The following is a 57671-nucleotide window of genomic DNA, read 5'->3' on the forward strand; positions in this document are numbered from 1 at the left end:
ACATTCAACACCACAAGTTCTAATTTATCTTGACGGCGCAGGGTATTACCAAGAACGAGGAAAAGCGCCGATAATCCTTAAAGCGGGAGATGTAATTAAATGTGGGGCAGATACGGAGCATTGGCATTCATCAACCAAATACAGCGATGTTACGTACTTAGCGATATATAGTACCGCCACACCCACTGTTTGGACTGAGGTTCTTAGCCAAGAATATTATGATAACGTAGCTACAATACTTGCACAGTAAATTGGAATATCTGGCAGGTAAAGTTAGTGACTGATAAGTTTCAGAAGCCTCAGAATAAGCAATGTGAATTTTCCTGTCTCATAATAGAAGTGCCATTCGACGTATTTTAAAATGTTAATCAGGTCTCTTTCTGCGCATGGCAGCCTATAAAAAGACGTCCATGCGACCTATCAAAATTTTTGAAGATACTTTTGTAGTAACTTCGAACGGCCGGAATCGGATGGCACAAGCCCGTTAAAGATGATGAAAAAAATCCATTTTTTTTAAAAAACTCGCAATATCTTAACGCCATACTTAGTTTTACAGAAAACAATAATATGCTCATTAATATTTGAGGAGAAACATCCTTTTCTTATCTCGCTTCGATCTTTAACTGTTGGGTGTTCTGCATTACTAGCGAGAGTTTCAAACCTTGTTTCAATATAGTTTAATAAAGATGTATATAGCAATGGCGACTTTGGGATGTTTTTGCCAGTCATTTAAATAGAAAAAACTACAAAGCTCAGCTTAATTTACCATCTTTTGCAAAAAACGGATGTAGGGTACATAGACATATTTATTGGAACTTCCAACCTCAAAATACAAATAGACGTTATTCCTAAGGAGATATTTCCTCAGTAGCTATTTCCTCAGAAGAAAGGGTCACTGCCATCACCCACACACCGATACTAAGCTCTGGTTTGTGCTGCCGCAGAATTTTACAAGCCTCATTAATGGTAGCGCCGGTGGTTATCACGTCATCCACTAGCACGACACGTTTATATGGAAAGTTTCGCCGAACTATAAATGCATCGGCAAGGTTTGATTTACGTTGCTCTTGATTCAATTGAGATTGTTGTTTTGTATGCTTTACTCGTTCCAATAAGTCGGCACAATCACAAGAAAAATAGTCGGCTAGATTTTTAGCGAGTAAACGTGATTGATTGTATTGACGCTTTACATACCTAAAATTGCTTAAAGGAATGGGAACAAATGCTTCAGGTATAACATTGAAGAAAATCAGTCGTTGGGCAAGGTATTGGGTAAATAGTTTTGTGAGAACATCAGCAGCAATGGGTTTATTTGCAAATTTTAACTGATTAATGAGGCCTATCAATATTCCATCGTATGTGCCTAATGCCTGCAGGTTTTCATAGTGAGGACGTAAAAGATGTTCAGAGACCTTTTTATATTCTAATAAATTATGCCCGGGAGACGGAAAGAGGGGTAAAACAGCGTCGCGCATGCAATAATGGCAGACTAGTTCTTGGCTTGTCTGGTGGCATAAATAACACTGTTTATGCCCAACAAGTCTCGCAAGATGTTTTTTGAAGGTGAATAAATCAGTAAGCATATTTTTTGAAATCATAATGACGTCTATTCAGCATAACAAACATAAAAAGCCATTGAGCCTGTCTATGGGGACAGAAAATAAATCAACAACGATACAAACAGTCGAGTTGGTTTTTTTACACGGCTGGGGCATGAACAAAGGTATTTGGTCTCACTTTATTGAACAATGTCGAGAACAGTATTCAAAAAATTATGCCAACTCTCAGGTAAACTTGGTTTTTACTGCTTTCGATTTGCCGGGTTTTGGTGAGCGTGCAAACGACAACATACAAGACAATTCTTTACACGATTTTGCAGAGGCAGTTTATTCTCAGTTATCACAAGCAACAATTGTAATAGGATGGTCTTTTGGTGGTTTAGTTGCCCAGTGCCTGGCTGATGGTTATTTTCCGAAAGTGATTAGTCATGTACAAATTGCAAGTACCCCCAAGTTTGTTGCAACAGCAGATTGGCCTGGTATTAGCGACTCCGTGCTTAACGACTTTCATACTCAGCTAAATAAAGACCAGCGTGCCTTAATCAAGCGATTTATCGCTATACAATGTATGGGCCTTGCAAACGCAAAAGAAACTATAAGGGAATTTACAGAGTTGCTACATCAATACCCATTGAGTAGTCATGATAGTTTAGCCAAAACTCTCGATTTGTTAATTGAATCAGATTTACGGCCCCTAGTAAAAACATCGAATTTACCTTGTTTACGTATATTTGGCCGTTTGGATAGCTTGGTGCCCACTAGAGCAATTAAATTAATATGTGAATGCAATGAACAGAATGAATCAGTCATCATTAAAAAAGCGGCGCATGCCCCTTTTATTAGCCATCCAAAAGAAACAGCATTATTAATTTTTGAGTTTATTATAAAAAAAGTCATTCCTAGCCTAAAGTAAAATGATCGCATGCCGATAACCCGATTACGGATAATAGAGTTTAATTTTTCTTGGTATAAAGATGATCTACGATAAGGTATCGACAAACAGAAGTGCCGCTTTCGAAGCGGGGGTAAATGCTTTGCAAAATGCTCAGATGAGCACTAATGCAGTGGCTAAATCCTTTGCTGAATCTGCTGCGGGTCATCAAGCCAGTAATACCTTAAACAACAACGTTGTCACTTTGAAGTCGGCAGAAATCCAAGCAAAAGCATCTGCCGAGGTTATTTCACGGTCTGATAGCATGCTTGGTTCTATTATCGATATTTTTGTGTAGCAGAGTATTTGAGCCATTATATGAATGTCATTTTGCCTTTTGATGCCCATACAATATTGCCCCAACAAGAGGCAAGAGGTACTGCTGAGGCTAAAATTGATAATAATGCTAAAAATATCATTGAAGGGCCGCAGCAAGCGAGCAGTTCTAAGGCATCTGCAAACAGTTTTGAAAATAAATCTACAAACGACAAAGTAAGCCTTTCCCCAGAGGCATTAAAGCAATCTCAGAGCCAAGAAAAAACTAATTCTACGGAGCTCAGCGAAGACGAAGAAAAACAAGTTCAACAACTAAAAGACCGTGATCGCGAAGTAAGAATACACGAGCAAGCTCACGCTGCCGTTGGTGGTCAATATGCAGGCTCACCTTCGTATACATTTGAAACGGGCCCAGACGGAAAACGTTATGCGGTGGGTGGTGAAGTATCTATTGATGTAGCGGAAGAAGAAAAGCCAGAAGATACTATCCAAAAAATGCAAATCGTAAGAGCTGCTGCATTAGCGCCTGCTGAGCCCAGTACACAAGATTTAAAGGTTGCCGCCGAAGCGTCGCAAAAGGAGATGAAAGCGCGAGCCGAGGTTGGACAAGCACAGATTCAACCTAATAAAACAGAAGCGCCTGCGGAACAAAATACAGCACTGAAAACTCAAAATAGCATCAACCAATATAACAAAGTGTCACAAGATATAGTTAGCCAAACATTTACGGCTTCCGCTTAGCTAATCTCCTTTAAACTCAATAATAAAACAGCCTTTGCGTGCTAGGGCAAATCTAGTCCACTTACTCAACCATTAAAATTAAAATTCGGCGCAGTGATACCTAACCGAATTTGTAAAAGTGCTATAACAGATAGGCTGGATACTTTAGATTGTTTTGCTGTTGTGGCCTGAAACTTACAGGCGGTGTTTAATTAACTTCGACAGTTAGTCTAACCATCGAACCGGGCTTTTACACTTTTCTTTGGCTATTTCGATAAATTGTTTTTCGATCACGTGTCGTTTAACTTTTAGTGTTGGCGTTAATTCACCGTCTTCAGGTGTCCATTCTTTAGTACAAACCATAATATGACTAATTCGAGCGTGGCTTTCTAGACTTTCATTCACTGTATCTAAGGTTTCGCTAAGAGAGAGATTAACCGTTTCTTGATCTTGGGTTTTTGCGTGAGGGCTAAGACTAACCACTAGCACTGGCTGAATTAATGTAGTGCCCATTAAACACATTTGTTCAATATATTCGTTTTGAGCAAAACTTTTTTCAATTGGAACCGGCGCAACATATTTACCTTTTTCCGTTTTAAAAATATCTTTCTTACGACCAGTAATCTTTAGGTAGCCATCGCTATCTAATTCGCCTAAATCACCTGTGTGGACATATCCATCTATAAGTGTTTCGGCGGTTTTTTCGTCGTCTTTGTAGTATCCAAGCATGGTCGAGTCAGTTTTTATAAGAATCTCACCATCTTCAGCAATTTTAACTTCGGTACCTTCAGTGGGAATAGAAATAGTTCCAAATTTAATGGGTCTATCTGGTCTTGGTGTGGAGCCTGCAGCAAGAGTTTCGGTCATGCCCCATGCTTCACCAATGTTGATATCAAGTTTTTTATACCATTCTAAAATACTTTCAGACAAGGGAGCTGATCCGCTCAAGAAAATCCGCGCATCTGCAAACCCAAGTGCTTGTCTAATTTTCTTTTTTACCATGCCACTCAAAATTGGCACTTTAAGCATAAAATCGAGTTTCTTCTGCGGCATATTTTCTAATACGCCTTTTTGGAACAGCGTCCATAGCCTTGGTACAGAACCGAAGATGGTCGGGGAGCAACGGTTTAGGTCGGCTTTGAATGTTGTGAGCTCTTCTACAAAATAGATTTGGTTTCCATAATTGAGGAAACAGGATTCAACATAGGCTCGCTCGGTACAATGCGCAAGTGGTAGATACGACAAGCTTCTATCATCACTGCTTAAACTAGTTCGTTTGCCTAAATGCATGCCGCAATTGACGAAATTTTGATAAGAATGCAAAGCGCCTTTGGGCTGACCGGTGCTACCAGAGGTATACAAAATGGTCATTACATCATCTGGCCCCACTGACGTGTTTAAGTCAACAGGTTCGGTTTTTAATGCATCTTCCCATGTGGTGTCGACTTCCATGGTTGTATAGCCCATATCAATTCGTAATACACCTTCGACCATGCCGCCAATTTGTGAGGCATAATCATCGAGTTTACCAATAAAAATGGCTTTGCATTCACTATGTTCTAATACATATTTTATAGTATCGCTGTTTGCAGTTGGGTAAATGGGTACACTGATATAACCCCCTAAAATTAAAGCAAGATCGGCAATAAACCACTCGGCAGTATTTTTAGATAAAATCGCAATTTTGTCTCCCTGAACATACCCTTTAGAACGCAGAAAGCTAGCAATCTTTTCGGCTTGGGATTTGATATCCGACCATGTATAGGTGCGGACTTCGCCATTAATGGGTTGAAATAAGACTTCTCGGTCTGCACTTTTTTCAAGCCAATAATTAAGTTTATCGTTTGGCATTTGTATGTGGGTTGCGCTCATATTTTTGGCTCCAATGCTCTTTTTATTATTAAGGTTTACTACGAATTTTAGTCCGAATAAGTATTTACTCATTCATTTATATGGTAACAGAACCAAATATTAGTACAAAACATAGTAATGACTAATATTACTACCTTTAGTGGTGTAATTTATAATAGAACAAGAGAACCAATTTGTGTTATTACGCTGGAATTTATTTGCCAATATAAATGAGGTGGACTTATTCGTGGGTAGAAGGCTAGAGCCGGTTATATTGTCGATTGCGCGCCGTTAAGGTTTGCATGTGGATTGGGGGTTTGGAGGCCCCTTCTTTCGAAGGGGTGACGGGCGATTCGAAGGGGTGACGGGCGATTCGAAGGGGTGACGGGCGATTCGAAGGGGTGACCTATTATTTTTTGGCTTTTGCAAAAGCGGCGGCAAAGGCGTTGCCCATAGCAGCATTGCTATTGTCGGGTTTGATTTTTGCTGCATGCGTATTATTTTGCTGGCGAGCATGTTTCGGTTTTTGATGAGGTGTTTTTTGCGAAGTAGAGCGATTTTTTGCTGGTACAGTTGCAGCGTCCTCATCTAAACGCATGGTCAGAGAAATACGCTTCCTTTTTACATCAACTTCCATTACTTTTACTTTCACTACATCGCCTGTTTTAACCACTTCACGCGGGTCTTTGATAAACTTATTCGTCAAAGCCGAAATATGCACTAAGCCATCTTGATGCACACCAATATCAACAAAAGCACCAAAATTAGCCACATTACTCACAACGCCTTCGAGCACCAAACCAGGCTTTAAGTCGTCCATGCTAGAAACTGATTCGTTAAACTTAGCGGTTTTGAATTCGGGACGCGGATCGCGGCCAGGCTTTTCTAGTTCTTTAAGAATATCTGTTACCGTAGGCAAACCAAACTTATCGCTAACTAGGTCTTGCGGTTTAACTTGTTGTAAGTGTGCTTTGTTGCCAATAACATCATTTACCGCCACACCAACTTTTTGCACGATGGTTTCAACGACTTCATAGGCCTCAGGGTGGACGGCTGACCTGTCGATTGGATTATCGCCATTCATTATGCGCAGAAAACCAGCAGCCTGTTCAAAGGCTTTAGGCCCTAGGCGTTCAACTTTTTTCAATGCTTTTCGGTTTGAAAATGCACCCTCAGCGTCTCTGTATTGCACAATATTGTTGGCTAAGGTTTTATTTAGCCCCGACACATAAGATAGTAATGCAGGTGAGGCGGTATTCAAATCTACGCCAACCGCGTTTACGCAATCTTCAATAACATTGTCGAGCGATAGAGCCAATTGGCTCTGATTAACGTCGTGTTGATACTGACCTACGCCAATTGCTTTGGCTTCAATTTTGACAAGTTCTGCTAATGGATCTTGTAAACGCCGACCAATCGACACGGCACCTCGCAAAGAGACGTCCATATTTGGTAGCTCATTAGAGGCTAATTCAGAAGCCGAATAAACCGATGCACCGGCTTCGCTCACGATCAGTTTTTGTAAGCCTAAGTCACTATTCGCTTTCATCATTTCGGCTACTAATTTGTCTGTTTCACGCGAACCTGTGCCATTACCAATACTGATCAATTGCACTTTATGTTGTTTGCATAAATTAGCTAAAGTACGCAGTGATTTGTCCCACGCATTTTGTGGAACATGCGGGAATATGGTTGTTGTGGCTAATACCTTTCCGGTTTCGTCTAATACCGCTACTTTCACGCCTGTGCGCAAACCCGGGTCTAAACCTAAGGTTACTTTGGGCCCAGCAGGTGCGGCCATTAATAAATCTTTTAAATTTTTAGCAAAAACATCAATAGCTTCGGTTTCAGCTTGTTCTCGCAACTTCGCAAACAATTCTGTTTCTAAATGTTGTTTTATTTTTACGCGCCATGTCCATTGTACAACTGTATGTAACCATGCGTCGCGAGCACTTGTAGCCAGTTGAAGGCCTAATGCTTGTTTTATTAAACGTTCGCATACTTCGCCCTTCGCCTCTGCGTTGGCAGGTTCAGGATCAATACTAACTTGCAGTATGCCCTCGTTGCGCCCTCTAAATACGGCTAAAGCTCTATGCGATGGGATGCTTGAAAACTTTTCAGAGTATGCGAAATAGTCAGTAAATTTTTCACCTTGTTTTTCCATACCTTTTATAACTTCACAGACTACATGAGCTTGCCCGAGCAAATGTTTTCTAACGGCTTGCAGTACACTCGCGTTTTCAGCAAAACGCTCCATTAGAATAAATTTGGCTCCATCTAAGGCTGCTTTCGTGTCATCTATCGCTTTATCTTTATGAACGAAACTAGCTGCTAGGGCATCAGGGTTAGCATTTAAATCTTCCAATAATTGCTCGGCTAAGGGCAATAAACCGGCTTCTATGGCAATTTGCCCTTTGGTGCGTCGTCTTGGTTTGTAGGGTAAATATAAGTCTTCGAGTTCAGTTTTATTGTCGGCGGCTAGGAGTTTTTGCTCAAGCTCGGCGCTTAGTTTATCTTGTTCCTTAACTGACTTTATGATCACTTGTCGACGGTCGTTTAACTCGCGTAAATAGGTTAAGCGCTGTGACAATATCCGTAATTGATTGTCGTCTAAGCCCTGGGTGACTTCTTTTCTATAACGCGCGATAAATGGTACGGTTGCACCTTCGTCCAAGAGTTTTACGGCTGCTTCTACTTGAGCATTTTTTGCGCCTAACTCTGTGGCAATGGTATTTATAATCATATTTGTTGTGTTCCGATATCTAATTTTTTACTACTGTATAGTCTATGGAGAGGATTTCCCATTCTATGGATCCCGCGGGTGTTTTTACTTCGGTAACGTCCCCGACCTTCTTCTTTAATAAGGCTCTTGCCATTGGACTGTCGATAGAAATAGCATTTTTGCGGCCAAAAATTTCATCATAGCCTACTATTTGAAACTGTTTTTTTTCGCCAAATTCATTTTCAACACAGACACTGGCACCAAAAAATACAAATCCTTCTTGTTGCTGAGAGTATTCCACAATTTTGCAATTTTCGAGTGACTTGCGAATATAGCGTACACGTCTGTCTATTTCACGAAGGCGTTTTTTATTATATTGATAATCTGCATTTTCACTACGATCACCCAAGCTAGCGGCCCAAGTGACTTTTCTAGTTGTTTCAGGTCTATCGACACGCCATAAGTGGTCTAGTTCTTCTCTAAGACGGGTCGCACCTTTTACAGTTAAAAGCGGTGTTCTCATACAATAAGCTTAATACAAAACGACAAAATGCCAGCCAACATGGCTAGCATTTTTAACAGTGTATTTTTGCAATGTTTATTCTGCAGGAGTCGCCGGTGTAACTTCAAGTAGCTCAACATCAAATATTAGCGCAGAATGTGCAGGTATTTTGCCTGCAGCACGTGATCCATATCCTAATTCGCTAGGGATAAAGAAACGATACTTGGCACCTACTTGCATAAGCTGTAAGCCTTCTGTCCACCCGCTAATAACTCGGTTTAGAGGGAAACTAGCAGGGGTTCCACGTTCTATTGACGAATCAAATACCGTGCCGTCAGTCAATGTTCCTTCATAGTGCACACTCACCGTGTCGGCTGCTGCAGGGCTTGCGCCATTACCTTCTTGAATTACCATATATTGTAAGCCTGATTCGGTAGTGACTACGCCTTCTTTGTCTTTATTTGCTGCTAAAAACGCCTCTCCATCGGCTTTCGATGTTGCCGAAGCAGCTGCAAGTTTTGCTTCTTGTGCCGCTCTGAATTTTTGGTCAGCCGCTATGTTTAAGTTTTTAATTTCTTCTTCGCTAAACGCTGATGTACCGGCAAGAATGTCGGTAAAACCTGCTTCCAGCGCAGTATAGTCGACTTCTATCCCTGCTTCTTCGGCTTGTTCAAATCGATCCTTAGCAAAGTTTGCCATAGCAGCACCCATTGCATATGAGTTTTGCTGCGCTTCAGTGGCATATTCACTTTGAGTTGCAGGCGTTTCAGCTTGCGCTTCTTTTTCTGTTTTATCATCGCTGCCACAAGCGCTAACCAATAAAGTTGCGCCAATAACTAGGGCTAGTGAAGCCTTTTTCATGTACTGTCTCCTAAACATCTTTCAGCTTAAATAGTGTTTTTAATATATCATCGTTTATACTTGCGCTATGTTAATGCCCTTAACCATAAAGTGAAAGCCTTGACGCATAATACTTGCAAATTATTTTACCAGTTTGGCTGTCTTATTATATCAGTCTTAATGCTGAGTGCATGCTCAATACCCGAATCTACCCCAATTAGTCGCGAAAATTTATCGGAAGATGGAGCTTATGCTGCTGATATACATGCAGAAAAACAACTAGCGGTTGTTTCACAAGTGAGTGGAGCAATTAAAGTTTACGATTTAATCAGCCGTGAAATACTTTATTCTTGGCGACACCAGGGTGAGGGACTCAATCTTGTTGATAATGTAAAATTTTCAAGAGATGGCGATTATGTCATCACTTCTGACAATGAAGCTTTTGCACTTTGGGAAATCGCAACGGGCGAGCCAGTGGGATTTTGGCGAGTTGAAGAATCCACAATCCGTGATATTGCTGTTGCTAACAATGGCCGTGCGGTGCTGATAGGGAAAGCAGATGGCAGTGTTATGTTTTTTGAACCCAGCACTGAACGTCGTTTAGAGTTTCTGGCGCATACAGAAAAAATAAATACGGTTGATTTGTCGGCAAATGGCAAATACGCCCTGACTGGCGGCAACGATTACAAAGCGTATTTATGGGATACCGACAGCGCGCAAATTATACATGTGTTTGATCACCCACATCGAGTTTCTAAAGTGTTGATTGATCAAAATGCTAAGTACTTGTTTACCTCCGATACGCAAGACAAAGCGCAAATTTGGGATGCACAAAGCGGTGACGAAGTATCACGCTTACACTTTATAGAGCGCCAACTGATATTCACCAGTGCTAGTTTTTCAAAAGACAGTAATTATTTATTAACTGGAGGGCCTTCTAAGAAAATGAGCTTATGGGATACGCAAAGTGGTAAACTCTTGCAAAAATGGCGAGTTGCTGCGAGTGATGGCCCCGGCCCGCAATCAGCGGTAGTATATGCGGTTAATTTTGTTGATGATGAGGCGGTGTCTGTCTCAAGTAGTGGAAATATAGAAAAGTGGGAGTTAAAGGAGTGAGTCAGGACGTATCTCAGGCGCAAGTCAATGCTTTGAACGACATTATTGAATCTTTAGAGGTAAAAGTGGCGTACCAGGAAGATACCATAGAGTCTTTGAATAAGGTGATTATAAGCCAGTCTGAAAAAGTGTTGTCGCTTGAGGCCAAAGTGGCTGCGATTATAGAAAAGCTAAATGCTTTATCACCGTCAGAGCAAGCGGATCCTAATCAAACTGAATTACCACCGCATTATTGAGTCTGCGCAATTGATGGAAATAAATATGTCTTTTTTATCCGGTATCGGACTTGGTTTAAGTCTAATTGTGGCTATTGGTGCACAGAATATCTGGGTGTTAAGTCAAAGTATGGCAGGCGCTAATAGGCTAATTGTTGCGGGCACCTGTATGTTATGTGATGTGTTTTTAATTGTAATTGGTGTATTTGCAGCACAACGAATTAATGCAGCGATACCAAGTATTGAACCATTTTTAAAATGGGGCGGTATTTTATTGTTGTCTTACTTAGCAATAGGTGCATTCAAAAGAGCATGGGATGGAAGTTCAGGTTTGCATGCGTCGGGTGCCACAAAGCAAGCATGGCAAAAGACATTCTTAACCGCCCTAGCAATCAGTTTATTGAATCCACATGTCTATTTAGACACCGTCATCTTGTTAGGAAATATTGGCGCGATGCAAGCAGAGCCCAAATGGTTTGCAGCGGGGGCTTGTGTCGGATCAGTCCTTTGGTTTAGTTGTTTATCTTTTTTTGCGCCAAAACTAAATATTATGCTGACTTCTGTTGCTCGCTGGCGAGCATTTGATACCGTGATTGGTCTTATTTTAGCGTTCGTAGCCATACAGCTATATTTTATCGCTTAGGTTCACTAACAATTGTAAAAGCAACCTTATGCTTTTACGAGCAGACGCGTGTTGTTTGCTTGCGATAGTTTTAGGGAAATTTTTTATTGGCTTGCGTAATATTACCCTTCATTATTGATTAAGAGCTCACCGGAAAATCAAAAAATCATGTCGTTTTTTAGTGTCAGCATATTTTACATTATCAATAAAAATATTTTCACTCTAGATATAACTCATTATATGTAAACAATATTTTCCATTGGCATAGATTATGCTTATCGCCTCTACAGGGGGAAGTTTCATCATCTAATTATGAAAATACATTAAAGGAAGAACAATGTTTAGAAGTATTAAAGTTTTAACAATAGCGAGCGTATTGCTTGCCAGTGCATTCTCAAATGCCGGAATGATATACGATGTATCAAGCACACCAACGGTAAATTGTGGTAGCGCCCCCCACGGCTTATGGACTAATAGATACAATAACGCGGGTTGTGGTGAATATTTTGATTTCCAAGACGGGTCAACCTTAACCGTTGATAATACTCAGGCAATATTAAGCGCTACTGCGTTGAATAGCGGCGGTTTGCTTGCAACCATCGAAATCACCTTTGGCGGCTTTGCTGACAATTACGCCCATTACAAAAATGGTGGTACGCCCGATTATAATGGCGGTGGCAATGGTATTGATTGGGATTTTTACACGCGAGTCACTCAAGGGACTATTTCGTTTTCAAATGGCGATATGTTCAATATTCTCTTAGTTGGCGCTGATCCACTTAACCCAACAGATCCAACTGGCAAGCCAGTTTTGCAAGTGGGTGATGGGGCTAACGATAAATCTTCTGGTTTTGGCGCTTCAGCTTGGCTAGATATTTATAACACAAACGGGTCACCTGCTTATTTAGGCGGTCAACACTGGGATTTAAATATGTCATTGTCTGGCGGCACTGGCACTGTAACAGCTTCTTCACCTTCAATACTTGTCTTGTTAGGTTTAGGCATAGTAGGTTTAGGGTTTGCTCACAGACGTAAGTAAACATTAATAGGTTAATGTAAGGCTCGTACGGTATACGAGCCTTTTTTTTGTAAAAATTACTTAAGCTTGTTTCTACTACTTTGGTACTAAGGTTTCAAAGCGCAAACCAGCAGCAGTTCTGTTTTTGAAACCCTGCCAATAAGTATGATTTGGAGTAGTTTCTCCATTTGAGTTTTTCGACCAAACCCCATCTTTGGATTCAGGTGTTAGTGCTAAGTATGCTTTAGCGCCTTCATCTCCCTTTAAATAGACTGCTAACCATGCGCTTACAAAATGTTGCGATATATTGTTCATGCGAGCACTGTCCCAAACGGGGTCGGTGTAATGGTCGCTAATATAAATCCCTAAATCATTATCATACACGTAAGACTCTTCAGGGGCTGGCATAGGAGCACCGGCACTATGGTTAGCATTTTCAAAGGTTAACAGTGCACGTGTGCTTGAAGTCATTTGTTCCCATATTGCGCGTATACCATTTTCATAGCCAGACACGTCGTCCAGCGAACCACCAATAATTAGCGAGGGTAAGCTAACCTTTGCCAATGAACTATCTTCCCAAACCTGATGATTTTTACCCCATGGCGCAAATGTAATTATGGTTTTAATTCTGGTGTCTGGGCGCTGAGCTTGCTTAGGACTAGACTCAGTAAAAATCGAAAGTAGCTTTTGTGGAGGCGCAATTGGAGATGACACTAACGCAGGGTTAACGCTTGCTCCTGCTGTTATCAAAGCGCCATAACCTCCCATAGAGTAGCCAACAACAGCAACATTATTTGTATCAATTTTGTTATGTAAGAAAGAGTTAGCATTGCTTGACTCATTCGCTAAAAAATTTAATGTTGCTTCTTGATCAAGGCTTCTATTTAGCAGGGTAGAAGCGAAATGAGCGCGAGGATTTCCCTTATCCGACATTTGATTTTGTGGTAAAACATGACGGTAGGTAGAATCAGTATGGTCAATAGAAGCTACCACAAAGCCTTTTGAGGCAATATTTTCTGCTAAGTGGGCCATTAGAAACCGATTACCCGGATAGCCATGAGAGATAATAACTAACGGAAATGCTACTTCTGTGCTAAGACTTTCGGCATCTCGTATTGCTTTCCCATGCAAGTTGATAACTTTTTTTCCATCGCGCATATAGACTTTCAGTATCGTATCGCCTTTTGCAGTTTCAGCCGCTGGATACCAAAGTTCAATGGTTAAAGGGCGATCGTATGTTGGTAGGGTATTGTTATTTGTATCTATATTTAAGACATCAATTTGGTTCGGATTAATAAAGTGAAGTGTTTTTACGCCTATTTTGTGCTCGCCATAGGCGGCTAATTCTGGCGCATCAGGGCGAATGAAATCAATGTGGTTGTTGGCATGAACAAAACTACTTATAAGCAATAATGAACTTTGAATAGAAATAATAAGTGCTCTAATGCAAAAATAAGTATTCATTTGGTATCCTAAATGCACTTGTCAAAGGCTATCAATTGACAATACATGGAACATAATTTATTGTAAGTCTTATATAAGACATAATATTAAAGAAACAGAGTAACAAAATGACCCAACAATACAAGACAATTCCGGCCGTAGGCTTTGGTTTATGGAAAATTGACAAAGCAGTATGTGCTGATGCGGTATACAATGCTATCAAGGTTGGTTACCGACATTTAGACAGCGCGTGTGATTACGGAAACGAGGTTGAGGTAGGAAATGGCATAAAGCGCGCAATAGATGACGGGCTATGTACGCGTGAAGAATTATGGGTGACCTCAAAGCTTTGGAATACCTATCATGCTAAAGAACATGTTGAACTTGCCTTACAAAAAACCTTAAACGATTTGCAGCTCGATTATGTTGACCTCTATCTTATTCATTTCCCTATTGCACAAAAATTTGTACCTTTTGAAGAACGTTACCCTCCAGAATGGTTATTTGATCCGAGCGGCGCTGCGCCCAGATTAGAAAGGGCGCAAGTACCCTTAAGTGAAACATGGCAGGCGATGGAAGCGCTTTATCATAAAGGCTTGAGTAAACAGATTGGTATATGCAACTACAATACAGGCTTGCTTCACGATTTAATGTCATACGCAAAGGTAAAACCGAGTATGCTACAAATTGAAAGCCATCCATATTTGACCCAGCAAAAGCTAATTAGATTAGCGAAAGACTATGGCTTGCAGGTAACGGCGTTTTCGCCATTAGGAGCGCTTTCATACCTGGAATTGGATATGGCAGGTGCGAACGAATCAGTGCTTGAACAAAGTGTTGTTGTAGCTGCCGCTGATCGCTTGGGCAAAACACCCGCGCAAATTGTCTTGAGATGGGGCATTCAACGTGGCAATGCGATTATTCCAAAAACCACTAAGCCAGAGCGCTTAAAAGAGAATCTTGATATTGCGGATTTTGTTTTGAGTGATGACGAAATGTCAGCTATTGACGCTTTAAATATCAATCGACGATTTAATGATCCGGGCGACTTTTGCGAAGCCGCATTTAATACTTTTAACCCGATATATGATTAGGAATTAATATGAGCAATTCGGCCCTAAAGTTTGTTGAAGTCGCACATCAGTTAGATTGTGGAGATTCTGTATTTCCGGCGGTTATTTGTAACGAGCAACAGCTAAGTACCCTAGAACAATGTGAACAGTGGATACGAGAAAATAAACAGCAATTAGAAGATAAACTCAAAGAGTCAGGTGCTATTTTATTTAGAGGTTTTCCGTTAAATTCCGCTGAGACATTTGACCAGTTTTCGAACGCGTTTGATTACCCTAATTTTACCTATAAAGAATCGTTGTCAAATGCGGTGCGAATCAACTTCACTAAACGTGTGTTTACCGCAAACGAAGCGCCTAAAGATGTAGAAATATATTTACATCACGAAATGGCACAAACGCCAATATCACCTTCTAAAATATTTTTCTTTTGTAAAAGTAGTGCCGATGAGGGTGGCGCTACCCCTTTATGTCGCTCTGACAAATTATTTGAAGCCTTGCAAGAGAGGTCACCAGCCTTAGCCGCTGATTTTGAAAATAAAGGTTTAAAATATACGACACAAATGCCTTTGTTAGATGATCATGACAGCGGGCAGGGTCGCAGTTGGAAAAGCACCCTAAGTGTTGAAACAAAAATGCAAGCAGAATCCAAATTGCTTGAACTGGGTTATTCTTGGGAGTGGAAAGACGATGATAGCTTGCGTGCAACAACGCCATGTTTACCGGCCGTCGTTAAGTTAAGCAATCAGAAAAAGGTATTTTATAATCAATTAATCGCAGCTTATATGGGTTGGAAAGGCGTTAAAGAAGATCCTTCAAGTGCGATTACTTTTGGTGATGGCTCTCATATACCTGCAAGTGGTCTTGAGATGGTGGCTTCTTTGGCCGCGCAGTTTACCTTCGATTTACCATGGCAAGATGGCGATTTAGCATTAGTCGACAATTATATGACAATGCATGGTCGTAAACCTTTTGCTGGAGAACGTAAACGACAAGTGCTTGTTGCTCTGGCGATGGACTAAATGTTGCTAACACAAGCTAAAAGTATGTTGCCAGGCATAGCAATGTCTGTTGTTGTAGGATTGGCGGCATTATTTTTGAGCGAGCACTATGGTGCACCTGCGATGCTTTTTGCCCTACTTTTAGGGATTGCTATGTCGTTCATTTATAACGATCCAAAATGTAAATTGGGTATCGACTTTACAGCGTGTCATATACTTCGTATTGGCGTTGCTTTATTAGGTTTACGCATTGCTTTTAACGACCTTATTACCATGGGTTGGAAGACAGGTATTTTACTTGTTGTAGCGATTGCCTCGACCATATTTGTAGGTATTGGCTTAGCGAAAGTATTAGGTTTAACAAAACGTTTTGGCGTATTGACGGGGGGCTCTGTTGGCATATGTGGAGCATCAGCGGCAATGGCTATTTCAGCAGTTTTGCCAGACGGAAAAGACAAAGACCGAGATACACTCTTAACGATTATTGGCGTGACGAGCCTTTCGACGATAGCCATGGTGTTATACCCGATTTTGGCTACAACACTTGGATTAGACGAAAGGCAAATAAGTCTTTTTTTAGGTGCAACCATTCACGATGTAGCACAAGTAGTGGGTGCGGGATATTCGGTATCTGAGCAAGCAGGTGATTTGGCGACCCTAACAAAACTAGTGAGAGTGGCCTTATTGATGCCGGTGGTACTGTGCATTTTATTGGTATTACGACTCAATTTTGATACTACAAAAGACTCCAAACCACCAGGTATACCTGGCTTTCTTATAGCCTTTATCTGCCTAATGACTCTCAACAGTCTGATTGATATTCCGCAACAAGTTACGCAGTATGCGACTGATATTTCACGTTTTGCTTTGGTCATTGCTATTGCTGCAATCGGTATGAAATCAAACTTTGCTCAAATTACCGAAGTAGGCGTAAAACCTATTATCATTTTAGTGCTAGAAACTTTGTGGATTGCTGCCTTGGTATTAGCGTTTATTAAATTCATGTGAAACAAAACACGCTAAAATGATTGTTTGAAGCATAAATACCTTGTAATCGAGCGATTTTGTCGTTTATTCCTGTCCTAAACCACTAGCATCACTTCGACGGATTTTTATATCAGGCATTTCAGCGGAGACTTGGTTTTTTCCGTTTCGTTTTGAGTAGTACATCGCTTGGTCTGCTCGTTCAGTCCATTCATGCAGTTTTTCCGTAGCCTTAAGCACGGCAACACCCATTGAAACAGTATACTTAGGTAGCTTATCGTCGGAGTCGATATCAATGGCTGATTTGACTCGCTCTCCTAAGCTAATGGCGGACTCGAGCTCAGTATTATTCATCATAATGGCGAACTCTTCACCACCTAGTCGAAAAACTGCGGCGTCTTTCGGTAAAATGCTATTTATTATTTGACTAAACTGTTGCAGGACTTTGTCGCCAATCACATGGCCAAAACTGTCGTTAAGTTTCTTAAAATCATCTATATCAATAATAATCAGCGCGTTTGATACATTGCCGCTGAAATCTGCAATTACTCTATCTGCTTCTAGTTCAAATTCGCGTCTATTTTTTATGCCTGTTAGCGGGTCAATGCTCGCTAATTCATTTAGTGATCTATTTTCTGATGAAAGCTCACTAGAAAATACATTGATAAACCCTGCGCTTCCAAAAAGCGCAAAATAAATGGTTAGTCCTTCCATCGCTGGAACAGATGAAATGACGGTTGGTGCAATGCAGATACAAATGAACAATAGATACATAAATGCATATTTAGCCTTCACTAAAAGAAACGCTGTTAATATGGTTGGATAAATCCAATATATGACTTCCATGCCACCAAACATTACCGACATTGAGACGCCGACACAGACGATGGTACACATGTAATATTTAAGGAATGAGATAAAGCGATCGCGAAGGGTGTTATAAAAAATGAAGGCGGCATTACTCAATATAAAGCTGTCGACAAAGACCATCGTCCAGTTTTGCTCAACAAAACGAATAATAGTGGGCGGCGTGACGAATACAAACAACAAAAAGCTGAGTGCAAGTAAAACCCGCTCAGAAATTGTTTTATCTTTAATTTTGCTTAATAAACTGGTCACCAAACAACCAAAATAGTTTTCATCTACATTTAGTTATATCGGCTTATACCTAAAATACTTAATCTTAACTTTCTTTTGATATTAAGCTAATTAACTCGTCGCCAGCAACCGGTTTAGACCAGTAATAACCTTGCCCTATATCACACCCTAGGGTGGTTAATTTTTCTAATGAAGCTTTGTCTTCTATACCTTCGGCTACCGTTAGTAAACCAAGGTTACCTGCCATACCAATAATTGCAGAGACTAGATTCTCATCATCTTTTGAAGTACATATTGACCTAACAAAAGACCTGTCGATTTTAAGCTTACTAGCATTGAAGTTTCGCAAATAACCAAGGTTTGAATAACCGGTCCCAAAATCATCAATAGCGATGGTTATACCTAATTGACTAATTGCTAATAATTGTTTTTGAATGTGCTCAGTATCGTCAATCAGCAATGACTCGGTTAACTCAAGCTCAAGGGCTTCCGCAGGCAGATTTGCTGAGCTTAACGCATGTTCAATAACAGACTGAAGGCAACCATCTTTAAATTGCATCACCGATAAGTTAACCGCTATCCTCAGATTCTCTAGTCCCGTCTGTCTTTGTTGAGCACAAAACAAACAAGCCTCTTGCAACACCCATGCACCTAATTCATTTATTAAACCACCTTGTTCTGCAATTGGGATAAACTGATCTGGTCCAACAAAACTTCCGTCCTCTTGCGGCCATCTAAGCAAAGCTTCTACAACACATTGGTCACCCGTGGTTAAGTCAATCATTGGCTGATAATTGAGGATGAATTTGTTTGCCCTAATGGCAGGCCGCATCAACTGAAGGAGTTTAAATTTTTCATCGCTGGCTTTGTCTAATTGAGGATGATAATGATGGAAGGTGTTTCGGCCATCTTCTTTTGCCTTATACATTGCAATATCTGCTTTTCGGCAAAGCTCTTTGAAGTCTATACCATGGTCTGGCGACTGGGCAATACCAATAGAGGCAGACACTACTACCTGAGTTTCTAAGACTTCAAATATCGAAGAGCATTGCTCAATTGTCGTTTGAGCTAGCGTGTTTAACTCGTCCTTTTGATTTGAGATGGGTGAGAATACCAAAAATTCATCTCCACCAAAGCGTATCAAGTATTGTTCTTTGCTAAGTGTTTGTTGTATTCGTTGTGTAAGTTTTACCAGTAATTCGTCTCCCGCGGCATGTCCCAAAGCATCATTAACAGGTTTGAAATTATCCAAATCTATAAACAATACCGCTAACGATTGTTGCTTTTGCTGACACACTTTAAGACATCTATTGAATATTGTTTCGCCGTATAGTCTATTGGCCAATTTGGTTAGCGTGTCGTGATGAGCAAGATACTCAATTTGAGCATGACTTTCCTCAACTTTTAAATTTTCTTCATGTAAAGAGAGCATCAAACGTTTAATGTCTTTCACTAAGATATAAACGCTAAACCCGGTAACAATAAAGATGACCAAAACAAAAACTAAGTGCAACCAACTTAGAATGGGTACATTAGGCGTAATTATGCCTTCTAGAGTTAAACAGACAATAATTAAACATTGAGTGATTACAAGCACAAGGACAAAGGCAAATAAACCAACTCCGCCCAATATAGCAGCGAAAATTAATATACCTGGGTAACCTAAAATGGCTAAATCAAATAGACCAGCCCCTGAGAGAGACAACGCGAATAACATTGCCGACATAGATGAAAGTAAAATAGTAGCTGAAGGAATAACTCGATGTTTGTTTGCCATATACAGCGCTATTAGCAAAGAAACAACGCCAGCAGCAAAAATTACTTTTGTGATACCTCTGGATACTAAAAATGACACTAACAAACCAATAGCCGTAGCAACACAAATTTGCATTAAGCGATGGCGTCGAAGCCCGCTTAAGGCTTCGGTTTCTGCATTTAGCCAACTTTTGTTGTTTTGTTGCATTAGCTGTGCGTCTTGGTAGAGATTAAATCACTTTACAGTTAAAAAAACAGAAATCAAATAGTGAAGTTAATTTTCAAAGAATATTAATATTTAATCGAGTTTACATCATAAAGCGTTATCGGCTTTGTACATGATTTAATAAGTACAAATGTGACAAAAATGGTGTGATTAGATAGATTGTATTGTCGAGTGAGTATGCGGAAATATTAAATAAACAAATAAATAAGCAAATGAAAGAAGCAGCTGATGTTGATAAACAACAAAAGCTGCTTTAGTTTTTTTTAGAAATTAACTCTTAGCTGAACGCCAAAGTGACGGTCTGCATCGCGAGGTATTTGATAACGGAAGTTATCACCACTGTATGTGGTTACAAACTTTTCGTCAGTCAGGTTTTTAGCAAACACCGATATACGATATGCGTCATCATCGAACGAAAAGGCGACACTCGCATTTAACAATGCATAGTCAGGTAAAAACGTAACATCACCTGGGCTTGCAGACGTGCCCGGGCCACCAGCATTTATGTCGTCGGTGTAAACATATGAGCCGTTAAAATATACGTCCATATCTTCAAGTTCCATGACATATTCGCCGCTCAATGAATATTTTAAATCAGGCGAGAATGGCAAATCAGCACCAGAATTACCATCACAAGTGGTCAATCCTACAGGGCATCTGAATTCATCAACCACTGCATCAACACTAGACAATCCACCAATTAATAGGAAGTTCTCAGTGGCTTGCCACATAAAATCAACTTCGATACCTTCAGTTGTAATCGAGCCAGCGTTTGTTAAACGAGTAATAAATACACCATCAAGTATTTCGGGGTTGTTGGCTTGAAAACCATCGATATCAGTTCTAAATGCCGCAACATTGACAATTAAATCATTCGTAGCGTATTTGTAACCAATTTCGTAAGCGTCTGATTCTTCCGGACCGATGGGTAAGGTATCTTTTTCAGACATGTTATAAAACACGTTAAACGCAGGGCCTTTATAACCTTGCGAATAAGTTGCATACATCATGCTGTTGTCATTAATATCGTATTGACCACCAAACTTAATCGACACATTACTTTCGTCTGTTTCGCCATCAAAATCGGTACTAAAAGCTCTAACGCCAACGCCTGTGCGGCTATATTGATCATTACTACGGCGGTTGTGTGAAAAGCTAACGTCATCTTGGGTGTAACGGGCACCAAATAGTAAACGTAAATCATCACTTATATGATATTTTGCATCAGCAAAAACGGCCCAGTTTTTAAACTCGGTTTCCATAAATGCAGTGGCACTTACAATATCGTTTGCATTACAGCTTAAGCCCTCGGATGCAATAAAATCGGTAACTTGCTGATCGGTTGGACTTGCTACACCTAATTCGTTTTCGAGATAGGCGCTTATTGCCGCAGGGAATTGTCCATTGTTGTTTTGGCAAGAAGCATCTCGCGTAAAGTTACGCTCTGATTCTTGATTCCACCAGAAAAATCCAGCTTGATAGTCAAAAGCACCGCCCACAGGTGAGGCAATTCTTAGTTCTTGAGATAATTGATTCCATTCTTGCGGGCCAATATCGTGCAATTGAAAGGGTACACCGAATACCGGTAGAGTTGAGTCACCCGCTGTTGAGGTGAAATCGCCTTCACGAAATTCTGTATTATTCCAACTACGATAAGCAGTAATTGAGGTTAAAGTATGGTCGCCAATTTCTTTGTCGACTTGGATAGAAAATGCAGTATGTTCATCTAACGTACGAGTTTCAAAGTCGTGATCAACTTGGCGCTGGTCCAAGTCTAAGTCACCAGGGCCGGAACTGTTTGGTGAAGCTTCAGATTGATGGCGTCCGCTCGGAGCAAGTTCTAAGTCGGCACAACAATTATCATTAGACTTAACATTTTCAAATATGAATAAAATTTCAGTATCGTCTGAAGTGCTGACATCAAGCATGGCTCTAACGCCTTCTTTGTCGTAGCCATTGGTTTGTTCATTCGTAAATACATTTTTAATGTATCCATCGAACTGACTTTTTAAGAAGGTTAAACTACCGTTTACGTTGTCATTAAGTGCGCCTGAAACACGTCCTTTGAGTCTGTATTCGTTATCTTCCATTAGGGTTGCTTCAAACATCCCTTCAAAATCGTCACTCGGGCGTTTTGAAACCATGTTAACCACACCCGCAGATGCATTTTTACCAAATAAGGTGCCTTGCGGGCCTCTTAACACTTCAATGCGTTCTAAATCGTATAAATCGACGAAGGCTTGGCCCGAACGACCCAATACAACGTTGTCAACAACCGTTGATACACTTGGCTCGGCTGCGACACTAAACGAGATGGTACCAACGCCTCTGATTGTGATTGCAGAGTTACGTGTTGTATTCCCCTTTCTAAAGCTCACAGAAGGCACTAAAGCTTGTAGGCCTTCTATGTTGGCTGAAAAAGTTGAATTAATCTGATCTTCTCTTAAAACACTTACTGCAACGGGTACTTCATTAAGATTTTCGACTCGTTTTTGCGAAGTAATTTGTATGACTTCAAAACCTTCTTCTTCTTCTGCCGCTTGTTCTTGTGCGCTAGCCGAAATACTAAAGCTCATGCATGTGGCAAGTGCTAACGCACTAGCAACACATTTGTGTAATTTGCTTGGTTTGAATTCCATCTTGTTCTCCAAGTGATTGATTGTTTTATGCCATAAAACGCATAAGCGATATGGATATAGTGTGTACTGATTATTATTTTTTAACTTCTTTTATATGCATCTTAGTTTTTCTCATGCCACTGGTTAACGTGGCTAATCTTCACTAAGATGTCTTATATAAGATAGAAGATAAATAAAATTTAACTGAAAAGTAAACTATTTGCAAATTAATTGTAAACATGAGGCTAATTATTCGGCAGGGCAGGCTTTCACAGAATTTTCGAGTACCATCAACCATTCATCACCGAACTTATCGATAAACCATTGTCGTATCTCGGAAGACGCATCTTTGAATGCCTGTTTTTCATCGGCGTTAGGGCGATAAATAGTCCCCCCAGCGTCTTCAAATTTTTGGTAGGATTTTGCTTCCTCATTCGCTACCAAATTATTGGCAGCGACTTGTTGTTTGATAAAACCAGCTTGCACTATCTGTTGGATATCAGGCGGTAAAGTTTCCCAAACAGGCTCTGAAAACCACCATAACGTTGCCATGTAAGAGTGCCCGTCCAATACAATATATTTAAGGTGCTCTTCTAGTTTCGCTCCAATGATATCTTGAATACCATTTTTACTACCCTCGACCACTCCTGTGGCTAATGCGGTATAGAGCTCACTCCAAGAAATCGGAGTAGGGTTAGCACCCAATGCCCTAACGAGCTCCTGTTGAATTTCTGCGGGCGTGGTCCTAATCTTTTGACCAACAAGATCATCAGGATGTCGAATGGGTTTATTGGTAGTAGCAAAGTTACGCCAACCGCCGGTATTAGACACACCGATTAACCGCAGATTTAGCCCCTTTTTTAAAACGGTCTCACGCATTTTGTGCAATATGGGTCCATCTAACACGCAAACCGCTTGTTTATCTGAAGTAAATAAATACGGTAAATCCAACACCTGTGCGGGCCCAAAAAAATTGCCGGTGCCACCAGCAGTACTGGGAAACATTTCTAACACACCTTGCTGTAAATTACTTATGCACTCCGGTACGCTGGCACAAAATTGACCGGATGGATAAATAATGACCTCCACCCGCCCATTACTAGCGGTTTCAACGTGCTCCTTAAATGCCATTAAACCAACATAGTCTTCATCTTGTGTCGACGCCTGAATAGCTGCTTTAATAGTAAATTCGGCTTGTGAGCTACTCGCTCGCCATAGGCCAATAATACAAATAACAAATACACATGCGTAAATACTAAGGAGAACGCGCTTTTTAGTTATCATTATGCAAATCCAAACATGCGAGGTAAAGTCATCGTCACTGAGGGGAAGTAAGTGATAATAAATATTACCGCGGCTTCGACCGCCAAAAACGGTAGCATTTCATAGGCGATATTTTCGGTCTTCTCACCCGAGACTGATGCTGATACAAACAGGACTAAACCCATAGGAGGGGTCGCTAAACCGACGGTCAAATTGACGCACATAATAACGGCAAAGTGTAAAGGGTCGATTCCCAGTGATATAAAAATAGGCGCCAGAACCGGCCCGAGAATTAATATCGCAGGACCGGCATCCAAGAACATACCAATAGCGAATAAGAATAAGTTGATAATAAGCAGTAATAGTAAAACGTTTGAGGTAATTTGAATGATTTCACTGGCTAAGGTATCGGCCATGCCCGATACCGTAATAATCCACGCAAAGGTCACTGCTGAACCCACTAACAGTAAAATGGTACCCGATTGAACAGCAGCGCTAATAAGCACTGAAGGCAGTTTTTTGTAGCTTAACGTGCGCGTGATATAAAGTGTAACAATAAGCGCATAGCCTACTGCTATGGCGGCTGCTTCTGTGGGAGTGAATACTCCCAATAAGATGCCGCCCAACAATATCACGGGTGTCATTAATGGTAAAAAAGAACCTTTGAATGCACTTCCGCGTTGTGTCCACGTGGCTTTTTCGTTAGCAACTGGGTAGTTTCGTTTTTTGGCAATTCGATTTGTCACTATCATCAAACCAGCACATATTAGTAATCCAGGCACAATGCCAGCCAAGAACATGCCTGCGACGGATACATTCATAATAAATGCATACAGTATCATGATCCCTGAAGGTGGAATAATAGGCCCAATCACCGACGATGCGGCAGTAATTGCTGCCGCAAATCTGCGGCTATAACCGTTTTCTTCCATTGCCGGTATCAGCATTTTCCCTAACGCTGATGTATCAGCAACTGCAGAGCCAGACAAGCCTGCAAATAATACCGATGATAAGATATTTACTTGGGCTAGACCGCCGCGATAATGGCCTATGAGGGTTTGGCTAAAACGCACAATAGATTGAGTGATACCGCCTTGGTTCATGATTTCGCCAGCTAAGATAAAAAACGGCACCGCCATTAGCGGAAACGAATTCATACCTGAAAATAAACGGTTGACCAGGGCAGACAAATAAACTTGTTGCCCGTCAATCATTAAGCTGACACCGGGGCCTAACAACAACGCAAATACAACCGGAGTACCCGCAATGAGCAATAATATAAAAATCCAAATATAGCTAAGAGACATTAGACTACTCCCTCAGTACTATTCATATCATTATTTAAAGGAACAGTGCAGTAGTGAATGAGTTTTTCTATTCCCACTAAAAATAACGAGGCAAACACATAAGGCATGCATAAATAGATGTAAAACAGAGAAATTGGCACAGAGGCAGCATTTATTGACATGCCATTACTAACAAAACCCACACTATACTTAAAAAACTGGAAAGTAATAATCAAAACCAACAGCGTAATAATAATTTCAGCAATTCTTTGCATGCCTTTTGGTAATGCTTCGTGAAACATGTCTATGGATACATTCAAATGATGCAAATAAGCCCAAGGGGCTACAAGACAAGCAATCCATACCATTGCAAATTTTGATAGTTCTTCAGTCCAGGTTAAGGAATCATTCAGAATATAACGAAAACCTACTTGCGCAATGATCATGAGAACCATCATCGCTAATAATATTCCTGCGGAGTTTTTCCCTATTGTGGCATTGATATTATTCAATTGCCCCAGAGGTTTATTGATAGTTTTCAACACTTTTGTAATAGTACTTAGCATTGTTATTTTGCTCCAGTTGAGCGGCAATCTATTGTTGCAATTGGGCTAAATCTTTACGGTTTTTGTGGCCAGTAGCTTTCTACTTCTGGCTGGATATTATTTTTTAATGCTTCTACATGTTCAATAATAGGGCCTAAAGGTATGTGTTTGCCACTTTTTACAAACACAGCCATGTCGTCTAAGGCTAGTGTTAATTTTACATGCTGACAAGCTTTATAGTTTTTGCCACTCGGATAATGCAACCATTCGCCGTCGGGGAAATACACGTCAACCTCATTATGCTCATTCGTACACGGTGCAAAAAGAATATCTTCGCCTAACATAAATTGCATTTCAAAAGAATGCGCAATACGATCTTGAGGAAAAGCAATTGGCATGGCTCGCATAACCGGAAGACCCGTTGCATTCGCTTGTTGCGTACACTCATATAAATATGGCAGCAGTTGATAGCGCAATGCTATGGCTTTATTAACTGCAGTTTCGGCAGCTTTACCATAACTCCATGGCTCACGTTGACCAATACCGTGTAAACGCATGTGTGCTGAAAATACAGCCGCCTGTGCCCAGCGCACAAATAAAATAGGGTCTCTAGTGTCTTTGTAAAAGCCACCTATATCGGTTGCATAGTATGGCGCTCCTGACATTCCCCAAGACAACGCACCACGAATACTCCCAATTAGGCCACCCCAATCCGCTTGCGGGTCCCCACCCCATTGGCTAGGGTATCGCTGAGAGCCGGCCCAAGCAGAACGGCTGAATAAAAACGGTCCAGACTGACAATACTTTTCTGCTGCTTGATACACGCAGCGGTTGTAGAGCATGCTATAGGCATTATGTAAGCGTATACCCGAGTCACCATTGTGAGCCAGCATGTTCTCGTCTTCTAATTGCTCGCCAAAATCTGCTTTGATCATATCAACGCCTAGGTCGAATAAAGGCTTGTGAGATTCTAACCAGAATTGAAAAGCACCGGGGTGAGTGAAGTCTACAATGCCTGATTCAGGTAAAGGTGTTAAAACTTCTGCAAAGGCACTTTGGTCCCATTGATATCGATATGCTTCGTTGGTGCGCTTATCCTTAATTAACCAGCCGTTTTTAGCCATTTTATCAAAGAGCTTGTTTTCGACCGACACTAATGGATATTCCCATACGCATACTTTAAAGTGCTGCGCCTTTAGTTCATTGATGACGGAGGCGGGGTTGTCATAACGTTTTGGATCCCATTCAAAAGCAAAACGAGTATCGGTGTCTTGCCAAGCTCGTCCGTCAAGCGTAATCACATCGCATGGCATATGTTTTTGCCGCACATCTTTTGCTGTTGCTAACAATTCGGGTACATCTTTGTAGTATGCTTTCGATAAAATCACACCCAAGCTCCACAATGGTGGTACAGGCGCCTTGCCAGTTAGCGATGTATAGGAATTTATAATGTGTTTACCGTCTTTTCCAGCAAACAAAAACAAGTCCAAATCTTCATCTTCAACCAACAAACTGTATGCGCGCTGAGACCAAGCGGCATGACCTACCGAGTGAGTGACCGCTGCAGGAGTATGCACAAATACTCCCCAACCTTCAGGACTCCATGCAAACGGTGTGTTCTTATACGATATTTCTGCGTTTACGCCGAGCGCATCGTGGTTATATGAACGAATCAATTGCCCTCGTTTATTTAGCGAAGACCATTTTTCACCTAAGCCAAAAACGGCTTCTTCGGGTCCTAAATCCAAGCTGATTAGCCACCCTTCGCTGGTTTTTGCCAGTGGTGGTAATCGGTATTGCCTTACAAAGTGCCCATCGTTTGGTGTCTTTTGAACAAGCTTGTCTGCTCGCTTCCATTCAAAGGCAAAAGGTTGTTTTTGTATTTTGACAGTGTCATGTTTGGTAGCAATAATGAAATGACTGGGAGTTTCTTGAATTGATTTTGTGGCGTCATTTTTAACAGGAGAAATAATAATGCCATAGTCAAAATTGTCAGACATTTTTTTGGATGAGGATTGCAAACGCAACCCCAATGAACTTAACGATAAAGTTAATTGGCCTTGTGTGGTATCAAGTGAGACTGAACCATCGCCTAAAACGCTCACATTTTTAACAGCACACTGCTGTATATTATCCCAATTTGGCGCACTCGCTTTTAACACATTAATATCCGCGATTTATTCTTATATAAGATATAAGTTATATCCGTACAAAAACTTTGTCAATTGATAATACATTTTTGTCTCTATCCTCTTTTACAAATTAAATTAGTGTGTGTTGCATGTATTACTTGAATTCCAGTGCGGCTTAATATTAGTCTATAGCTTAATACAAATATGGAAAGTCATGAAAAAAATCGAATTTGACGATAAATTGAATAAGCCAAGCTTGGCTTTTCAACCACTATACAAACAAGTAGAAGAGCACGTAAAGCAGCTGATAATTGAGCGCCGATGGAACCCAGGTGAAGCCCTACCGAATGAGTTTCAATTAGCTGAAGAACTGGGCGTGAGCCAAGGCACTGTGCGTAAAGCCCTTAATGGATTGACAGCGGCAAAAATTCTTACTCGCCAGCAAGGTGTGGGCACATTTGTCTCTGAACATAATACGCAACAGAGTTTATATCGTTTTTTCCCGCTTATCGCTGACGGTAAGCATCCAGAGTTACCCGCTGCAACGCTTGTTTCATTGGCAATAGAAAAAGTCTCGCCGATTGTTTTGAAGCAACTTGGTTTATCAGAAAAAGACAAAGTAATACATTTAGTTCGCCAACGACTGCTAGATAGTCAAGTTTGTATTCACGAATCTATCTTTTTACCCTATAAATACTTTGAATCGTTAATGAACGAAACAGAGCTTCCTCATACCCTTTATCATTATTATCAGCAGAGCTTTAATCTGACAGTGCAAAAAACCCAAGATAGCATAAAGGCAGTGTTAGCCGATGCAGAGACAGCAAGGTTTTTAGATATTGCAGAAGGTGATCCTTTACTTGAGGTACAGCGCGTTACCCAAACGATTGACGATAAGATTATCGAGTACCGCGTCAGCAAGTGCCTTAGTGATAAGTATCATTATTTTGTTGAACTTAGTTAAAAAGTGAAACCAGCTAACTATTCGGGCTTAAACACTCCAATCACATTAGCGTTAGATTTATTTGCGGCTTTTACTTCGTCATTAGTTTGTGTTTCGGCGTAGTCACATTTGACGCAAGCAAGCTTTTCTACATTGTTTTCGAAATACAACATCAAAGTATCCATAGCGCCGCACTCAGGGCATTTTGCACCAGCGATAAAACGTTTTTTAGTTTTCTTGCTCATCTCTATCATTTAAATTAAGTATTTTAGTCAGTTTTTATACCTAATTGTCTTCATAAATGATCACTCAGCCCTGAGTTTAAGCTTCAATCAATACCTGCGCTAGATTTACTTAGTACGAGCGTCTACATACTTAAAGTTTTGCATACCATCGTCATTAAAACCGTCCTGTACGACAAGAAGTCCCGAGGGGAAACCTGGCAATGGGGTTGACGTAACGGCTAAACCATCGGTTTCTTGCGCACCATCTATTGCATCAGTTGCATTGACTCTAAAGCGATCGACGAAGCGATAAGGAGGCTCTAATGCATAAGTTGCAAAACTGTCATTACCCTGTGAAGAAACAAACAGTAAGCCACTATTACCGGCCCTTGCATGATATATATCCATGCCTTCTACGTCTGCAACAATGCCGTTTTGACCGTCTATTACATCCACTAAGTCAACTTGTCCGGTGCTAGGGTTCAAGGCCCAGACACCGTGATTTTCTTCCCCAACAAAAAGTCTGCCGTTTGTATCATCCATGACGCAACCTTCAAGTTGTGAATCAAATTGATAAGAAAAGACAAGCGAGGGCGTATCTTTGATGTACTCACCAAATTTGTATTGTTCGAGTAGTCCATCTTTATATGTCACAATCGCAAATAATTGATCAGTGTGTTGCCCTAAACAAAAACCATAAGGCTCTTCTTTTACGCCGAAGCTACCAACGATTGTTATGCCGCTTTCATCGATAGTGGCAAGACCAACTGTATTGTCAGAACGGTCTGAAAAGGCGACTAGGTCGACGCTTTCTCCATCCAAACTAACCCTCTGACGTAAATCTACATTATTTGGTCGACCATGCTCGACAAACTGCACAAGCTGGCCCTGCAGATCATAAACACCTAAGCCTTTTTGTTTGTCGGTACCAACGATTAAGCTTTTACTTTTGTCATTGGGATGAATCCATATAGTTGGATCATCAGCGGCATCATCGCTTGATACTACCGGTGTAGTTTCAACTTTTGCGGGGTACGCCAATACATTTGCAGTATCAGCATATTCGATTTTATTGCGATCGACACTTTCACTGCATCCCAAAGTCGCTACAGCAGTTGATATCAAGAAAAAATTGCCTAATGAACGTTTTGTAAAATACATATGCATTAGTTACCTTTTAAAAGTTGACCGAAACGCCAATTCGACCTGTCCATGAATATGTTTCATATTGCAGTAGTCTATTTCGGTCAGGACCTCTTTGATAGGCAACATAATCGGTATCGTTTAAGTTAGCGATTTTAGCGAATACTTGTATGTCTTCTGATACGTTATAGTTTGCTGACAAATCAATTTTCACTTGATCTTGCACCCAACGGTCCTCGTCGGCACTACCGCCTAACTCATCTAAATAATCATCGCGGTATGAATAGGTCAAACGTGTAGAAAAGTCGCCTACTTCATACCCTAATGTCGCGTTATAAGTACTTTCAGAGGTTGATGGTAATACGATAGTTCGTTCACCTATGTCACCTTCGGTGTCGGTGTATGTGTAGTTAAAACCAACAATTAAGCCAGAATCAAAAATTTGGTTGTAAGCAAATTCGAAACCAGCAACAGTTGCGCTTTCACCATTTTGTGGGATGACAGCCTCTTCAAAATTAAAACCATTGTATACGCCGTTATATGGCGCGTCATCAGGGCCAAATTCTCTTTCAAAAATAAAATTATCAATATCTTTATAGAAAAGACCAGCTTGCACAACACCAGTATCAGAGAAGTAATATTCGATACTTAGGTCGAGGTTATTGGCCTCATACGGTTTAAGCTCTGGATTACCTGCTTCGACTTCAAAGTCTTCGTTTGTTTCCAACCGTGGCGCCAGGTTACTTAGTTTTGGGCGCACTATTGATTGATAAAAACCTGCACGAAGCAACACGTCTTCTTGTAGATGATATGTTAACGCAACAGAAGCCAACAAATTAGAATAGTCATTTTCAAATGAACTTGTGCTAACAGTTTCTGCATCGCCGTCAACACTATTACCAGTCATTTTATTGTCAGTTTGTTCATAACGAAAACCGCCTATCACTTTGAGTAAGTCGGTTTCATATTCACCTTGTACATACAACGCTAATATGTTTTCTTCGATGTTAAAGTCATCAAGTGCAGAATCCACTACTAAACGTTCAACGTCGCCAAAACTGCTCAAATTCTGATTGTTAAAACTTCGGGTTGCTGCAATTGCGGGCACAGGACCAATATCGAACAAATCATAACTAGCTGCTTCGCTGACTAAATTAAGTGTGTAAGCATCAAAATCAGAATACTCGATAATTTCTACATCGGTATCAATTTCGTTTTGGCGGTATTTAGCGCCAAACTGAAATTCAGCCTCAGCGTCACCTGCTAACTCGAATTCTTTTTCAGCATTAAATTGCAAAGTAGTTTCTTGTTTATCGGCTAAACCATTTACGATCTCTAGCTTATCGAGTTCGTATATTGAGCCGTCATTAAAGTCTACATTAGGCGAGTTGGCAACAAAAGGTGTAAACTCGAGGTTACTATAATCAAAACTGACCGATAGCTCATCTGTATCATCAAAATCACGTCTAAAACGCGTAGGATCTTGGGTGCGATATTCGTGCTCAGATGCTTCAGCATAACTTATAGCATAGTCCATTTCCCAGTCGTCTTTTAGTTCAGTTTCACCACCAAACTCAAACGTTTTAATGATTTGCGATTCGTAGCGATCTTTTGCGCCTCTGCGTACTGAAATTTCGCCGTCTTGTGATAAAAATGTCACGCTATCGCCGGAACTAGTAGACGGTTCCTCGTCCATTTCAAATACTAAACGACGACGGGATTCTAAATCGTCAAACTTTGAATACAAGGTACGCAAATATAGTTCAGTATTGTCAGTTGCAGCGTAGTCAAAAGTAAGTGAAACGCCAGTACGGTCACGAGTAACGTCGTAATCTCGGTATTCAACGGCTTCTGCATAAACAACACCATCGTCAGTTTCGCTCCAGCCGTCCATTTCTAGATTGTCAGTGGACGTTTTGCGAGAAGAATGTTTAAACCCACCCGCAACCCCCAACTTGTCATTAATTTTACGTGAGAAATCAATACCAAATTCTGGAGATGTTTCGCCGTTTAGATCATTATAACTTGCCAAGGCTTGGACTTTGACAAAGTCTTCTCGATTGTTTGCGGATATCGTGTTTATGCGAATGGTGGCACCGATTGTGTCGGCATCCATTTCCGGTATTAAGGTTTTGATGACTTCGATAGATTCGACTAACTCAGAAGGGATAACGTCTAAAGCGACGGCTCGGGTATCGCCTTCAGGCGCGGGTAGACGAACGCCATTTACATTTGCAGAGTTTAGCTCCGGGTCTAAGCCTCTTACTGAAATAAATCTCCCTTCACCTTGGTCATCCAATACATTTACACCTGCAAGACGACGCACTGCCTCAGCAACATTTTGGTCTGGCAGTAATCCAATCGTCGCGTTAGTCACAATGCTTGAAATAGTATCCGCTTCGCGCTGTTGTTCTAAAGCAGACATCAGCATCCCACGTTGACCAACCACTTTAATTGTTTCAACTTCTTCTTGGTTTGTTTTGACCTCTTCTTGTGCATATGCTGAACAAGACAATGCAGCCGCAATAGCGGCACTTAAAATAGTAACCTTAGACATAACGCTTTCCTTTAAAAATTTGCGACGAGTATATAAAGGGTTTCTTAATCTTAAGTTACATATATGAGACATTTTGATGACAATGCTCTGTTTGTGACGCAAACACCTTCCTTTATTAGTCTTGTGACGCGTTTGTGAGAGGTACATATATTTGTCATAAAAACACATTATTTCTGTCATAAAAAAATAAGAACAGTGTCACAATTCACTGTTATCGTTTGCTCAGTATAGTCCGAATAAGCAATGTAATATGACTGAACATTTATTCTTATATTTGGTTTTAGGTGTCGTAGGCATTTGGTGTTTACGCAGAGTTTTTATTAGGTTGCAGTTGTCTGTCGCTAAGCATCCCTCGCTCCGTGGTCATGCAAAAATGTCACGCCGATTTGCAAAGTTAGTTCCTTATTTTAGCTACAACAAGCATACTTTTTTTGCCAGTGATATGGCACCGAATCGTGTCGCTTCTCAGCGAGCGAAGGCTTTGGTGGAGTTAACAAATTCTATTGAAATGAAGTACGGCAAAACAATGGATTACACACGGTCGTTGACTGAGTGTATATCTGATGTGAGATTTACAAATAACTACAGAGTACCTTTTCCTTACCGAGAGCAGTTGCCACTTGCATTAAAAGCAACGCCAGTGGCTGATGAATCATCCGGTACTAAAATTAAAGACATTGATGGCAACTGGCGACATGATTTATTTGCCTCTTATGGAGTGAATGTTTTTGGTTACGATTTTTATAAAGCTTGCATGCGAGAAGGCAGTCAGTTGGTCGAAAAGCTTGGTCCTGTGCTTGGGCCTTATCATCCTTTAATAAAGGACAATGTAGAAAGATTAAAAGAAATTTCGGGTCTAGATGAAGTCTCTTTTCATATGTCAGGCACTGAAGCCGTCATGCAAGCAGTGAGATTGGCACGTTACCACACGGGTAAAACACATTTAGTCAGATTTTGTGGCGCTTATCATGGTTGGTGGGATGGTGTTCAACCTGGGATAGGTAACCAACGCAAAACTAATGATGTTTACACCCTAGCTGATCTTAGCGAGAAAACAATCCGAGTGTTATCAACGCGCAACGATATTGCCTGTGTATTGATTAACCCCATGCAAGCTTTTCATCCCAATTCTGATTCTCCTAGCGACGCTACCTTAATTGTCAGCGATCGTCAGACTAATTTTGACAAAGCGGTTTATACAAAATGGTTACAGAAAATAAGAAATATATGCAGTGAACGTGGAATAGTCTTAATTTTTGACGAGGTATTTACTGGTTTCAGGCTGAGCTATCAAGGCGCTCAAGGCTATTTTGGTGTAAAAGCTGATTTGGTGACTTATGGAAAAACACTGGGAGGAGGCTATCCCATCGGCGCCGTTTGCGGATTGAGTCATTTAATGAAGCGCTATCGAGATAATGCACCTGCGGATTTGTCTTTTGCACGCGGAACATTTAATTCTCATCCTGCGGTTATTGGCGCGATGAATGTTTTTCTTAAACGTATTGCTGAAGATGATATTCAGTGCATATATCGTAATGCAGAGTCTGTATGGAACAAAAGAGTACAATCTCTAAATACCCAGCTAGAGCAGGAAAATTTGCCTCTTAAGTTAAGCAATATGCATTCAATTATTAGTGTGTTGTACAAAAAGCCCTCTCGATACAACTGGATGTTTCAATTTTATCTCAGAGCTGAGGGTCTTGAGCCGGGTTGGATTGGCACCGGTAGATTTATTATGAGTCTTGACTACAGCGATGATGATTTTGCAGAGGTAAGCGAAAAATTGATTGCTGCAGCCCATAAAATGGATGCTGCAGGCTGGTGGTGGCACGACGGTCAAACTACCAACAAACAGCTAAAACGCATGTTTTTGAACGATATGTTGTCTGCTAAGTTCCCTAAATTGGCGGGTCTGGTCGGAAACAAAGCAAATCCCGAAGAAGATATTAACGACCAAGCTGTATCACTGTAGGAGCATTTAGTTATGGCTAGAGATGATTTGATACCCTTAGATGGCAATTTTAGAAAAAAAATTGCCGATGAATTTAAGCACTATCTAGCACAAGAAAGCACTCGTTTTGATAAAGACAACTGTTTGAAAATTGACCTGCATTGCCATGATGAAAACAGCGATGTACCCGATGAACTTTGGGGTCGAATATTGCGTGTGCCGGAGACGTGGCTAAAAACAAAAAAATTAGTAAAACGCCTGGAAAAAACGGGCTGTACAGTAAATACAGTCACTAATCATAATAATGCACGTTCATGCTGGGACCTACAAGATAAGGGTATTGACGTGCTACCTGCCGCCGAATTTACCTGCTATTTCGATGAATATAACTTATACCTGCATGTATTAACTTATGGCTTTGATCGTGAACAGGAAAAGGTACTAAATAAAAAAAGGCAGGATATTTATGATTTTCTTAGGTACGCCACCGAAAAAGATATACCAGTTATTTTGCCACACCCACTTTATTTTTATACTGAAAATGAAAACATAGATTTTGAGTTGTTTGAAAAATTAGCAGTAATGTTTCAACGCTTTGAAGTGCTGAATGGGCAAAGAGATTTATGGCAAAGTGTATTGACCCTAAATTGGACTCAAAGCTTGACCCCAGAAAAGATAAGAGCATATGGGAAAAAACACAATCTCAATCCTGCTGATTTTGGTGTTGACCCAGACCAAGCTAAAGTATTGACGGGTGGTTCTGATGACCATATGGGTATTTTTGTTGGCGACTGCGGCTCATGGTTGTATGTCGAAAATTTGAAGCAGCGCTTAGAGACGCAAAAACCCTCTGAATTAGCCTTAGAAGCGATAAAAAAAGGAAATGTTTCACCTTTTGGCGTAGTGCTAGAAAACGAAAAATTACAAATTGCCCTGCTTGATTACTTTGCACAAGTCGCAACAAAAATGAAAGACCCGGGTTTGTTTCGGCTTATGTTTCATAGAGGCGAACTAAAAGACAAAGTATCGTGCTTTGTTATCGCAAATGTATTTTTGGAGTTGCAAAAGCGCAAGAATATAAACAAATTTCTTAATTTTGTAAGTGATACATTACGCGGCAAAAAGCCGGGCAAACTCGTCAAATGGCAGGTTCATAAAGATTATAGATTTTGCATCGATTACCTTGAGCAAATTGCTGACGCCAACCAACTACCACAAAGAGAGTTTGCTGGTAAAGTGAATGAGTCTATCCACAAAATGTTTAACGAGTTGTGTTTGCTAGTGGTGCAAAGGCTAAGAAAAGCGAGTCCCCAAACCAACCAAACTTTAATTAAAGGCTTATTTACTGAAGATTTTGCTGGGCAAATCGAAATGCCTAGTCAACTGTCAGTATTGTTTTATGGTAATCACAAAAAAGACAGTAATTCTGAAGGTGATATAGGGTCACTCATTGATAATTTGGCATTTCCACTACTTATACTGTTGGTTATTTTATCAACTATGGTAGCCAGTACCAGAGTCTTATATGCCAACCGTCGTTTTTTGAACCGTTTTTCTGACTATATAGGAAAAGGATGCCACCAAAAAAGAGCGCTTTACCTTACCGATACGCTCTGTGATAAAAATGGTGTGTCTAATTCGTTATCAGGCAAATTGAAAGAAATACAAAAGTACGACTATCCGGTAGATTTTTTGATTTGTCATGAATCAGCCAAGTCTGAACCACATTTACACGTTGTCAAACCTATTACCTCATTTTGTGCCCCAGACTACGGTGAGCAAGAAATAAGGGTGCCGGATTTATTAGAGATATGTAAGATTTTTTACGAAGGTGGGTATGACAGAATTGTTTGTTCTACAGAAGGTCCTATGGCGGTTGTCTCTTTATTGATTAAATTCAAATTTAATGTGCCCTCGTATTTCTTTATGCATACAGACTGGATGGATTTTATTAAAGAAACCACTGACCTCAACAAGTATCAAAGAGACCGTATTCGCAGAATTTTCAGAGCGCTATATCAGCAATTCGATGGTATTTTCACTTTAAATAGTGACCATAAAGCATGGCTGAGTGGTTATGAAATGGAATTGGACCCAAATAAGATATTCATGACTGCTCATCACGCCCAGCCAGCAACGTCAAACGTTATCCCGGTAAATAAACAGGCACTTTTTGCCGATGCGACCCAACACACGCCCATTTTGTTTGTTGCTTGCAGAGTCAGTCGGGAAAAAGGTTTGTTTGAGCTGCCAGACTTATTGGCACGAGTAAAAAAACATATTCCAGATATTAAGTTAGTGATTGCGGGACAAGGGCCTGCAGAGGAAGAACTTAAACAAGTTATGCCTGAAGCAAAATTTTTAGGATGGTTGGATAAACAAACCTTAGCCAGTATGTATGCGGGCCTAGATTTGTTTGTTTTTCCTTCTCAGTTTGACACCTTTGGGAATGTCATTTTGGAATCTTTTGTAAATGGCATGCCTGCAATCTCATATAACTGCAAAGGACCTAAAGATATTATCCAAAACAATATCAGTGGATATTTGGTCGATTCACCCGAACAAATGGCCGACAAAATTGTTGAGTATTTTTCTTCCGTTGAAACCAAACAAGTTATGAAATTGGCCGCAAAAGCGCGCGCTGATGAATATCAAGCAGAGCCCATAATGAAAAAGTTTCTGAGCGATATGGGGCTTGAAGTAGAGCCCATTGCGGCTGAAGTAGGATAAGCTGTTTTGAATAAAACCACGACTCTGAATAAACCAGTTGAACAATTAACCTTCTCTGAACAGTTAAATTTTATTTTGACTAACCGTATACCGCGTCAATTTCTAACGCGATTTGTTGGATTCATAAGCCAAATTGAAAATCGCTATTTGGCCTCGATGTTAATTTACTTATGGAAGCAGTTTGCACCCGATTTAAATTTTGATGAAGCAAAAGAGAATAAGTTTACCAGTCTAAGAGCCTGTTTTATTAGAGAGTTAGTAGATGGGGCTCGCGAGTGCGATCCTGACCCAGACATAGTCACTAGCCCTTGTGACGCCATTATTGGCGAATTTGGTAAAGTAAAAAATGGCCAGTTGTTTCAAGCCAAGGGCTTTCCGTATCTGTTAAAAGATCTAATACCTGAGCAGTTGGAATCGCAAAAATTCAGAGATGGTGTGTACATTACGCTGAGATTAAAATCTAGCATGTATCATCGTTTTCATGCCCCCACTGATGCGAAAGTGAATAAGCTTAGCTATATTTCTGGCGATACTTGGAACGTGAACCCCATTGCACTTAAAAAAATTCCTGGACTATTTTGTTTAAACGAAAGGGCGGTAGTGCCTTTGCAGCTAACACCCGGCAGGGGGAGCATCACTTTAGTACCAATCGCAGCGATTTTAGTAGCTAGTATGAAGTTTAATTGTCTAAGTCAGGCTTTGGATATGCGGCATAAAGGTCCAAATGAATTTAGCTGTAATCATCATTATAAAAAAGGCGACGAAATGGGGTATTTTCAACATGGTTCAACCATCATTATCTTTGCTAGCAAGGAATATCAATTCACTTCACAAGTTAAAAGTGGTGCCCGCATCAATATGGGTGTGCCCTTATTTATGTTTGACAATAATCTATCGAAAATGGAGAGTTTATCATGACGTTTTTACAAGAGTTACAACAACAGAGATGGGATGATCATCGTTATTATCATCACAACAGAATAAATCAGACATTACATTTACTGAGTGCATGCTGCTTTGTATTGAGCTATGTGCTGGTTTTTATTAATCCTGTCATTGCTGTTTTAGTTGGTTGGCTATTGGCCATGACCTTGCGTCAAACTGGTCATTTCTTTTTTGAACCGCAAACTTATGATGAAGTCAATCAAGCCACTCACGACTATAAAGAGAGTGTTAAGGTTGGTTACAATCTGTTTCGTAAGGTAGTGCTGTATGCTTTTTTTGTCGGTATGCCCGCGTTGTTAATCATTTCGCCTGATTTTTTCGGCTTATTGACCGCACATCAAGATTTCTACGGTATCATCAATAATGTCGCCATTGTTTGGTTGTTAGTTGGTATTGGGGCCGTGCTATTTAGGACTATTCATTTATTTTTTATTATGGGTATTCAGTCTGGTTTAGTTTGGGCGACTAAAATACTAACCGACCCTTTTCATGACATTAAAATTTATCATAAAGCGCCTTATTTTTGGGCTAAAGGTGAAATGTACGATGATATGTCTGATTGGTATGAAGATACGCCACAAGAAACAGTGACGCATAGCTAAAAAATCAAGACCCACAAAAATTTAAACCAAGTTGTAGGTAAAAGGACTCAGCAGAATCTTTTTACTGCTTCTTGGTTTAAGGGTATATTGTGCGACAAGATTATCGTCAAGTAGCACATCAAATTTCATGAAACAAACAACAATAACAACTAGTTTTAGAATTCTCGTCTTGTTATCTCTGCCCTTCTTTTTATTTTCTTGTGTTACAAACACTCAATTAAAGCCACCCGAGTCAAAAAATGAAATTACGGTTGTTGTCGATTTCATGTCGATAGAAGGTTATTTTTATGAAGGGGTAATACCTAGCCAAGAAGTAGCAAAAGTAGTTGCTAACGAGGTGTGCGAAAACAAAGAATTTTATGAATTTACAATAACATCGAGAACACAAGGCTTGTCTAAGTTTTCGGCTGGATGTTCGATCGACGAGGGAGAAAGTTTTAAATCATTAACTTTTTACCGCAGATCTGCTGGCCAATACAATGTATCTCAAATTCAAGGCTTTTCACTTTAACGAGTACTTTAGTGACAAGCTCTTCACTTATTGCCAAAATGATTGGCTAGAGCGCAAATTGTTCTATTCTTATTTTGCACGCCCGTAAGGTTTGGAAGTTAGCATGATTAAATTACGTGGTATTAGTCTACATAGAGGCATAAAAGTCTTATGTGAGAATGCCAATTTAGAAATTTTTGCCGGTCAGAAAGTGGCGATCATTGGGCCTAATGGCTGTGGTAAATCTAGCATGTTTGCCATGTTCAATGGCGACCTAAGCCCCGACGTGGGCGAATTTTCAATTACCAAACACTGGAAAACAGTGTCTATATCCCAGTATATCGATAATACCGATAGAACAACCCTTGACTACGTGATTGATGGCGATGTTGAGTTACGCGCGGTAGAGCAAGCATTAGTTGAAGCTGAGAAAAGTGACAATGGGAATGAGATTGCTAATCTGCATACTAAATTAAATGAATTAGGTGCTTATGATGTGCGCGCAAGAGCAGCTACAATTTTAGCTGGTTTGAGCTTCAGTGAGGCTGATTTACGACGCAAAGTTGCAGATTTTTCGGGTGGTTGGCAAATGCGATTGAATTTAGCGCGAGCCTTATTGTGTCCGTCTGACTTATTACTGTTGGACGAACCTACCAACCACCTTGATTTAGACGCCGTGCTCTGGCTGCAAGATTATTTACAAAGCTACAAAGGCACTTTGTTGCTCATTTCCCATGACCAAGCGTTTATTGATGCCTGTGCCAACATTATTGTTAGCTTCGAAAATAAAACTTTGTTTTCCTACACAGGGAATTTTTCAAGCTTTCAAAAACAGCGAGCTGAACGCTTGTTGTTAGCCCAAAAGCAATACGAAAAACAAGAACAGAAAAAAGCCCATTTAAATGACTTTATTCGTCGATTTAAAGCCAAAGCAAGCAAAGCAAAACAAGCTCAAAGTCGTGTAAAACAGCTTGAAAAAATGGAAGATTTACTGCCTATACATCAAGCGAGTGGTTTTTCATTTGAGTTTAGGCAACCCGATAAGCTACCAAACCCTTTAGTTCACATGGAAGAAATCAAAATTGGCTACGGTGAGAAAGTTATTTTGTCGCAGGTGCAATTTAATTTAGTCCCAGGTAGTCGTATTGGTTTACTGGGCCGAAATGGTGCAGGGAAATCTACCTTTATTAAACTGTTGGCTGAGGAGCTAAAACCCCTTGATGGGATTTATACAACATCCTCGGGTTTACAAATTGGTTATTTTGCTCAGCATCAAGTGAGCGCATTAAATCTACAAAACTCTGCTTTTGACCATCTATTGGCCCTAGACAGGAGCTTGAGCGATCAGCAAATAAGAGATTATTTAGGTGGTTTTGGCTTTCATGGTGACGAGGCATTAAAGAAAGTGGAGCCTATGTCTGGTGGCGAAAAAGCGCGCTTGGTGTTAGCACTAGTTGTTTATACAAAACCGAATTTGCTATTGCTCGATGAGCCCACCAACCACCTCGACATGCAGATGCGTGAAGCCATAGCATATGCGCTTCAGTCATTTGAAGGCGCTATGATTATTGTATCGCACGACCGTTTTTTATTAGAGGCTGTATGCGATGATTTTTACTTAGTTGATGCAGGTATTGTAGCGGCGTTTAAAGGCGATTTGAATGACTATCAAAAGTGGATGCTAAGTAGCAAAAAAGACCTTATTGCAGAACAAAATGAGCTTCAAAATGGCCAGCCAAAGACTTCAGAGTCAAACATCGATAAAAAAGTAAAAAAGAGGCTAGAAGCTGAATTTAGACAAAAAACTAAAGGTTTTAGGGACATTATCAAAAAAAGCGAAAAAAAACTGACGCAATTACATGCAAGCTTAAAAAATATCGAAGAAAGTATGCTAGATACCAGTTTATATGAGGAAGCCAATAAAGCGCGGCTTACCGCTATCATTAGTGAACAAGCAGAAGCAAAATCTGAGCTTGAAGACCTTGAGATGGTGTGGCTAGACGCACAAGAATCACTTGAAGCTGCAGAGCAACAGTTTGACGACGAATTATCGAAGGCTAAATAATGGTACAAAACAAAGCGCTCGGTAATTTCAATATACAAGACTTTTGGCGATTTTCGCTTAGACATTACTTATGTAAAGAGCAAGTGATTACAAGCGACGCAATCAAAATTCCTTTATATGAGGAAAAACATGGCGAAAACCAAACTACAATCAACAAAGATATTTTACTGAATTTACAAGACAATTATACCTACAACGTAAACCTTATTTTGGCCGCTATATTTTCGGCTTTACAAGGTAAAGTATTAAATTATCAAGAGCTTGATCTTGTGAAGAAAAGCCTAGCACCCTTAGACTCGGCAACGCAAATATTGCGCCAAAAACGAAGAAATATTTCAGAAAATCAGCGCTTTGATTGTGACATAAAAGAAAACGAAGAATATAAACAAGCACTTCAAAAAGAAATTGAAAGTGAAAAAGAGCAACAAGTTTTTCTCATGCAAAAGCTCCAGCAAATATACCAAAATACGCCGCAAGATCGAGCTTTACCTTTGAATCTAAGTCGACCTTTAAACAGGGCTTCAATGGAAGTAAGTTTGCTAGATAGTTTATGTAGTATTTATACTCATTCTGCGGCGGTAAATAGTCAAACAAGCCATCAAAATAAACAAGGCTATAATGAATTACTGTCGGTACTTATTGAACGAGTAATCAGTCATGAACAAAAATATTTGATGTACGCCTATTTGCATAAAGCCACTCAAAAAAATACAAACAATGACCTTTAAAACGCAGTTTGGAAGCATTATACAATCGAACTTCAAGCCTGCGGTTTTATTCAGGCACCCTCACGTGCAAACGATTTTCCCTAAGTATACAATCAAAACTGTGAAATTATCGTTAGTGAGAGAACGAATTACCACACCGGATAACGATTTTATAGATGTTGATTGGATGTTACCTGGTTCTCCTAAGGCAATGGTTGTGCTTTTTCATGGTTTAGAAGGCTCCTCAAATTCACATTATATTCAACATTTGTTGGCAGAATTAAAAAAAAGAGAAATTGCCGCCGTGGTCATGCACTTTCGCGGATGCAGTGGAGAGACCAACCTTACCACTAGAGCCTATCATTCAGGTGCTACTTTTGATCCCCTATTCTTTTTGCCCCTAGTAAAGCAACGTTATCCAGCACTTAAGCTTTTTGCGGTGGGTTTTTCGTTGGGTGGTAACATGCTCATGAAGCTATTAGCGAGCGCCGAATATAAAGCTCAAGCAGACATTGTTGAGGGGAGTGTTTGCGTATCCGCACCACTCAATTTGAGCGCTTCAGCAAAAGCCATCAATGATGGATTTTCTAAGGTGTATCAAGCCCATTTAATGAAGAGTATGAAGCGTAATTTGCTTGAAAAAATAAATAAGGTTGATTTTTCAGGCGCGCTCTCAGTAGATGCAAGCGACATTACCAAGATGCAAACCTTCCGCGAGTTTGATCAACATATCACTGCGCCATTGCATGGATTTAAGGGGGCTGATGACTATTATACTTGCTGCAGCGCTATTTATGATTTACCTGAAATTACAACACCGACGCTTATTATTCATGCTGCAGATGACCCCTTTATGAATGAAAATGTTATTCCGGACAAAAAGCTAATTTCACAAAATATCGCTTACGAACTGAGCGAGCACGGCGGTCATGTTGGATTTATGAATAATGTGTTTGGACCTAACAAACTATATTTACCTCAACGAGTAAGTGATTTTGTTGAGGAGCAGTTATGTTGATCCCATACACATCAATTGATCCAGAGGTGTTAACCAATCTTATTGAAAGCGTGGTCCTACGAGAAGGAACCGATTATGGTGATGAAGAACTCTCACTCGATGAAAAAGTCGCTTTAGTGCGGTTACAATTAGAAAGCGGTGAAGCACTAATTGAGTATTCAGAAGTACACCAGTCAGTTAATATTATTTCAGTTTAATTTCTTGTATACCTTGCCAAGGTATATCGCTACTCGCTCAGATTACTCTTCGTGATCTCGAAGGTGAGTATGTCTAAAAATAAAGCAGTTTAAAATGGTGAAAATTGGCAAGTTTGATTGGTAATAACTAATTTTCCTTTATTGGTAATAACACTTATTGGGATATTGGTAATATAAATGTAAATGATTGGTTGATCTATTGGTTATGTTTGCGTATATTTACGAAAACAAGTAATTAACATAAACCTAACAAGCGATTCGCAATTGTCTGCTCGCAACTACAACGGAGAACTAGATATTATGTCGTTGATATCAGGGAAATACACAAGATCATCTATTCAGGAAGGGCGATTTACGCTTAGTCCTGTTGCAAAATGGGTCAAAGTTGCGGTTTTCGCATCAGTCGCCAGCTCATTATCGTTCGCTACTTCTGCGCAAGAAACACAGTCTCAAGATGAAAATAACGCAGAACAAGACACTACAGAAATTATTGATGTAGTCGGCACACGTAAAACAATCCAAGATCAAATTGCAATAAAACGTGAAGCTACAACCGTAGTTGACGGCTTATCAGCAGAAGATATTGGTGATTTACCGGCTTTATCGATTGGTGAAGCTCTAGAATCAATCACTGGCGCGGCGTCTCACCGTGAAAATGGCGGTGCGACTGAAATCACCATTCGTGGTTTAGGCCCTTTCTTGAGTGCAACTCATATTAATGGTCGTGAAGCGACAAATGGTAGTGGTGACCGCTCTGTTAACTTTTCCCAATTTCCATCAGAGTTAATGAAAAAGGTTGCGATTTATAAAACACAAGACGCCTCAATGATTGAAGGTGGTGTAGCAGGTCTTATTACATTAGAAACGCTTAAGCCTCTAGATTACGGAAAGCAGCGTTTTCAAAGTGAAATAAAATTAAACTATAATCCAGATCAGAAAAACGTAGAAAACTCCTTGCAAGGTGATTTAGGTTATCGAGGCACTATTAGTTATGTTGACCAATTCGAATTTGACGGTGGTCAAGAACTAGGCATCAGCTTTGGTTTACAACGACAAGATATTTCTCAGCCTGAAGCAGAGGTTCGTAGTTCAAGTCCAACGGGTTCTTCTTTGTGGGCATGTTTAAATGATCCAACCAACACTAACACAGGATTTTTCAGAGGTAGTGATGGTGATTGTGAAGACCAACTAGTCGGTGGCAACAATCAGGGCTATGAAACAGAGATCGATCCAGCAACAGGGCGTGCTGTCGATGCTGGAACGCCATACGCGTGGACAGGTTCAAGTCGTAGTTTCCGTCAAAATGAAACATCTGACGAACGTGATGCTCTCTTCTTAGGACTGCAATTTCGTCCATCTGATGCGTGGGATATAAACTTTGATGCACAAATTTCAGATCGGACACAGGCCGAAGCTCGACACGATTTACTCTTTTTGCAAAAGCGTGTCACCCCAGGTATTACGGGTGAAAGCTTAGTTACAAACGATGTCGGCGGTATTTTACAATGGGCTGGTTTTGAACGTATAGAATCGGCTGGTGAACAATACTCACGTGAAGAAAACTATCGTGGCTATGGGTTAAATATAGAGCATTTTGCCACCGACAGACTGACTGTCAGTGCTGATTTCGCTTATTCACAAACCAAACGTGAAGAGCTTCAGATTTCAAACCGTGGTCGTACAGGCTTCCGTCCTTACTTTTCATGGAGAATGGGTGAAAACATTCCTCATTACACCATCACTGATTTTGACGTGAATGATATTTCTAACTTTACTTCAGACCTTCGAACTCGTTTGGATCGAGAAAACGTGCGTGACAGCGAAATAGTATCAACACGAATAGATGCTGAATACCTTTTAGAAGGAGATACCTTCAGTAGTGTTCAAGCCGGTGTGCGTTTTTCTGAATTAACTTACGTGCAATTTGGTGGCACCAACGGGAATGGTTCTAGAAATCAATTTACTTTAGACGAAGGTGTCACTTCTGCCATTGACGTTCTTCAAGGGTGTCAAATTGCATTCCCAGAAACAAACTTTTTATCAAGTGTTTCTGACGGCGACATCCTCACACAAGTAGATAGTGACGGACAAGTGGTTAGCAGTGGTTCTTCATGGGCTACATACGACAATGTATGTTTTTCACAAGCTGTTGTGGCCTCACAAGGTGCCGAATTTGGCTATCCTGAAGTCGAATACGAGAATGCAGGAACAGTCGACGTTACCGAAGAAACGACCGCAGCTTATGCAATGGTAAGCTTTGATACCGAAATGTTTGATAAGTTTATTCGAGGTAATGTAGGTGTTCGTGTTGTTAATACTGAAGTAACCTCCATTGGCTTTAGACAAGGCTTCGATGTGGTGACTGACGAGCTTGGAGCTTTGTCACTTGTGACGAATGATTCAATTGAGCGCATTGTGGGTGGCGGTGATTACACTGAAGTATTACCAAGCTTTAACTTAGTGGTTGATTACAGTGACGATATATTACTTCGTGCTGGTATTTATAGAGGCATGTCACGTGTCGATCCATCAGATTTGGGCTTTAGTCGTACTTTCCAAACCGATGATGAAGTTGCGCCTGTATCGATTAGTGATTTATTGGTTGGCGTAAATGGTTCTGGTAATCCAGATACACAGCCGCTTATGTCTTGGAACTATGATGTAGCGTTTGAGTGGTATCCAAATGAAGACTCAATAGTTGCATTTGGTTTGTACTACAAACAATTTAATGGTGGATTCCAACAACGAACAGTACTAGAAAACTTTAATGTCGAAGGTGTTGACGTAAGTTTACCTATTACTAACTCGGTCACAACAGACGAAGAAAGTGACCTATTAGGTCTAGAAGTGTCATTAGCCTATCGTTGGGACAACGGTATTGGTGTGAAAGTGGGTTATAACTTTGCTGATACTGACTTTGAATTTGAAGACAGTAACTATGGTGATACTTTTGTCACTGATTTGGATGGCGTAACCACTCAATTAACTGAGGGTATTGTACCTCCAGGTGCAGTTCCTGGTTTCTCAGAGCATGTATTTAGTGGCCAAGTGTATTACCAAGTGGGTGATTTCGATACTGCACTTATTTATAAATATCGTAGCGAATACTTGCAACCCTACACAAGTAACGGAACGAGATTACGTTTTGTTAATGATGTTGGTGTGTGGGAAGCGCGAGCGTCTTACAAAATCAATAAAAACATCCGTGTGAAGGTTTCTGCAATTAACTTATTCAGTGAGCCTCGTTCTGATGATTTCTATGTTCTTGGCAACTTTGGTCAACTTAGCGACTACGGTCCTAGGTTGTTCGCAGGTGTGAGCTTTAAGTACTAAGACGCATAGTAATTACACAATTTTTATATTTACCTAACTGAAACGGTAAATAAGAAACGTTTAGCAGAAAAACTTTCAGGAGTAGAAAGCATGTTTAAAAAATCACTGATACTTGTCGTTATTGGCTCAGCCCTAGCAGGTTGTGGCAGCGATGACGCTGAGCTAGATGATAATAAGCGCGGGAGAATTGACATTATTGGTAGCGACTTTATCGCGGGTACTACCTTGTCGACCACCCTTACCGACGGAGACGGTATAGACCAAAATACAGTTAAAATAGCTTGGTCAACAGGCGCCACTGGCCCAAATTATACGATTACAGAAGCCGACGAAGGCTCGGTTATTTCGGTTTCGGCACAATATACTGATAACAAGGGTTTTAATGAAGGAGTAGGGGCATCGACAACTATCGTGCTTCCTACTTTAGATGTAACCGCTAATATCGTAAAAGGCCCAGTAAGTGGCGCAAGTTGTGACATTTATGCGGTTGATGACAGCGGTGCAGCGGTGCAACCTGCTCAAGCTACAGGTGTTACTAGTGATACAGGTAGTGTTACCTTTGCAGACATTAATTTTGAGGGAACAGGCCTTATATCTTGTACCGGCGGAACCTACGTCGACGAATCTACAGGTGATACTCTCGACGCGCCAGGCTTAAGATCGGTTGTTGACGTTGTTGAGGGTGATGCTGAAAACCCTGCTCCTAGCTATGTCGTTTCTCCCTTGACTGAAATGGCGGTGCAAGCGGCTGGTGCTGACTTAAATACTTTTGCTGATGAAGCTGAAACAATCAATCGTCGTTTTGGTATTCGTTTTGATACCACGCAAGTCGTACCAACAGCCGTTGGTGTGGTTGCACTTGGTGCAGATGGTGCAGAAGACGCAGACAGATACGGTTCTGTTTTGGCGCTATTGTCTCAGTTTGATGCTGATAATGCTGATGCCGATATGGCTACTGTTTTAGCTGACATAGTGGCTGATCTCGACGATGACGGTGTGTTTTCAACGGCTAATTTAGATGCATTTGAAATGGCACAAACTAACTTGCAGACAACGTCTAATGTGGCTGATGATGTGGACCAAGATATTTTGGATAATGTTGGTTCAGCTGTGGGTTATAACAACACGCCTGTGGCAGCCATTATCGAAGGTGACCTTGGTGGTACAATCCAAAATACTTTAACTGATCCTTTAACAGGCTCTGTTACGGTAGATGACCCAAACTTCGAAGAAGACGCCATAGTAGCACAGACTGATGTTGTCCTTGATTATGGTACTTTTAGTATTACCGCTGGTGGTGATTGGAGTTACACTGTTGATACAACAAACGAAACTGTTGCTAACCTTGACGTGGGCAACTCTGTTACTGATACCGTGACTATTGCTTCAATAGACGGCACAACAGCTGAACTAGCGCTTCGTGTAGCGGCATTGACTCAAGTAGTTCAAATATCTGATATTGGTAACGACACAGGTGAAATTAGATTTAGTGTAGATGATTTACGCCAAGGTAAATTAAATGTGTCTTTCTCTAAGACAGATGCTCTGGGCAGCGATGGTAATCGTAAAGACGCCTATATTGCGCTTTACGGTTCATCAGGTAGTTCAGCAGAGTCTTTAGTTGATGTGCGTATCCAAGGTACTCAAACTGATGCCGAAGGCAATACTATAGACCCACGTTTCTTTGTGCGTAACACCGACAGTGACGCCTATCCTGGCGATATAGTTGTAGCGCCGTTTGTAGAAGAACAATTTTACGACGTCGAAATTGCGTGGGATTTGGATGCAACAAACCAAATTACTATTACCATTGACGGAGAAGTTATAGGTGGTGGAGCATTCTCAACTGCTGCAGTTGTTGATTCTGATTTCCAAAACTTAGACCAATGGTTTGCAGAAGGTGTTAAAACCATCCAGTTTAGATTTGGTGACAACGACAGAACCATACCGTTTGGTAATTATTTTGTTGATAATATTGAAGTGTTTTCTGATACTGCTGGCACAGTCAGCGTGTTTTCAGATGATTTTGAAAGCTACGATATAGGTACCCTAGAAGCTGCTTCAAGTCCTTATAGCCAAGTAGTTTATTCTGAAATTGTTGTATTTGATGTGGGTGATGGTGAGGAAGAGCCAATCCCAGCAGTATTCTTTGATTTGACTGCAACTATCGACAGTGACGAAGCAACGCCATTAACAGGCGCGGTTAGTGTAATCGATGCAAATGAAGGTGAAGCGTCTATTATAGAACAAACCACCACGGCAACTTTTGGTGACTTTACTATTTTACAAGATGGTTCATGGACCTACACTCTTGATACAAACAACGCTACTATTTCCGTATTAGAAAAAGGTCAGTTTGAGACGGATACAATTACGATTGAATCGTTTGACGGGACCACTGCTGAATTTGTCGTAACAATATTAGGTGTTATTGAATCAGCACCAAGTGGCGGCTTGGGTGTAGCAGGTAATAAATATGCAAACATTACTGACGTCGCGGGTACCAGCGCAGATGCAATGGATGACGCAGGTGGAACACAAATAACAGCGCTTATTAACGCAAATGATACCGGTGAACTACGCATAGACTTAGGTAGTGATAATACTATCGAAGTTGGGCGTATGACTTTCCAAATGTTCAAAGGTACTGAGGTGAATACTGGCGTTGATGGCTTCGTCTTAATTGGCGGTGTCGACACGGGTAGTAACGAAGCTTTGCTTGATTTACGCCTTGACCAATCGGGTAATCATTATGACATACGTAACGGTGAAACAGGTTTAAGTACTTATAACACTGACACTATTTATGACGTAGAGATATCGTGGGATGCGTCAGCGGCAACTACTGAAGTTGCTCCAACCATTGCTATAACTATCGATGGTGTACCGCTGTTCTCAGGTTCATCTGGCAGTACTAACTTAGAAGAAGCTCAAAACGGTGTTAGATATATTCAGTTTAGAGTTGCCGATAATGATGATATTACCAGAGCAGACTTTAGAATTGATGAATTGGTTGTGTATGAAACAGTTGATGGTACAGAGTCAGTTGCATTTGAAGATGATTTTGAAGCATATGCTACGGGCGATTCACTTGATTCAAACGTTAATGATGCCGGTGACCTTTCGATTGTGACACAAACGCCTTCACCATTAATTCCAAGTCAATATAACAATAATTCGTTCTCAGTAACTGTGGGTGAAGATGTTGGTTCTGGCGGTTTAGGTACGAGTGGTAACCAATTTGCAAATGTTACTGATGTAGCGGGAACTAGTTCAGACGCAATGGATGATGCTGGTGGCACACAGATAACAGCGCTAATCTCTGCCAATGATACTGGTGAAATGAGAATCGACTTAGGCAGTGATAACACTATCGAAGTAGGCCGCATGACCTTCTCAATGTTAAAAGGTACTGAAGTTAATACCGGCGTTGATGGATTTATCTTAATAGGCGGTGTCGATACGGGTAGTAACGAAGCCTTGCTAGATTTACGACTCGACCAATCAGGCGATCACTACGACATAAGAAACGGCGAAACAGGTCTTAGTACCTATAATACCGATACTATCTATGAAGTAGAGATATCTTGGGACGCATCTGCCGCAACCACTGAAGTTGCACCCACTATCGCTATCACGATTGATGGTGCTCCGTTATTCTCAGGTGCATCTGGTAGTACTAACTTAGAAGAAGCACAAAACGGTGTGAGATATATTCAATTTAGAGTTGCTGATAATGATGATATTACCAGAGCAGACTTTAGAATCGACGATTTAGTTGTATATGAAACGATAGATGGCACTGAATCGGTAGCATTTGAGGATGATTTTGAAGCATATACAGCGGGTGATTCGCTTGATCCAAATGCTGATGACGCAGGTGACTTTACAATCCCTGGCCAAACGCCATCTCCATTACTTCCTAGTGAATACAACAGTAATTCGTTCTCAGTTACTGTAGGCGTTGAGGACTAATATCTGATATTAGGAATAGTTGATAAAAATCCCCGCTATTAGCGGGGATTTTTTTTGGGAGCTTAAGCCTTAAAAGCTGACCAAGGGCCTTTAATGGCTAAGGTAGCTGTAGGGGAATATAGATTGACAAACAGCGTACTTCCATCGGGCGAAAAACACGCGCCAGCGGGTTCAGTTTGCCAGCGCACTTTAGCAAAGTCATAAATTTCACCACTAGGTGTAACGCCTTTTAGATTATTATTAACGGTATCAGAATATTGGTCTTCGCATACCAACAAATGGCCATTTGGAGCTATTGTGATGTTGTCACCATAGTTAAATGAGGCTTTATTCCCACTTTCTAAAAATAAGCTTAGGCGACCATGTTGTTGTTCAGATCCGCCTTTTTCAGATGCTTCGGGACGATAGCGCATTATCTGCCCAAGTTTTTGTTTACCGCCATTGGTACAACAAAAATACATTTCGCCATTTTCAAAATGTATCCCTTCTCCACGAGCAAATAAGGCAGCACCTTTTTCAAAACCTTGAATACGTAAATCATCTTTAGGGCTTTCTACATTTTCTAAATCTATCCAGGTACAAGCTAACTCTGTGTTAAGAGGCCATGAAGACTTTTCCCAATTACGGGTGTCGAACTGTTTAGTATTTTGAATAGCAAGCGCTTGCAGTTTACCGCCTTTGTTTAACTCGCCTTTATGATTTGGAATAAAACGGTAGAACAAACTATCATTTCTATCCTCAGTTAAATATACAATCCCTGTTTTAGGGTCGACGCAAGCGGCTTCATGATTAAATCTGCCCATTTCTTTGAGGGGAATAGCTTCAATTAAGCCGTTTGCTGATGAGGGTATTTCGAATATATATCCATGGTCTTTGCCAATATAATCAGACGCTTTCTCTACCGATTCTTCACAGGTGAGCCAAGACCCCCAAGGAGTTGTGCCGCCTGAACAATTTCGAATCGTGCCGATTAATGACATAAATTGTTTTTCAAGCTTGCCAGTTTTAACATTGTAAATTAGGTTACTGGTGCCACCTGGTAATGGGCGGCCATCAACAGTACTGTCAAAAGCATGTTTAGCTACTGAGGGCTTATTTATTAGGAGTGTATCATCGGCTAAAGCATCAGACTTAGGATTTTTGGGTAGTGATATCTCATGATTCCGTACTAGCACTACGGTGTCCTCATCGATTGGGATACATCCCATGCCATCTGCTCTATCTGGCACGGGTAAACCATCGTCCATCACATCATTTAGTTTTGAAATAACGGTATAGCTAAAACCAGCTGGCAGGTCTAGTATGCCTTTTGGGTCTGCTAATAGTGGTCCGTACGCGCGGTTGGGCCCCATTAGTAAATTAAGTGTTAAGAGGTCCTTAGCATGCAAATGTGTGGCTAGGCCACTTAATGCTAGCGTTAATAAGCCTTTGTTAAATTGTCGCCGGTTAAGCATATTGATACCTATATGTAAAAGTTGTTTTGTCGCATATCTAGTATATTTAACATTTAATTATGACAATTTGAGAACAGTTAAGATAAATATAACTTTTCAATAATTATATTAGGCGTGTAACTGGCGCTAAGGTCAATTAAGTAATTTGTAGGATTGTGTATCCCTAAAGTTGTCGTTATTATTTGTTCATATTCTACCGTTAATTAAGCGCTCAAATGTCGATATTAAAAACTGTCTTTTTGTTAATTACCTTTGTCTTAGTGGGTGTATGGTGCTCTTGTGTACATGCAAAGGATACGATTTATAGTGGAGACAAAATCCAAGGTACTCAAACTGTCTATCACCTCAATCCAGAGAGCTTAGCACCAGGATTACACCGGTTTTATCTACAGGCGGGTTGGCGCAATTCAGGCATGCCTATTTATGTTCCCGTTATAATTATAAAGGGTACGGCTAATGGCCCTAGATTAACCCTAACTGCGGCAGTTCATGGTGACGAACTTAATGGCATTGCTACAATCCATGAGTTAATCAAAGAGATAGATTATCAAGCTTTATCGGGTATTGTGGTCGCGGTACCTGGGCTAAATCAGCCCGCCTTGAACACTAATACAAGGCATTATGTCACATCAAATGGTTCAGGGAACAAAACTAATCTTAATCGTATTGCTCCTGGTGATATCTCTAAAGGTGGCGCTCAAGCATATATGGCCAGAATTTGGCAAGGCTTAATGATGGAGGATAGTGACCTTGCGGTAGATTTACATACACAGACTACAGGAACTGCTTACACTTATTACGCTTTTGCAGATGTTCGTAACAAAAAGGCCGAAAAAATTGCAATGCTTATGGGCCCCGATGTGATTAAAGAGGATGAAGGCGTAAATGGCACGCTAGAGACGACCTTTATGCAAAAAGGGATACCTGCGATTACATTAGAATTAGGCGAACCGCGGCGTTTTCAGGCGGATATGATTTATCGATCAGTTAAGGGTATCAAAAATGTTATGCGCGCTTGGAAGATGCTTGACGGTGAATATGAAAATTTATCATCTAAAACCTACGTTGGTAAAAATATAAGTAATATTTCTGCTGATATAGGGGGGATTGCATTTTTAAAGGTGGGTCTACTTGATAAGGTTGAAAAGGGTCAAATATTGGCAACTTTAAATGACCCTTTGGGCAGAGAAATTGCCAATTATAAAGCTCCATCTAACGGTATAGTTGTTGCAATTGCAACCTACCCACTAAGAGAAGAAGGGTCATTGCTAGTGAGATTACTTACTGAGATTAGACCATAAAGGTTTTGTCAATTGGGCACAATCATCGAAATTGTTTCTTTTGCAACAATGATGATTTAGGCATATCAATACAATGGCAAATAGCATCAGTTTGAATGCGTACTAAACGGCGCCAAAATATGCTATAACATAACAGATAACTTTGTTAGATAAAACGATTCTCGTTAGCGTAGATATAAGAGCAAATGCAAAATTTAGCCATTGATGTTAAAAATATTAGTTACTCCTATACCAAAAGCCAAAAATCTGCCATGAAAAGCAGTAACATTTTGGAGATAAAAGCGTGGCAAATCGAGCAAGGTGAACGAATATTCCTATACGGTGATTCGGGTTCTGGTAAAACAACATTGCTTAACTTACTTTGTGGCATATTGTTACCCAATGAAGGTGCTATCAATTTGCTCGGTGAGAATATCAGCGCGCTAAGCAATTCCAAACGAGATAGTTTTCGAGCTCAGAATATTGGGGTGGTTTTTCAAAGGCTTAATTTAATAAACTACCTAAGCGTTTTGAATAACATTCATCTGGCTACTTATTTTGCGAATCGTTTTTTGAATTCGTTTTCATCAAATGGAATTAACAACAAACAGTTTATAAATCGGGCCCGGACGCTAACTGATTCATTAGGCCTGCCAGATGACGTGTTAACTAGACATGTCAGTCAACTAAGTGTTGGGCAACAACAAAGGGTGGCCATCGCCAGAGCTCTGATTAATGCCCCCAAAATTTTATTAGTGGACGAACCCACGTCTGCCTTAGACGCATCTGCACGTGATGCATTTATGGATGTGTTGTTAGAAATGTGTAATCAACAAAACACAAGTTTAGTTTTTGTCAGTCATGATACTAGCTTAGGAAAGCATTTTGACCGCAAAGTAGATTTGATGTCTTTGAATGAAAAATTTAACGGCTCTGAAGCTATACATGCCAAAACTTCTGATACTAGCAGTTTCAAGGAGGCCAAATGAGAACGCTGGTATCGGTCGCATGGTCAAGCTTAAGAAGTCGCAAAAAAACCGTTGTTCTCACGTTTTTGTCTCTCTTAATTAGCATTATTGTATTATTGACCGTTGAACATATTCGTTTGCAAGCGAAAGAAAGTTTTAATAGAACAATATCAGGTGTTGACCTAATTGTAGGCGCCCCCAGTGGCCAATTAAACTTGCTTTTATACTCTGTATTTAGGATGGGCAGCCCAACCAATAATATCAAATATGAGAGCTTTCAAATGCTAAATGAAAGTGAACTCGTAGATTGGGCTATTCCTATTTCTTTAGGTGACTCGCATAAGGGTTTCCGTGTTATTGGGACCGACAGTCAATATTTTTCGTTTTATCGATTTGGAAATCAACAATCGCTCAGTTTTTCTGAAGGGCGTGCTTTCGAGGGTATGTTTGAAACCGTTTTGGGCGCAGATGTTGCCAAAGCTCTAGGTTATAAATTAGGTGATAAAATAGTAATCGCTCATGGTATTGGTTCAACGAGTTTTAAACATCATGATCACGCTCCTTTCGTAATTAGCGGTATTCTTAATCCTACAGGCACACCCATAGATAAATCTTTGCACCTAAGTCTGTCTGCTATTGAGGCCATTCATTTATCGCCATCAGAATTGCAACTTGTTATCGACAACCCTAAAAAGTATCGCCCTCAACCAGACACTGTCACCTCAGTGATGTTAGGTTTAAAAAGTAAGTTTTCTATATTTGGCTTACAAAGAAATATCAATAATTATCAGGATGATAGGTTAATGGCTGTGTTACCAGGCGTCGCGATGGCTGAATTATGGACTTTAATGTCAACCGTCGAAAATGTGCTGCGGGTGATATCTGTATTGGTTTTAATATCGTCGCTGTTTGGTTTGTCTACTATGTTATTGGCGTCGATGAATGAGCGGCGTTCCGAAATTGCGGTTTTCAGAGTTTTAGGAGCAGGGCCAACAACCATTCTTGTTTTAATCGTATTAGAGGCGCTGATATTGGTTGCACTGGCAATCGTGTTTTCCTTTGTTTTACTTTCTCTAGGTTTGTCCTTTTCAGCGGCATGGTTGGCTTCTGAGTTTGGCTTATTTTTAACCGCTGATGTCTTTTCTGCACCTTTGTTCACTATCACAGGATTCATTTTTATCGCCACATTGGTGGTATCTATCTATCCTGGAATCGAGGCCTACAGAAATGCCCTACATGCACAATTATCAAATAAATAAAATCGCTTCGTGGATTTTAAATTAGATTCTGCATATTTGAAATCGTAGTGCTTACTTTTCAAATACCACATCAAAGGATAACGGGACGGTTTTTGAAATACTATTTAACTTTGCGATGGCCTGCAATGCAGCGACACCTTCATCCAAACCTAGGCTAGATGTGTTGAGCAATGTCGGTTTAATTGTACTAGCACGTAAGCCTCCGTTTGTTAGACCCACTACGGACACCTCAAAGCTTACTGGTACTGCTTGGTCTTTAATGATTAAGGTCCCCGCCACTGAGCCTGTTGCAGTCTCGCCTTGCGATAAAGAGAGGAATTCTTTGTCAATCTTAGCACTTAGCGTTGCTTTGCTGAAATTTGCAACATCAAACAACATTTTTTGCATGCGTTCATTTCGAATAGGGATGATAGTATTTACCGAGCTCAAATCGATGCTAATGCTCAGTTGCCCATCTGCAGACAAAGTACCGCTATAACGGTCAAAGGTATGGCTTTCAGCAATATGCTCATTTTTAATAGAAATGAAATTTAGGGCGCTTTTTTCTTGGTTGAGTGTGTGCGTTGCTAAGCCTTGAGTGCTCAACGCTAATAGGCTTAAACATAATAAATATGCGCTGGCCTTTTTAAAGGAAAACAGTGTTAAAACAGGAATTGATGAAAAAGCGCTTCGCATAATATTTTACTCATTTTTAAATTTGTCACGCTGTAGCAGCGTAGCATTGGTTATTATTTGTATTGAATTATACTGTTCCAATCGACTCGTTGATCACCTATCACGATAAAATCTGGGTTTGTCACAATTTCGCGTTCGTTGTATGAAATAGGGTCAAATGTTGCTGCTTTGATTTTACCACCTGCTTCGTTAATAATGCATTCAGAAGCGCCTGTGTCCCATTCGCCAGTAACGCCAATCCGCATAAACACATCAGCTTTACCCTCAGCAATAAAACAGGCTTTTAACGAACAGCTACCGGTTGGTAAACTTTGATACTTTCGTTTATTGCTCATGCGCGACATTACCTTTTCACGCGACTGACGACGACTAATCGCAATCATGATCACATCTTCGCTAGGTACATCGAAAGCTCTTACATTTATTGGCTTTGTTTCAATTGGGCAGCGTTTGTACGCCCCATGATCCTTACTCGCAAAGTACAAAGAATCTCCGCAAGGCCAATAAATAACACCTATTACCGGTTGGTTATTTTCAATCAAGGCTATGTTTACCGCAAAATCACCCGAACGTGCGATAAATTCTTGGGTGCCATCAATGGGATCGATTAACCAATAACGCGTCCAATTTGATCGTTCTTTAAGTGGGGCGATAGCCGTTTCTTCTGACATTATAGGAATATTAGGGGTGAGTGTTGTTAATCTTTCCATAATGATTTCATTAGCACGATAGTCAGCCGAGGTAACAGGACTGTCGTCTTCTTTTTCAAACTCTTCAAAGTCACCTTTATCGTATATTTGCAGTATTTCTGCGCCAGCCTCAAGGGCAGCATCCTTCGCGATCTCGAGTAATTCGCTGATGGATTTTGACATCATTTTTGATTTCTCCAACGCTCAAACAATAATAAAGCAGCAATGCTGCGCGCTTCAGTAAAGTCTGGTTGTGCTAATAATTCATCTATTTTATCTATCGGCCACTTAACCACTTCTAACGGCTCCGGTTCATCGCCATCTAAGCGTGATTCGGTTAACACTTGAGCTATAAAAACATGCATATGTGCTTTAAAAAAGGTCGGTGCCATTGCCAGTGATTTTAGTTCGTCAAATTGCTCAGCCGCAAAGCCAACTTCTTCTTGTAACTCTCTATTACCGGCCTCTGCTGGCGTTTCACCCGGATCGATTAAACCTTTTGGAAAACCTAATTGATAAGAATGTGGACCCGCTGCATATTCCCTTATCAACAAAAGGTGGTTATCTTGGGTCAATGGCAAGACCATTACACCACCTCGGCCATTACCAGCAATGCGCTCAAATTCGCGTTTTGCGCCATTACTGAACTCCAAATCAATCTGCTCCACTCTAA

General features: G+C 40.5%; 46 protein-coding genes (2 of these 46 cut by a window edge). 26 read left to right on the top strand and 20 right to left on the bottom strand.

The genetic code is table 11. The annotated features are described in order from the left end of the window. Positions 1-250, top strand: partial view of a cupin domain-containing protein gene (locus tag RM552_RS09860; RefSeq protein WP_311368663.1) — the 3' portion only. The gene continues 224 nt to the left of window position 1, outside the view; 250 of the gene's 474 nt are visible here — the last part of the coding sequence; the start codon falls outside the window, past its left edge; the stop codon is at positions 248-250. Between the two features lie 598 nt (positions 251-848). On the opposite strand, the gene RM552_RS09865 is transcribed toward RM552_RS09860, so the two are convergent. Continuing rightward, positions 849-1598: a ComF family protein gene (locus RM552_RS09865; RefSeq protein WP_311368664.1), complete on the bottom strand. Its 750-nt coding sequence runs from the start codon at positions 1596-1598 to the stop codon at positions 849-851. Position 1599: 1 nt separating this feature from the next. Between RM552_RS09865 and RM552_RS09870 the strand changes: the two genes are divergently transcribed. From RM552_RS09870 to RM552_RS09880, 3 genes are all read left to right on the top strand, one after another. Next, positions 1600-2472: an alpha/beta fold hydrolase gene (locus RM552_RS09870; protein ID WP_311368665.1), complete on the top strand. Its 873-nt coding sequence runs from the start codon at positions 1600-1602 to the stop codon at positions 2470-2472. 61 nt (positions 2473-2533) lie between these two features. Further along, a complete protein-coding gene (locus RM552_RS09875) occupies positions 2534-2788 on the top strand; it encodes a hypothetical protein (protein ID WP_311368666.1) in 255 nt (84 codons plus the stop codon). A gap of 20 nt (positions 2789-2808) precedes the next feature. Next, positions 2809-3507, top strand: coding sequence for a putative metalloprotease CJM1_0395 family protein (locus RM552_RS09880; RefSeq protein WP_311368667.1), 699 nt, complete (start codon positions 2809-2811; stop codon positions 3505-3507). Positions 3508-3711: 204 nt separating this feature from the next. On the opposite strand, the gene RM552_RS09885 is transcribed toward RM552_RS09880, so the two are convergent. The 4 genes from RM552_RS09885 to bamJ all read right to left on the bottom strand — a co-directional run bounded on the left by RM552_RS09885 (position 3712) and on the right by bamJ (position 9422). Continuing rightward, on the bottom strand, positions 3712-5358 hold the full coding sequence (locus tag RM552_RS09885; protein WP_311368668.1) for an AMP-binding protein: 1647 nt from the start codon (positions 5356-5358) through the stop codon (positions 3712-3714). Between the two features lie 388 nt (positions 5359-5746). Beyond that, on the bottom strand, positions 5747-8080 hold the full coding sequence (locus RM552_RS09890; protein WP_311368669.1) for a Tex family protein: 2334 nt from the start codon (positions 8078-8080) through the stop codon (positions 5747-5749). Between the two features lie 19 nt (positions 8081-8099). Then, positions 8100-8582: a transcription elongation factor GreB gene (greB, locus tag RM552_RS09895; protein ID WP_311368670.1), complete on the bottom strand. Its 483-nt coding sequence runs from the start codon at positions 8580-8582 to the stop codon at positions 8100-8102. A gap of 75 nt (positions 8583-8657) precedes the next feature. Then, a complete protein-coding gene (bamJ, locus tag RM552_RS09900; protein WP_311368671.1) occupies positions 8658-9422 on the bottom strand; it encodes a BamJ family beta-barrel-assembly machinery protein in 765 nt (254 codons plus the stop codon). Between the two features lie 159 nt (positions 9423-9581). Between bamJ and RM552_RS09905 the strand changes: the two genes are divergently transcribed. The 4 genes from RM552_RS09905 (at position 9582) to RM552_RS09920 (ending at position 12393) form a co-directional block, all read left to right on the top strand. Then, a complete protein-coding gene (locus RM552_RS09905) occupies positions 9582-10517 on the top strand; it encodes a WD40 repeat domain-containing protein (RefSeq protein WP_311368672.1) in 936 nt (311 codons plus the stop codon). Continuing rightward, a complete protein-coding gene (locus RM552_RS09910) occupies positions 10514-10753 on the top strand; it encodes a SlyX family protein (RefSeq protein WP_311368673.1) in 240 nt (79 codons plus the stop codon). The genes RM552_RS09905 and RM552_RS09910 overlap by 4 nt, the downstream gene beginning before the upstream one ends. 25 nt (positions 10754-10778) lie before the next feature. Continuing rightward, positions 10779-11375, top strand: a complete 597-nt coding sequence (locus tag RM552_RS09915; RefSeq protein ID WP_311368674.1) for a LysE/ArgO family amino acid transporter — start codon at positions 10779-10781, stop codon at positions 11373-11375. Between the two features lie 316 nt (positions 11376-11691). Further along, positions 11692-12393 carry an SP85-like N-terminal domain-containing protein gene (locus RM552_RS09920; protein WP_311368675.1) on the top strand — a complete coding sequence of 234 codons (702 nt, stop codon included), beginning with the start codon at positions 11692-11694 and terminating at the stop codon, positions 12391-12393. Between the two features lie 75 nt (positions 12394-12468). Here the strand turns inward: RM552_RS09920 and RM552_RS09925 are convergent, their stop codons facing one another. Then, positions 12469-13836: an alpha/beta hydrolase family protein gene (locus RM552_RS09925; protein ID WP_311368676.1), complete on the bottom strand. Its 1368-nt coding sequence runs from the start codon at positions 13834-13836 to the stop codon at positions 12469-12471. A gap of 107 nt (positions 13837-13943) precedes the next feature. On the opposite strand from RM552_RS09925, the gene RM552_RS09930 reads away from it, so the two are divergent. Genes RM552_RS09930 through RM552_RS09940 form a run of 3 tightly spaced genes read left to right on the top strand, consistent with a single transcriptional unit; the run spans position 13944 to position 16894 of the window. Then, on the top strand, positions 13944-14909 hold the full coding sequence (locus RM552_RS09930; RefSeq protein WP_311368677.1) for an aldo/keto reductase: 966 nt from the start codon (positions 13944-13946) through the stop codon (positions 14907-14909). A gap of 8 nt (positions 14910-14917) precedes the next feature. Further along, entirely contained in the window at positions 14918-15907 is a 990-nt protein-coding gene (locus tag RM552_RS09935; RefSeq protein WP_311368678.1) for a TauD/TfdA family dioxygenase, read from the top strand. Beyond that, the gene (locus tag RM552_RS09940; RefSeq protein WP_311368679.1) at positions 15908-16894 is read left to right on the top strand and encodes a YeiH family protein; all 987 of its coding nucleotides are present in this window, start codon (positions 15908-15910) and stop codon (positions 16892-16894) included. 63 nt (positions 16895-16957) lie between these two features. Here the strand turns inward: RM552_RS09940 and RM552_RS09945 are convergent, their stop codons facing one another. From RM552_RS09945 to RM552_RS09975, 7 genes are all read right to left on the bottom strand, one after another. Continuing rightward, positions 16958-17989: a GGDEF domain-containing protein gene (locus tag RM552_RS09945; RefSeq protein ID WP_311368680.1), complete on the bottom strand. Its 1032-nt coding sequence runs from the start codon at positions 17987-17989 to the stop codon at positions 16958-16960. A 64-nt stretch (positions 17990-18053) separates the two neighbouring features. After that, a complete protein-coding gene (locus tag RM552_RS09950) occupies positions 18054-19931 on the bottom strand; it encodes a putative bifunctional diguanylate cyclase/phosphodiesterase (protein ID WP_311368681.1) in 1878 nt (625 codons plus the stop codon). A gap of 281 nt (positions 19932-20212) precedes the next feature. Further along, complete coding sequence (locus tag RM552_RS09955; protein WP_311368682.1) at positions 20213-22588, bottom strand: TonB-dependent receptor; 2376 nt, start codon at positions 22586-22588, stop codon at positions 20213-20215. Between the two features lie 228 nt (positions 22589-22816). Then, positions 22817-23851: a TRAP transporter substrate-binding protein gene (locus RM552_RS09960; RefSeq protein ID WP_311368683.1), complete on the bottom strand. Its 1035-nt coding sequence runs from the start codon at positions 23849-23851 to the stop codon at positions 22817-22819. Further along, complete coding sequence (locus tag RM552_RS09965; protein ID WP_311368684.1) at positions 23851-25137, bottom strand: TRAP transporter large permease; 1287 nt, start codon at positions 25135-25137, stop codon at positions 23851-23853. The genes RM552_RS09960 and RM552_RS09965 overlap by 1 nt, the downstream gene beginning before the upstream one ends. Beyond that, positions 25137-25682: a TRAP transporter small permease gene (locus tag RM552_RS09970; RefSeq protein ID WP_311368685.1), complete on the bottom strand. Its 546-nt coding sequence runs from the start codon at positions 25680-25682 to the stop codon at positions 25137-25139. Before RM552_RS09970 ends, RM552_RS09965 begins: the two co-directional genes overlap by 1 nt. A 53-nt stretch (positions 25683-25735) precedes the next feature. Further along, positions 25736-27829, bottom strand: coding sequence for a glycoside hydrolase family 31 protein (locus RM552_RS09975; RefSeq protein WP_432277208.1), 2094 nt, complete (start codon positions 27827-27829; stop codon positions 25736-25738). A 178-nt stretch (positions 27830-28007) separates the two neighbouring features. Here RM552_RS09975 and RM552_RS09980 point away from each other — a divergent pair, with 178 nt between their 5' ends. Further along, positions 28008-28757 carry a GntR family transcriptional regulator gene (locus tag RM552_RS09980; RefSeq protein WP_311368686.1) on the top strand — a complete coding sequence of 250 codons (750 nt, stop codon included), beginning with the start codon at positions 28008-28010 and terminating at the stop codon, positions 28755-28757. A gap of 17 nt (positions 28758-28774) precedes the next feature. On the opposite strand, the gene RM552_RS09985 is transcribed toward RM552_RS09980, so the two are convergent. The 3 genes from RM552_RS09985 to RM552_RS09995 form a co-directional block, all read right to left on the bottom strand. Further along, positions 28775-28981: a YheV family putative zinc ribbon protein gene (locus RM552_RS09985; protein WP_311368687.1), complete on the bottom strand. Its 207-nt coding sequence runs from the start codon at positions 28979-28981 to the stop codon at positions 28775-28777. A 105-nt stretch (positions 28982-29086) separates the two neighbouring features. Beyond that, positions 29087-30127 (bottom strand): phytase, encoded by a 1041-nt coding sequence (locus tag RM552_RS09990; protein WP_311368688.1) that lies wholly within the window; start codon positions 30125-30127, stop codon positions 29087-29089. 10 nt (positions 30128-30137) lie between these two features. After that, on the bottom strand, positions 30138-32660 hold the full coding sequence (locus tag RM552_RS09995) for a TonB-dependent receptor (protein ID WP_311368689.1): 2523 nt from the start codon (positions 32658-32660) through the stop codon (positions 30138-30140). Positions 32661-32910: 250 nt separating this feature from the next. Here RM552_RS09995 and RM552_RS10000 point away from each other — a divergent pair, with 250 nt between their 5' ends. The 11 genes from RM552_RS10000 to RM552_RS10050 all read left to right on the top strand — a co-directional run bounded on the left by RM552_RS10000 (position 32911) and on the right by RM552_RS10050 (position 50673). Continuing rightward, positions 32911-34632 carry an aminotransferase class III-fold pyridoxal phosphate-dependent enzyme gene (locus tag RM552_RS10000; RefSeq protein ID WP_311368690.1) on the top strand — a complete coding sequence of 574 codons (1722 nt, stop codon included), beginning with the start codon at positions 32911-32913 and terminating at the stop codon, positions 34630-34632. A gap of 12 nt (positions 34633-34644) precedes the next feature. Continuing rightward, positions 34645-37341, top strand: coding sequence for a glycosyltransferase (locus tag RM552_RS10005; RefSeq protein WP_311368691.1), 2697 nt, complete (start codon positions 34645-34647; stop codon positions 37339-37341). 6 nt (positions 37342-37347) lie between these two features. Then, a complete protein-coding gene (gene asd, locus RM552_RS10010; protein WP_311368692.1) occupies positions 37348-38259 on the top strand; it encodes an archaetidylserine decarboxylase in 912 nt (303 codons plus the stop codon). Continuing rightward, the gene (locus RM552_RS10015) at positions 38256-38888 is read left to right on the top strand and encodes an Mpo1-like protein (protein WP_311368693.1); all 633 of its coding nucleotides are present in this window, start codon (positions 38256-38258) and stop codon (positions 38886-38888) included. Before asd ends, RM552_RS10015 begins: the two co-directional genes overlap by 4 nt. Positions 38889-39015: 127 nt before the next feature. Continuing rightward, positions 39016-39399 (top strand): hypothetical protein, encoded by a 384-nt coding sequence (locus tag RM552_RS10020; RefSeq protein ID WP_311368694.1) that lies wholly within the window; start codon positions 39016-39018, stop codon positions 39397-39399. 103 nt (positions 39400-39502) lie between these two features. Next, the gene (locus tag RM552_RS10025) at positions 39503-41443 is read left to right on the top strand and encodes an ATP-binding cassette domain-containing protein (protein ID WP_311368695.1); all 1941 of its coding nucleotides are present in this window, start codon (positions 39503-39505) and stop codon (positions 41441-41443) included. Continuing rightward, a complete protein-coding gene (locus RM552_RS10030) occupies positions 41443-42171 on the top strand; it encodes a DUF2390 domain-containing protein (RefSeq protein WP_311368696.1) in 729 nt (242 codons plus the stop codon). The genes RM552_RS10025 and RM552_RS10030 overlap by 1 nt, the downstream gene beginning before the upstream one ends. Beyond that, on the top strand, positions 42161-43168 hold the full coding sequence (locus RM552_RS10035; protein WP_311368697.1) for a hydrolase: 1008 nt from the start codon (positions 42161-42163) through the stop codon (positions 43166-43168). Before RM552_RS10030 ends, RM552_RS10035 begins: the two co-directional genes overlap by 11 nt. Beyond that, positions 43162-43365 (top strand): YheU family protein, encoded by a 204-nt coding sequence (locus RM552_RS10040; RefSeq protein ID WP_311368698.1) that lies wholly within the window; start codon positions 43162-43164, stop codon positions 43363-43365. The genes RM552_RS10035 and RM552_RS10040 overlap by 7 nt, the downstream gene beginning before the upstream one ends. 300 nt (positions 43366-43665) lie before the next feature. Beyond that, entirely contained in the window at positions 43666-46698 is a 3033-nt protein-coding gene (locus RM552_RS10045) for a TonB-dependent receptor (RefSeq protein ID WP_311368699.1), read from the top strand. Between the two features lie 90 nt (positions 46699-46788). Further along, complete coding sequence (locus RM552_RS10050; protein WP_311368700.1) at positions 46789-50673, top strand: VCBS domain-containing protein; 3885 nt, start codon at positions 46789-46791, stop codon at positions 50671-50673. A gap of 62 nt (positions 50674-50735) precedes the next feature. On the opposite strand, the gene RM552_RS10055 is transcribed toward RM552_RS10050, so the two are convergent. Next, positions 50736-52127: an alkaline phosphatase PhoX gene (locus RM552_RS10055; RefSeq protein WP_311368701.1), complete on the bottom strand. Its 1392-nt coding sequence runs from the start codon at positions 52125-52127 to the stop codon at positions 50736-50738. Positions 52128-52342: 215 nt separating this feature from the next. Here RM552_RS10055 and RM552_RS10060 point away from each other — a divergent pair, with 215 nt between their 5' ends. From RM552_RS10060 to RM552_RS10070, 3 genes are all read left to right on the top strand, one after another. Beyond that, positions 52343-53428 (top strand): succinylglutamate desuccinylase/aspartoacylase family protein, encoded by a 1086-nt coding sequence (locus tag RM552_RS10060; protein WP_311368702.1) that lies wholly within the window; start codon positions 52343-52345, stop codon positions 53426-53428. Between the two features lie 185 nt (positions 53429-53613). Continuing rightward, positions 53614-54396 (top strand): ATP-binding cassette domain-containing protein, encoded by a 783-nt coding sequence (locus RM552_RS10065; RefSeq protein WP_311368703.1) that lies wholly within the window; start codon positions 53614-53616, stop codon positions 54394-54396. Beyond that, positions 54393-55634, top strand: coding sequence for an ABC transporter permease (locus tag RM552_RS10070; protein WP_311368704.1), 1242 nt, complete (start codon positions 54393-54395; stop codon positions 55632-55634). Before RM552_RS10065 ends, RM552_RS10070 begins: the two co-directional genes overlap by 4 nt. 51 nt (positions 55635-55685) lie before the next feature. Here the strand turns inward: RM552_RS10070 and RM552_RS10075 are convergent, their stop codons facing one another. The 3 genes in view from RM552_RS10075 to nudE are tightly spaced (at most 53 nt apart) and all read right to left on the bottom strand, a layout consistent with a single transcriptional unit that may run on beyond the window. Continuing rightward, on the bottom strand, positions 55686-56309 hold the full coding sequence (locus RM552_RS10075) for a YceI family protein (RefSeq protein WP_311368705.1): 624 nt from the start codon (positions 56307-56309) through the stop codon (positions 55686-55688). A 53-nt stretch (positions 56310-56362) separates the two neighbouring features. Further along, the gene (cysQ, locus tag RM552_RS10080) at positions 56363-57184 is read right to left on the bottom strand and encodes a 3'(2'),5'-bisphosphate nucleotidase CysQ (protein ID WP_311368706.1); all 822 of its coding nucleotides are present in this window, start codon (positions 57182-57184) and stop codon (positions 56363-56365) included. Then, on the bottom strand, positions 57181-57671 hold the 3' portion of the coding sequence (nudE, locus tag RM552_RS10085; RefSeq protein WP_311368707.1) for an ADP compounds hydrolase NudE. 73 nt of this gene lie beyond the right edge of the window; 491 of the gene's 564 nt are visible here — the last part of the coding sequence; its start codon lies off the right edge, out of view; it ends in the stop codon at positions 57181-57183. The genes cysQ and nudE overlap by 4 nt, the downstream gene beginning before the upstream one ends.

Source organism: Glaciecola petra (assembly GCF_031846345.1).
GTDB lineage: Bacteria > Pseudomonadota > Gammaproteobacteria > Enterobacterales > Alteromonadaceae > Glaciecola > Glaciecola petra.

Bases quoted from the DNA above. Each gene is read 5' to 3' on its own strand.
- RM552_RS10070 (WP_311368704.1), top strand. From the start codon at position 54,393: ATGAGAACGCTGGTATCGGTCGCATGGTCAAGCTTAAGAAGTCGCAAA.
- RM552_RS10045 (WP_311368699.1), top strand. From the start codon at position 43,666: ATGTCGTTGATATCAGGGAAATACACAAGATCATCTATTCAGGAAGGG.
- RM552_RS09995 (WP_311368689.1), bottom strand. From the start codon at position 32,660: ATGTCTAAGGTTACTATTTTAAGTGCCGCTATTGCGGCTGCATTGTCT.
- RM552_RS10035 (WP_311368697.1), top strand. From the start codon at position 42,161: ATGACCTTTAAAACGCAGTTTGGAAGCATTATACAATCGAACTTCAAG.
- RM552_RS09990 (WP_311368688.1), bottom strand. From the start codon at position 30,127: ATGCATATGTATTTTACAAAACGTTCATTAGGCAATTTTTTCTTGATA.
- RM552_RS10000 (WP_311368690.1), top strand. From the start codon at position 32,911: ATGACTGAACATTTATTCTTATATTTGGTTTTAGGTGTCGTAGGCATT.
- RM552_RS09890 (WP_311368669.1), bottom strand. From the start codon at position 8,080: ATGATTATAAATACCATTGCCACAGAGTTAGGCGCAAAAAATGCTCAA.
- RM552_RS10040 (WP_311368698.1), top strand. From the start codon at position 43,162: ATGTTGATCCCATACACATCAATTGATCCAGAGGTGTTAACCAATCTT.
- RM552_RS10030 (WP_311368696.1), top strand. From the start codon at position 41,443: ATGGTACAAAACAAAGCGCTCGGTAATTTCAATATACAAGACTTTTGG.
- RM552_RS09970 (WP_311368685.1), bottom strand. From the start codon at position 25,682: ATGCTAAGTACTATTACAAAAGTGTTGAAAACTATCAATAAACCTCTG.
- RM552_RS10015 (WP_311368693.1), top strand. From the start codon at position 38,256: ATGACGTTTTTACAAGAGTTACAACAACAGAGATGGGATGATCATCGT.
- RM552_RS09865 (WP_311368664.1), bottom strand. From the start codon at position 1,598: ATGATTTCAAAAAATATGCTTACTGATTTATTCACCTTCAAAAAACAT.
- RM552_RS09925 (WP_311368676.1), bottom strand. From the start codon at position 13,836: ATGAATACTTATTTTTGCATTAGAGCACTTATTATTTCTATTCAAAGT.
- RM552_RS09885 (WP_311368668.1), bottom strand. From the start codon at position 5,358: ATGAGCGCAACCCACATACAAATGCCAAACGATAAACTTAATTATTGG.
- RM552_RS10020 (WP_311368694.1), top strand. From the start codon at position 39,016: ATGAAACAAACAACAATAACAACTAGTTTTAGAATTCTCGTCTTGTTA.
- RM552_RS09935 (WP_311368678.1), top strand. From the start codon at position 14,918: ATGAGCAATTCGGCCCTAAAGTTTGTTGAAGTCGCACATCAGTTAGAT.
- RM552_RS10025 (WP_311368695.1), top strand. From the start codon at position 39,503: ATGATTAAATTACGTGGTATTAGTCTACATAGAGGCATAAAAGTCTTA.
- cysQ (WP_311368706.1), bottom strand. From the start codon at position 57,184: ATGATGTCAAAATCCATCAGCGAATTACTCGAGATCGCGAAGGATGCT.
- RM552_RS10075 (WP_311368705.1), bottom strand. From the start codon at position 56,309: ATGCGAAGCGCTTTTTCATCAATTCCTGTTTTAACACTGTTTTCCTTT.
- RM552_RS09920 (WP_311368675.1), top strand. From the start codon at position 11,692: ATGTTTAGAAGTATTAAAGTTTTAACAATAGCGAGCGTATTGCTTGCC.
- RM552_RS09905 (WP_311368672.1), top strand. From the start codon at position 9,582: ATGCTGAGTGCATGCTCAATACCCGAATCTACCCCAATTAGTCGCGAA.
- RM552_RS09950 (WP_311368681.1), bottom strand. From the start codon at position 19,931: ATGCAACAAAACAACAAAAGTTGGCTAAATGCAGAAACCGAAGCCTTA.
- RM552_RS10055 (WP_311368701.1), bottom strand. From the start codon at position 52,127: ATGCTTAACCGGCGACAATTTAACAAAGGCTTATTAACGCTAGCATTA.
- RM552_RS09875 (WP_311368666.1), top strand. From the start codon at position 2,534: ATGATCTACGATAAGGTATCGACAAACAGAAGTGCCGCTTTCGAAGCG.
- RM552_RS10005 (WP_311368691.1), top strand. From the start codon at position 34,645: ATGGCTAGAGATGATTTGATACCCTTAGATGGCAATTTTAGAAAAAAA.
- RM552_RS09915 (WP_311368674.1), top strand. From the start codon at position 10,779: ATGTCTTTTTTATCCGGTATCGGACTTGGTTTAAGTCTAATTGTGGCT.
- RM552_RS09965 (WP_311368684.1), bottom strand. From the start codon at position 25,137: ATGTCTCTTAGCTATATTTGGATTTTTATATTATTGCTCATTGCGGGT.
- RM552_RS09870 (WP_311368665.1), top strand. From the start codon at position 1,600: ATGACGTCTATTCAGCATAACAAACATAAAAAGCCATTGAGCCTGTCT.
- RM552_RS09930 (WP_311368677.1), top strand. From the start codon at position 13,944: ATGACCCAACAATACAAGACAATTCCGGCCGTAGGCTTTGGTTTATGG.
- RM552_RS09955 (WP_311368682.1), bottom strand. From the start codon at position 22,588: ATGGAATTCAAACCAAGCAAATTACACAAATGTGTTGCTAGTGCGTTA.
- RM552_RS10065 (WP_311368703.1), top strand. From the start codon at position 53,614: ATGCAAAATTTAGCCATTGATGTTAAAAATATTAGTTACTCCTATACC.
- RM552_RS10050 (WP_311368700.1), top strand. From the start codon at position 46,789: ATGTTTAAAAAATCACTGATACTTGTCGTTATTGGCTCAGCCCTAGCA.
- greB (WP_311368670.1), bottom strand. From the start codon at position 8,582: ATGAGAACACCGCTTTTAACTGTAAAAGGTGCGACCCGTCTTAGAGAA.
- RM552_RS09940 (WP_311368679.1), top strand. From the start codon at position 15,908: ATGTTGCTAACACAAGCTAAAAGTATGTTGCCAGGCATAGCAATGTCT.
- RM552_RS09985 (WP_311368687.1), bottom strand. From the start codon at position 28,981: ATGAGCAAGAAAACTAAAAAACGTTTTATCGCTGGTGCAAAATGCCCT.
- RM552_RS10060 (WP_311368702.1), top strand. From the start codon at position 52,343: ATGTCGATATTAAAAACTGTCTTTTTGTTAATTACCTTTGTCTTAGTG.
- RM552_RS09960 (WP_311368683.1), bottom strand. From the start codon at position 23,851: ATGATAACTAAAAAGCGCGTTCTCCTTAGTATTTACGCATGTGTATTT.
- bamJ (WP_311368671.1), bottom strand. From the start codon at position 9,422: ATGAAAAAGGCTTCACTAGCCCTAGTTATTGGCGCAACTTTATTGGTT.
- RM552_RS09880 (WP_311368667.1), top strand. From the start codon at position 2,809: ATGAATGTCATTTTGCCTTTTGATGCCCATACAATATTGCCCCAACAA.
- RM552_RS09980 (WP_311368686.1), top strand. From the start codon at position 28,008: ATGAAAAAAATCGAATTTGACGATAAATTGAATAAGCCAAGCTTGGCT.